Below are 55,986 nucleotides of genomic sequence, written 5' to 3'. Positions count from 1 at the left end.
CGGATTCGTGGCACAAGCTTCTCAGCAGTTCGTTTCTGCAGGCTTGAATGCGTGTTCTCGAAATTCGGCATTGATCGTCTTGTCGTGTGCCAGTTGACCTGCTCACCGATTCCCACCATGACTGTCCACGATGGTTCCTGGGACGGCCACGCCAAACCGGGTGAAAAGGGAACGTGGTGCGGTGTAGCCATCAGGCGCCAAATCCACGACTGCCCCCGCAACTGTAAGCGGTGAGCCGACCCCAAGATGCCACTGGCGCAACTGCGCCGGGAAGGCGGGGAAGGCCACGATCCGCAAGTCAGGAGACCTGCCATCATGATCGAAACCAACCCGGGCGGGGTGCCCCGGAGAAAGACCGCATGTGCCGCGAACCGGCAGCGATCAAGCCTGACCGCTAGATGCGGCAGAGCCAAAGGCCAGACCTTTGCCCTGCCGATGCGCCTTCTTCTGCCCCGTTCTTCGCATGATGAAGGACGACCATGAATCGTATCACCTTGACCGCGCTTTTTGCGATGGCAGCGCCCGCAGCAATGGCCGCGCCGACAGAGTATCCCCTGACCATCGACAACTGCGGGCACACGCTGACCTTTTCCGCGCGCCCCGATAACGTCGTCTCGATCGGGCAGGCGACGACCGAGATCCTCTATGCCTTGGGTCAGGCTGACCGCCTGGCGGGGACTGCCTTGTGGTTCAATGCCGTGCTGCCCGATTATGAGGACGAAAACGAGCGCGTCGAACGGATCAGCGACAACATGCCCAGCTTCGAGGCGGTGGTCGCCAAGCGCCCCGGTTTCGTGCCGACGATGTTTGAATGGATGATCGGCGAACAGGGCGCCGTCGGCACGCGCGAGCAGTTCGCCGATCTGGGGATCCCGGCCTATGTCATGCCCGCCGATTGCGAGAGCAAGGACAACCTCGTCGGCGCGGACGGCACCCGCCTTGCGCCCTTCGACATCCAGACCGTGTGGGACAGCATCGACCAGATGGCCCAGGTGATGGACGCGCAGGATGCCGGCGACGCGCTGATCGCCGACCTCAAGGCCCGAGAGACCGCCGTGGTCGAACGTGCGGCGGCGATGAACCTGCCGGATGCCTCGGCTGCGGTCTGGTTCTCGTCTGCCGATCTGGAACTTGATCCCTACATGGCCGGCGCGATGGGGATTCCCGCCTGGATGCTGGAGCGGCTTGGCCTGCGCAACGTCGTCACCTCGGACGAGGAATGGCCGACCGTGGGATGGGAGACAATAGCGCGCGCCGACCCGTCCGTCATCGTGATCGCGCGAATGGACCGCCGCCGCTTTCCGGCTGACGACTACGACGAGAAGCTGCGCTTCCTCAAGTCCGACCCGGTGACCAGCCAGATGACAGCCGTCAAGCAGGACCGCATCGTGATCCTCGACGCCGAGGCGATGCATGCCAGCATTCGCCTGATCGACGGGCTCGAGGTTCTGGCCGAGGGCATGGACAGGCTGTCGAAGTGACCGGCATTGTCGATGTGGCCGCGATCCGGCGGCCACGGGTGCCGGTCTGGGTCTGGGCAGCGGTGCTTATCGTGGCGGCGCCCCTCATCGGCGCAGCATTGGGCGAGACACCGATCCCCGCCGTCACGGTCTGGCAGGCGCTGGCCAACCAGCTCTGGGGGGCCGGTTATGCCGTGGACCCCATCGATCAGGGGATCGTCTGGTCCTACCGGCTGCCACGCGCATTGGTGGCCGGGGCCTGCGGTGCGGGGCTGGCGATCTCGGGGCTTGTCCTGCAGACGCTGCTGCGCAATGCGCTGGCCGATCCATTCCTGCTGGGTATCTCGGCCGGTGCCTCGACAGGGGCGGTGCTGGTCGCGGTGGCCGGGCTGGGCGCAGCCTTCCTGCCGATGTCTGCGGGGGCGCTGGTGGGGGCGCTGGCGGCCTTCGCGCTGGTCGTGGGACTTGCGCGGCTATCTGGCGGCGGCCCGACTGCGCGGGGGGCGGCGCAGATCGTGCTGGCCGGCATCGCGGGCTCGCAGCTTTTCAATGCGCTGACCAGCTTCATCATCGCGCGCTCGGCCAGCGCCGAGCAGGCGCGGGGCATCATGTTCTGGCTGCTGGGTAATCTTTCGGGCGTGCGGTGGGACGATGTGTGGCTGGCGGTCGCCGCCGTGCTTATCGCCGTTGGTGCGGCGCTGTGGCATGTCCGGGCACTCGACGCCTTCACCTTCGGCACGGAGTCTGCGGCTTCGCTTGGCGTGCCGGTGCGGCGGGTGCAGGGTGTCTTGATCCTCGCGACGGCGGCGGCGACGGCGGTGCTGGTCTCGATCACCGGGGCCATCGGCTTCGTAGGTCTGGTGGTGCCTCACGCGGCGCGGTTCCTGGTCGGCAGCCGGCATGTTCGCCTCGTGCCGGTCTCGGCGCTGATCGGGATGGTGTTCCTGATCGCCGCCGACGTGATCGCGCGGATGCTGGTGCCGGGCCAGACCCTGCCGATCGGCGTGGTGACGGCCCTTGTCGGCGCACCGGCCTTCGCCATCATCCTGATCCGCGCAAGGTCCGCGCCATGATGCTGGATGTCCACGACGTCGGCCGCCGCGTGCGCGACCGCCACCTGCTGGAAGGCGTCAGCCTGACCGTTGCACGCGGCGAGGTTCTGGGGCTCGTTGGCCCAAACGGCTCGGGAAAATCGACACTTCTGCGGCTCCTGGCGGGGCTGGTGCGGCCCGACCGGGGCCTTGTGCGATTGGACGGCCAGCCGATGGCAGCTATGCCGCAGCGCCAGATCGCCCGGCAGATCGCCCTCGTCGCGCAAAGCGCCGAGACATCAGACCGCATCACCGTCCGCGATGCGGTCGCCCTTGGTCGCACGCCTTGGCTCGACGCGCTGAGCCCGTGGTCCGACGAGGATGACGCCCATGTCGACCGCGCCATCCGTCGCGTCGATCTGGCCCATCTGGCCAATCGCGACTGGTCCACCCTGTCGGGCGGCGAGCGTCAGCGGGTCCATATCGCCCGCGCCCTGGCGCAGGATCCGCAAATCCTGCTGCTCGACGAGCCGACCAACCATCTCGACATCCGGCACCAATTGGCGATCCTCGATCTGGTCGGCAGCCTCGGCGTCTCGATCGTGATCGCGCTGCACGATCTGAATCAGGCGATGCGCTGCGACAGGCTGGCCGTGCTGCAGGATGGTCGACTGCAGGCGCTTGGGCCACCCGCCGAGATCCTCGACCCGGCGCTTCTCGCGCGCGTCTTCGGTGTCCGCGCCAGCGCGCTGATCGACCCGCAGGACGACAGCCGCGTCATGCGCTTTCACCCATGTTGATAACACGGAGACTGACCATGCGGCCGACCCTCTTGACCGCAACTGTTCTGGCCCTGATTCCTGGCCTTGCGCTGTCCGACACCTACGAGGTCAGGATGCTGAACCGGGGCGACAGCAGAAGCATGGTCTACGAGCCGGACTTCCTTGACGTTCGAGGCACCGGGCTTCTACGGCATCAAATGCAGCCCGCACTACACCATGGGCATGGTGATGCTGGTGCAGGTTGGCGACGGCGATCCGGACAAGCTCGTCGTTCCGACCTCGCTGCCGGACATGGTGCAGTATCGCATGGCGAACATTGTCGAGAGCAATCACGGACACTGATGTCCTGAATAGCGGCTGAACGAAAGCGCGCGAGACAGGCGACCGGATGCGTCACTCATGCGTCCACCCCCTTCATGCCTTCCGCAGTGTAGCGGGCACCTGAGACGGGCCGCTCGGCAAGGCCAGAGTCGATGTCGGCGAGATCGGTCTCCGAGAGCGTAACCTTTGCTGCGCCCACGTTGTCGCACAGATACTTTGACTGCTTCGTGCCGGGGATCGGGACGATGTCCTCCCCTTGCGCGAGAAGCCAGGCAAGCGCCAGCTGCGCGGGCGTGCAGCCCTTCCGCTCCGCCATTGCCGCGACAAGATCGGCGATCCGGCGGTTCGCCTGCGTCGCGTCATCCTGAAACCGGGGCAGCGAGGCCCGGAAATCTCCCTCTTCGAACTGCCCGTCCTGAAAGCGCCCTGTCAGAAATCCGCGCCCAAGCGGGGAATAGGGCACGAACCCGATGCCCAGTTCGCGGCAAGCAGGCAGAACCTCGTGTTCCGGCTCGCGGGACCAAAGGGAATATTCGGTCTGCACCGCGGCGACCGGATGCACGGCATGAGCGCGCCGGAGCGTCTCGGCGCTGACCTCGCAGAGACCGATCCGCGCGATCTTGCCTTCGTCGACCAAGCGCGCGAGTCCCTCCATGGTCTCTTCGATGGGTCGATCCTGTGCGACCCGGTGAACGTAGTAGAGGTCGATCCGCTCGATGCCGAGACGTTGTAGCGAGCCCTCGCACGCCTGCCGCGCGTAATCCGGCCCATTGTCGAGACTGCGCCGATACTCTCCCGGCGCGCGCACGATTCCGAACTTCGTCGCGACCTTCATGGGTGCCGACGTCTCGTTCAGGAAACGACCGATCAGCTCCTCGTTGTGATGCGGTCCGTACATGTCCGCGGTGTCGAGAAAGTCGATTCCAAGCTCCGCCGCCTGGTGCAGGACGCGCAGGGAGTTGTCGTCGTCGCGGGGCCCGTAGAACTCGCTCATTCCCATGCAGCCGAGGCCCAGTGCCGAGACCGTGAGGTCCGTGCCGAGTGTCCGCCGTTCCATGTCTCTCTCCTGTCTTGTGCAGTCGACAGGAAAGTGGCATTTCCGATGGCGTCAGGAAATGGCCGGAAACGGAAACGGGGATTCCGATTATGGAAAGGCGGGGCCTGGTTTGGGATGACGTCTCGGTGTTCCTCGCCGTCGCCCGGTCGGGCTCGCTCAGCGGCGCGGCGCTGGGGCTCTCTGTCGGGCTGGCAACCGTTTCCCGGCGGGTCGAACGGCTGGAAGCGCGTCTGGGACGCCCGCTCTTTCTACGGCACCACACGGGTTACCAGCTGACCGAGGAAGGCGCGGCCCTGATCGAACGCGCCGAGGAAATGGAAGCCGCAGCAAGAGCCTTCGAGTCCGGCTGGCCAGAAAAGCCAGAAGTGTCAGGCACCGTTCGCCTTGCCACGGCCGAGAACCTCGCGACCGCGCTCATCCTGCCCGCGCTGCCACGCCTGCGCCGCGCCCATCCGCGACTGACACTGGAGATCGCGACCGACATCGCCGCCGTGAACCTGCACCGCCGTGACGCGGACATCGCACTGAGAATGATCAAGCCCGAACGTGGGCATGTATCGGTGCAGCGCGTGGGCACGCTTGGATACGGGCTCTATGGCGCGCAATCGTACATGGAAGGCCGCGCCGGAGGTTCCGAACTGGACCTTGAGCGGGATGAGCTGATCGCCTGGGCCGAGGGATACGGCCACCTTCCCGCCGCGCAATGGATCGAACGCGCCCTTCGCGGTCGGGCGCCGGCGGTCGTGACGACGTCGCTTGCAACTCAGGTGGCCGGCTGTGCCTCGGGATTGGGCCTCGCCGTGTTGCCGCATTTTCTGGCTCAGCCGCGCGGGTTGATCTGCCTCGACGCCGATCTCGGGATCGATCAGCCGATTTGGCTCGTGACGCAAACCGATCTGGCATCCTCTCGCCGGGTACAGGCCGTCGCAAGCTTCCTGCGCGAGGTCGTGTCAGAACGACGGGTCGCTCTTAGCGTGGCTCGCAGCTCATGGACCGATGTTTGAGGCAACGCTGCGGTAGCCGAACGAAATTCGATAAACGGCCGTTCATCCCACTCGCAGCATTGGTCAAAGTGGGCTTGATCCCGACCTTCGCTGCAGATCGAAGGTCCCCCTCCGATACAAAGAGACTTCAGCCCGTGAGACGCCGGCATCATGCGCTGCACCAAAGACTTCCTGCCGCAGCCGGGAATGTGCTCAGCCCGCGTGAACATTCGGGCAACGTTCGCAAGCGGTGTACAGGCTGTGCACGCGCTGTGCATGGCTGGTGCACGCTCTGCGCAGCGAAAAACCCTGAAATTGCTGACCCCCACAGCATTTCGGGCCACGCGGCGTTGCGCTGTGCCGCAAGGCAACGCCCGGTCCCGTTGCGCAACACAGCGCGGGCGGTGTCAGGGCACCTCGATCTTGCCGACCAGCGGCACATCGTCCTGCTGGCTGACCGAGTGTCGTTCGATCATGCGATGCACCGCCGGATCGCCTTCCCCGCTGTGCAGTTCCCGCAGCGCAACCGTCACTTCGGCGTCGGACTTGGTGCGCCGCAGATTGTGGCGCACATATTCGTCCCATGTCGCGATGTGATAGCTTTCGCTCCAGTTTTCGGGATGTTCCAGATCGCGCAGCAGGGCCCAGTTGCGCGCCCCGTCGCGCCGCCGGATATTGCGGCGCAACCGCATCAGCCGCAGGAATTCGGGCACGTCCTCGCCCCGGATGCGGTAATCGACCATGACCATGATCGGCCCTGACCTGCCGCGCAGATCCAGCCGCAGCGCCGGTTCCTGAAAGCGGTTGACCGGATCAAGGTCCACGGCGCCGAACTCGGGCGCCTTCAGCCAGATCCCGACCACCGCGCCCAGGGCAAGCAGCACCCCGGCCATGGTCAGCGCAACCGGCAGCCCGTGCGCACCGGCAACGCCACCCCAGGCCCAGGATCCTGCGGCCATGCCCCCGAAGGTCGCGGTCTGATACAATGCCAGCGCCCGCGCCACGACCCAGCGCGGCGTGGACAATTGCACGGTCACATTGAACAGCGACAACGCCAGAACCCATGACGCCCCGGCGGGCAGCATCGCCAGGCCTTGCAGCCAGACAAGCCGAGTCTGTCCCAGCACGATGGCGGCCAGCGCGAAGCCGGCAAAGGCCAGCCGGACGATGTTCTCGTTGTCGTATCTGGACCTGATCCGCGGGTTCAGCACCGCACCGACGATCGCCCCCATTCCGAAACAGCCCAGCAACGCCCCGAACAGCATCGATCCGCCCTCGGGGTGGCTTTTTGCGACCAGCGGCAACAGGGCAAGCACCGCGACCGCGGAAAACCCGAACAGCGCGCCGCGCAGGATCACCCGCATCAGGTTCGGCGACAGCGCGACATAGCGCAGGCCCGCGCCCATCGCCGGGACGAACGCCTCGCGCGGGGCCGTGCGGGGCGCGATGTTCGGCCGCCAGCGCAGCAACGCGCCAAGCAGCGGAAGATAGCTGACCGCATTGACAACGAACGCGGCGGCGGCCCCGAAGGCGGCGACGATCAGGCCGCCGGCCGCCGGGCCCACACTGCGCATCAGGTTGAAACCCACGGAATTCAGCGTGACCGCCGCAGGCAGATCCTCGCGCGGCACCAGATCGCCCATGCTGGCCTGCCATGGCGGATTGTATAGGGCCTGCCCCGCACCGATCAGGAAGGTAAAGGTCAACAGAAGCCAAGGCGTCAGCCAGCCCTGCCATGCGACCACCGCCAGCAACGCCGAGGTTACGGCCATGATCAATTGCGCGGTCAGCAACAGCGTCTTGCGATCAAAGATATCCGCCAACGCCCCTGAACCGATCGCAAGCAACATGATGGGCAGGGTGTTCGACGCCTGCACCAGCGCGATCAGGGTCGCGCTGTCCGTCAGCTGCGTCATCAGCCACGCCGCGCCGACGGCCTGCACAAGCCCGCCGAAATTCGAGATCAGCGTGACGCTCCACAACACGCGAAAGTCGCGATGCCGGAACGGCGCAAGCGCAAGGCTTGGAGTAGTCTTGGTTTTCGTCACATCGTCAGTCCACGCGGCCAGGCGGCATAGTCGATCACGCCGCCCGGCAACGGTATTCACGCCACGCATCCGAGGCAATGCCCCGGACGCGGCACGGAAAGGTCAAGCCGGTCTCAGGCGCGCTTCACAAGGCTCAGGATAACCAGCAGGATCACCGCGCCCAGGGTCGCATAGACGATCGAGCCGATCACCGACCCTTCGGCGCCAATGCCCATCCCGATGGCCGGAAACAGGAACGAGGCGATGACGGCACCAAGGATGCCGACGACGATATTGACGACAAGCCCCTGCCCGTGTCCCTTGACCAATAGTCCGGCCAGCCAGCCGGCAATCGCGCCGACGATCAATGCAACGATAATGCTCATCTTGGTAGTTTCCTCGCGAATGCGGCGCGGCAGCGCCCGACGTGCATGAAACCAAACACACGCCAAATTGTTCCCCTGTCGTGCAAAGTTGATGCGACTGCCGCCCCTTGGCCACAAGTCGGATGTCAATTCCGCCATGACAGGCACCAAGGGTTGACGAAAGGTGAATGTGGCAGGCTGATGAAACCCTGCACGAATCACGTCCGGCACTGCTCGGTCGACGTGATGTCAAGAAAGTAACGCTGCCACGGTCATGCCATCCAGGGCCTGCCCGATGCTACAAAGGAACACGATACAATGCGCCTCGTTTCCCTTCTTGCGGCGCTGGCCCTGGGGCTTGCGGCCTGCGCACCTACTGCCCATTCGCCGACACGGCTGGCCACTGGTACGGTGCCGCCCATCTATCAGGCCCGCACGGATACCGGTCCGAACGGCGAAGTCGTCGATATTCCCGCCGTCCGCGCCGCCTATCTGACCCAGCGCAACCAGCGTCAGCGCGTCGCCTATAACGGCCCCGAGGCACCGGGTACCGTGGTGGTCGATCCCTACGCGCGCGTCCTTTATCACGTGATGGAAAACGGCGAGGCGATGCGCTTCGGCGTCGCGGTCGGACGGGCAGGCAAGGGCTTCAGCGGCGATGCCGTGATCTCGGTCAAGAAGCGCTGGCCAAGCTGGACCCCCACCCAGAACATGATCCGCACCGAGCCCGAGCTTTACGGCCAGTTCGCCGGCGGGCTGAAGGGCGGGCTGGACAACCCACTTGGGTCGCGCGCGCTGTATCTCTATCGCAACGGTCGCGACACCTATTACCGCATCCACGGCACGATGGATCCGTCCTCGATCGGGAAGGCCACGTCGGCGGGCTGCATCCGGCTGTTCAATCAGGACATCATGGACCTGTTCGACGAAACCGATCTTGGCGCACGCGTCAAGGTGCGCAGCCAGGCGGAAAGCGTGCGGCGGGAAGGTCCGATGATCGAAACCCCCGAAGGATATGTCGTTCCGGCGTCCGAGGCCGCACAGGCACAACTGCCTGCCGCGACAACTACCGCTGCGGCGCCCGGCTTCACCTCTCCGGTCGAAAGCGCCGTGCCCTCTCGCTAAGCGATTGCAAGTCGATCACCTTGCCCGATACCGAAAGGCCCCTGCATCGCTTGCAGGGGCCTTTGCAATTGCAAATCGCCGCAAAGTCACGCAATGTTCCGCCTGATCATCGCCAGAGACGGGAACCAGATCGGAATGCCGAACCATGCCAATCGCGAACGGGAAATTCTGAACGCGCAACAGCAAAAGCTGGCTGACGCCAGCCGCCGCCCCTCAGTTGAAGTTCTGAGCGATGCGGATCTTCTGGCGCTGATAAAAGCACTTGACGACGCACGGGCAAGGGCCTCGGCGACCACGGCGGAAGACGGGTTGTCGCCCCAGGGCCTGCTGAGCACGGCATTGAATCGTGCACAGGCCGAACGCCGCCGCCGCAAGCTGCCCCCTGCAAGTGGCGCACGCCAGCGGACCGGCAAGACAGTCGCGGCGAAAGGCGGCAGCGCCAGCCGCGCCGCCAAGCGCGTCCCGGCGTCCACCCGTCGCAGTCCCGCCGATCGCAAGACGGCCGAGACGCGCAAGGCCGATCTTCGCACCGGTGTGCGGCGCGTCAAGAAACCCGCCAAGACCGCTGCGTCTGACCAGCCGGTGACCGCTGCTGCGGCACAAGTTGCAGTGCCCCCGGCTGGTGCCAGGACCGAAGCTGCGCCCCAGGACGGCAAGACCCGCAAGAACACCGTCAAGAAGGCCGAGAAGCAGGCCGAGAAAGCCGCCGAAAAGGAAGCCAGGAAGGCTGCTCGCAAAGCCGAGAAAGAGGCCGTACGCGCAGCCCGCAAGGCGGCGCGCGTGGCGGCGAAAGAGGCCGAGAAGGCGCTGCGCAAGGCAGAGCGAAAGGCCGAACGGAAATCGAAGACGGCGGATGATGACACCGCCGTCACGTCCAAGGACAAGACCAAGAAAAAGAAGAAGAAGGACAAGTCCGGCAAGGCAGACTGAGACACATCCCATGTCGCCGCATCGCCAAGACCGAAAGGATCCGGTTTGCGCCGCGTCCTTCTGATCCTGTCACTGATCGCGGGGATGGGTGTCCAGCCTGCCGTGTCGCGCCCCGCGGTCGATGCGTTCATGGGCCGTCCGCCCGCACCTCAGAGCGACAAGATCCGCTGCACCGATGATGGCCGGGATTGCGTCCGGCTGGATCGCTATGCGTCAGATGTCTGCAAGCTGATCGAACGCAACGCATCGGAACGAGGGCTGGACCCCAGCTTCCTGGCGCGGCTGCTGTGGAAGGAAAGCCGGTTCGAGCCGGGCGCCATCAGCCCGGCGGGGGCGCAGGGCATCGCCCAGTTCATGCCTGGGACGGCGGATCTGTATGATCTGGACGATCCGTTCAACCCGGCCCAGGCGATCCACAAGGCGGCCTGGTATCTGGCCCATCTGTCGCAAAACTTCGGCAATATCGGGCTTGCCGCGATTGCGTATAACGGCGGCGAAAACCGCGCGGCGCGCTTTGTCGCCCGGCAGACCACCCTGCCCTACGAGACACTGGACTATGTCGAGGCGATTACCGGCCACAACGCGCTGCGCTGGCGCGACAACCCGCCACTGGCCAAGGAACTGCGACTGGCGCTGGACCCGGACCAGCCCTTCCGTCCGTCCTGCGAGGAGATGGCGGGCAATCGCAGCCTTCGCGAATTCATGGTGCAACCGCGTGTCTTCCCGTGGGGCGTCATCGTGGCCAGCCACCCCAGCAGATCCGGGGCGGCGCAACAGGTCGCACGTCTGAACCGCAGCCTGCGACCGATCCTTGGCGACAAGCGCGTCGGCTATGTGCGCAAGAAGCTGAACGGAGTGCCCAAGCCGGTCTATACCGCGCAGATCGGCTACGAGACCCGCAACGAGGCCGCCGCTTTCTGCATCCGGCTGAAGCGGGTCGGCGGCCGCTGCATCGTCCTGCGGAACTGAGCCCACGGCAAGAAGATCCGCCGCCACGGATCGGCCGGTCAGGGCGCACGATATCAGGGCATCGCCGCCTCCGCAAAGCGCCCCGAGTCGCCTGCAGACATAATGATTGCAGCACGCGAAATCCGTGCAATCCCCTTGAGAAAGCAAGCGGGATGAACGGCATATCCGCGTTCACGACGCTTTCACGCCAGCGGTCCTATCAGGAAAGCGGGACTTCCCCCGAAATCGAAACCTGAGACCTCGTGAAAGGAGAGCATCATGGCCACCCTTATTGGCAACAACAGCAACAACACCATTGCCGGGACATCGGCTGCGGACCTGATCTACGGATTGGGCGGCAACGACAGTCTTGGCGGTGGTGGTGGGACCGACACGATCTATGGCGGCACCGGCAACGATACCATCCGCTCCAGCGGTTCTGGCATCTATGACGGGCAGGACGGCAATGATTACATCTATGCAGGCCTCGGCACGCCGGAAACCCTGCGCGGCGGCACCGGCACAGACTGGCTGAACACCGCCAGCTTCAGCGGCAACTACGTGGTCAACCTGACGACCGGCCTGACCAACTTTGCCGGTGAAAGCTTTACCCAGTTCGAGAACCTCTATTCCGGCAGCGGCAACGACCGGCTGACCGGCACTTCCGGTGCCAACCGGATCTACGGCAATAACGGCAACGACACGATCGACGGGCTGGGCGGCAACGACTATATCAGCGGCGGCGCTGGCAACGACAGCCTGATCGGCGGCGGCGGAACCGATACCGTTTACGGCGGCACCGGCAACGACACGATCCGGTCCAGCGGTGCGGGCGTCTATGACGGGCAGGACGGCAACGACTATGTCTATGCCGGGAATGGCACCCCCGAGACGCTTCGCGGCGGAAACGGCACCGACTGGCTGAACACCACGCTGTGGTCGGGCAATTACAACATCAACATGACCACCGGCGTGACCAACTATGCCGGGGAAAGCTTTACCCAGTTCGAAAACCTCGTGACCGGGTCGGGCAACGACAATCTGCTGGGAACGACCGGCAACAACGTCATCTACAGCGGCAGCGGCAACGACACGGTCAATGGCCTCGGCGGCAACGACTATATCTACGGCGATGCAGGCAACGACAGCCTGACCGGCGGCGGCGGAACCGACACCGTCTACGGCGGCACCGGCAACGACACGATCCGGTCCAGCGGAGCAGGCATCTATGACGGACAGGACGGCAATGATTACATCTATGCCGGCCTCGGCACGCCGGAAACCCTGCGCGGCGGCACCGGCACAGACTGGCTGAACACCGCCAGCTTCAGCGGCAACTACGTGGTCAACCTGACGACCGGCCTGACCAACTTTGCCGGTGAAAGCTTTACCCAGTTCGAGAACCTCTATTCCGGCAGCGGCAACGACCGGCTGACCGGCACTTCCGGTGCCAACCGGATCTACGGCAATAACGGCAACGACACGATCGACGGGCTGGGCGGCAACGACTATATCAGCGGCGGCGCTGGCAACGACAGCCTGATCGGCGGCGGCGGAACCGATACCGTTTACGGCGGCACCGGCAACGACACGATCCGGTCCAGCGGTGCGGGCGTCTATGACGGGCAGGACGGCAACGACTATGTCTTTGCCGGGCTTGGCACGCCCGAAACCCTGCGTGGCGGAAACGGCATCGACACGCTGAACACGACCAGCTTCAGCGGGAACTACAACGTCAACCTGACGACCGGACTGACCAACTTCGCCGGTGAAAGCTTTACCCAGTTCGAAAATCTCGTCTCGGGCAGCGGCAACGACACGCTCAGCGGCACCTCCGGCGCGAACGTCATCCGGGGCGGCAATGGCAACGACCGCATCTCTGGCCTTGGCGGAAACGACTCGCTTTACGGCGACAATGGCAACGACACGGTCTATGGCGGCAGCGGCAACGACTATATCCGCGGCGGCAACAACAATGACCGGCTTTACGGCGAAAGCGGCAATGACCGTGTCTATGGCGACGCGGGCAACGACTACCTGTCGGGAAGCACCGGCAACGACCTTCTGCACGGCGGCTCGGGCAATGACACACTGAACGGCGGCAGCGGCAACGACGTGTTGATCGGCAGCACCGGGACCGACTACCTGACGGGCAGCAGCGGCGAAGATGTCTTCCGCTTCTACAGCACGTCGGATTCGCCCTTCGGGGTCAGCTCGACCTATGATCGGATCACCGACTTCCAGGGGGCGGGCATCAACCTGGTCTCGGCGACAGAAGACCGGATCGATCTGTCGTCGATCGACGCCAACACCAATGTAGCCGGAAACCAAGCCTTCGCTTTCAATGGCACCACAGCCGGCGGAGCGGGCACGATCTGGATGCAGAATGTCGGCAACGAGACCTGGCTGCGGGTCAATACCGACGCCGACGCAACGCCCGAGATGACCGTTCGGATCTCGGATGGGGCGGACAATGCCAATGACTACTGGGCGGGGGATTTCATCCTTTGACAGCAGCCTGAATACAGACCGGGGCGCGGCTGGAAACGGCCGCGCCTTTCCCGTGTCGGCCGCTCAGCTGCGACGGGTCATGGTCAGCGTCGTCCACTCGCCAAGATCGTCGCGGCGATCCAGGTCGAATCCCTGATCCTGATACGCCTCGATCACGTCTTGGCCCTGAGTGGTCAATATCCCCGACAGGATGATCTTGCCGCCGGCGGCGACATGCCGCGCCATGTCGGGGCCAAGGTCGATCAGCGGCTGTTTCAGGATATTGGCAAGGACCAGATCGAACGGAGCGGCCCTTTCGATCATCGGGTGATCAAAGCCCGCGGCCTCGACACATTCGACGCGGCCATCCAGACCATTCGCGATCACATTCGCCGCGGCGGTGTCCACCGCGACCCGATCGATATCTCCTGCCAGCACCGTGACCGGCCAGATCCGCGCCGCACCCATGGCCAGAACCGCGGTGCCGCTGCCGATATCGGCGATCCGGTGCGCCTGATATCCGTCGTTCGCCAACCGGTCCAGCGCCTCAAGACAGCCCTTGGTCGTGCCGTGATGGCCCGTCCCGAAGGCCATCGCGGCCTCGATGCACAATGCCTCGACGCCGTCAGGCACCTGATCGATGTGGTGGCTTCCATGGACATAGAACCGGCCTGCCTCGACCGGGGTCAGTTCGCGGCGCACATGCGCGACCCAGTCAACCTCGGGCAATTCCGAGATGACGAAAGGCTCTGCCCCCCACGCTGCAGCCAGCAGGGCCAGCGCAACCTCGTCGGGGGTCTCGGTGAAATAGGCCGCGACCTCCCACCGGTTTGACCCGTCTTCGATCTCGAAGATCCCGGTGCCCACGGGCTCGGGTGTCAGATCCTCGCAGGCTTCGGCCAGCGCCTGGGCGGGCGGTTGGCCAGCAAGATGGGTCAGTGCGGTGAATGTCGGCATCAGATCGGGTCCGGATTGGGCATGGACGGCTCTACCCCGGTGCCCTTCAGCCCGCAATAACCGTCCGGATTCTTTTCCAGATACTGCTGATGCGCATCGTGCGCCGGCCAGAACGGGGCTTCTTCGACGATTTGGGTGGTGATCGCCCCGAACCCCTCGACTGCAAGTCGGTTTCCGTAATCGATCTTCGACGCCTCGGCGGCCGCACGCTGACTGTCGTTGAAAACCATGATCAGGCTGCGATACTGGCTGCCCACGTCGTTTCCCTGACGGTCCCCCTGCGTGGGGTCGTGGTTTTCCCAGAACATCTGCAGAAGATGGTCATAGCTGATCAGCGAGCTGTCAAAGACCACGCGCACCACCTCGGCATGCCCGGTGTCGCCCGCACGCACCTGATCGTAAGTCGGGTTTTCGGTCTGGCCGCCCGTGAAACCGACCTGAGTCAGCCAGACGCCGTGCTGCTGCCAGAACAGCCGCTCGGGGCCCCAATAGCAGCCCATTCCGAAAATCGCCTGATCCATGCCCTGCGGCATCTCCTCATCCAGCGGACGGTTGAAGATCGCATGTGTTGTAGTCATCGTGAGATCCTTGTTTGCTTGACCATGAAACGCACGAAGCGTCGCTTGGTTCGCCTTGAGATTCAGTCCCGCAGACGACATGCTGATCACCGTCTGGACACGACGGAGTGAGGCGATGGATCTGCTGACAGTTCTGACCGGAATATCCGAACGTGTCGGCGATCTTGCAACTGCATTGCTGGTCGGATTGCTGATCGGCGTCGTCTTCGGGTTTGCGGCGCAGCGTTCGGCATTCTGCCTGCGTTCGGCCGCATTCGAATTCGCGCGCAGGCGCGCGGGTCGGGCGATGGCGATCTGGCTTCTGACATTTTCGACCGCGATGGTCTGGGTGCAGGGCGCACAGATGGCGGGCCTCTTCCGCCCCGACACCGCGCGCATCATGTCGGTCACCGGAAGCTGGTCGGGGGCAATCATCGGCGGGCTGGTGTTCGGCATCGGCATGGTGATGGCGCGGGGCTGTTCGGGGCGGCTGCTGGTGCTGGCGGGCACCGGCAATCTGCGGACGGTCACGGCGGGAATGGTGTTCGCGCTGACCGCCCAGATGACGCTGTCGGGGGCACTGTCGCCGCTGCGCCAGTCACTGGCCGGGATATGGGTGACGCCGGGCGGACGCAACGTGAACCTGCTGGATGCGGCGGGTCTGCCACAATGGGCGGGTCTGGTGATCGGCCTGATCTTCGCGGTGGCGGCGATCTGGCTGGCGGTTCGGGCAAGGACCGGGGCGCGCGTGCTGATCTGGGCCTGCGGCGCGGGTTTTGCCGTAGCGCTTGGGTGGGTGCTGACCTATGCCTTGTCGCAGGTCGCGTTCGATCCGGTGACGGTGACATCGGCGACCTTCGCCGGTCCGTCGGCACAGGTGGCGATGGCGGTGCTGACCACCGATGCTGGACTCAGTTTCGATATCGGCTTGATCCCGGGCGTTTTCATCGGCGCGTTTCTGGGAGCGCTGGCCGGACGCGAATTGCGGTTCGAGGGGTACCGCGACGCGCCGCAGATGTTGCGCTCGATGGGTGGTGGCGCGCTGATGGGCTTTGGCGGAATGCTGGCCGGCGGCTGCGCGATCGGTGCCGGCCTGACCGGCACCTCGGTCTTCAACGCAACGCTGTGGCTGGCTGCCGTCATGTTCTTCGTCGGCGCATGGATCGGTGATCGCATCTTCGACCGCAGCGCCGCCGAGGCCGAGGCACCAGTTCAGGTGCAACACTGAGGCGAGGCACCCATACCGGTCGCGGCATCGCCCCTATCCGCGCGGATGCGCTGCGCGATAGACAGCCATCAGACGGGCGTCGTCAACACCGGTATAGACCTGCGTCGTGGACAGGCTGGCATGACCCAGAAGTTCCTGAATCGTGCGCAGATCGCCGCCGGCGGCCAGCAGATGGGTCGCGAAGGAATGGCGCAGCGCGTGTGGGGTCGCCGAAGGCGGCAGTCCCAACGCGGCGCGGGCCCGACGCAGCGCCGCGGCGATCTGATCGCCCCCCAGCCGGCCGCCGCGCATCCCGCGAAACAGCGGCTGATCCGGCGCCTGACGCCATGGGCACTGCGCAAGATAGGCCGCGACCGCATCGCGCGCGACCGGCAGCATCGGCACATTGCGCTGTTTGCCGCCCTTGCCGGTGATCGTCAGGCTGTCGCGAAACGGCCAGTCCGCACCGTTCAGCGACAGCGCCTCGGATATCCGCAATCCGCATCCCCACAGCAGCGTCATCACCGCGACGTCGCGTGCGGCGACCCAGGGCGTGTCATGACCGACCGAGACCATCTCCAACGCCTGCCGGGCCTGATCGGGGGTCAGCGGGCGGGGCAAGGACCGCGCATATTTCGGGCTGCGCGCCGCCAGTGCCGCGCTGAGATCATGGCCCTCGCGATCTGAAAGCCAGCGCAGAAAGCTGCGCACCGCGGATTGCCGCCGGGCCAGTGACCGCGCCCCCAGACCCCGCGCGCGTTCGGAAGCCGCAAAGGCGCGCATGTCGGCCTGCCGCAGGTCGCCAAGCGCTTTCGGGGTCGCGGCTTCACCGTGATGACCGCCCAGAAACGACAGAAAGGCCAGCAGGTCGGCACGATAGGCGGTGATCGTGTGGGGCGACCGGTCGCGCGTGGCGGCCTCGACCTCCAGCCAGCGTGCCAGCGCATCCACCGTCGCGGGTGCAAGGGCCAGCGGGCTGGGTCCGCTCATGACCGCAGTTTGGCCAGCAGCACCAGGCGAAAGACCTGCCCGAAGAAGCGCAGCAGATCGGTGCCGTGCGCAGGCGCAAAGCGGTTACCGTCGGCGCTGCCCATGACCAGCAGGGCGCGCGGATGACGCGCGCCCAGATCCAGCGGCAGCAGCGCCTCGGACGTGACCGAACGGCCGTGAATCGGCTGCGTGATCGGAGAGGCAGGACGCAGCACGATGTCGTCGCCACGCGGCGCGCGACGCCCTGCTGCGATGATACGGCCCACGGCGCCTTCAGGCGCAATGACCACGTCTTCCGGCAGGTTGGGGATGACGGGATCGGCCTCGATCACCAGCCGCAGCGTCTCGATCCGAAGAAGCGGAGCGATATCGGCCTGAAGGCTGTCGATGAAGTCGGTCAGATCGGCGGCTTCCAGCAGACCGATCACCGCGCGATGCACCACCGCCGTTCCCGACTGGTTGTCATAGGCGGCGGCGATCACGCTTTCATGCTGCGTTTCCAGCCTGTCCAGACGATGTTCAAGCGCCTCCATCGCGCGGCCGCGAATGTCGATCACGTTGTCGCCGATCTCGGCCTCGCGCGCGGCAACCAGCGCGCGCATGACATCGCGATCACCAAGAATGGCCGCGGGATCGGCCAGCAGCTTTTCCCGCAGTGCCGGATCAAGCCCGGTTTCTTCCTTAGGTTCGGCGGTCATCCTGCCCCTTTCCGCCGCCTGTCGCGGCTTGTGTCAGCCGATCTTCTGACCGGTCTTTGCCCAGTCCGAAGTGAACTGCTCAAGCCCCTTGTCCGTCAAGATGTGCTTTGCCATCGACTTGATGACGGCCGGGGGCGAGGTGATCACGTCGGTGCCGATCTTGCCGACCTCGATGATGTGGTTCACCGTCCGGATCGAGGCCGCAAGGATCTGCGTCTCGTAGCCGTAATTGTCATAGATCTCGCGGATATCGGCGATCAGTTCAACGCCGTCCAGATGAATGTCGTCAAGGCGGCCGATGAACGGGCTGATGAAGGTCGCACCGGCCTTGGCGGCCAGAATGGCCTGGGCGGGGCTGAAGCACAGCGTCACGTTGACCATGTGGCCGTCATTCGACAGCGCCCGGCAGGCTTTCAGACCGTCCCAGGTCAGCGGAACCTTGACGGTGATGTTGTCGGCGATCTTGGCCAGATGCTTGCCCTCGCGGATCATGTCTTCGGCCTTGTCGGCCACGACCTCGGCGGACACGGGACCGTCGACCATTTCGCAGATCTCGCGGGTCACCTCTTCGATGTTGCGTCCGGCCTTCAGGATCAGCGACGGGTTGGTGGTCACACCGTCCACCATGCCCAGGTCGTTCAGTTCGCGGATTGCGTCCACATCGGCGGTATCGACGAAGAATTTCATGGCCCGGCTCCTCTTAAGCGGTTTCGCTGGGGTGATAGCGCAAAACATGGAACCCGGAAAGGGGTAAGCCCGGCTGCCGGGGGGAAGCTGCCGGGATCGGCGATCACGCGCAGATCCCGCGGTCAGGGCGAAAGGTAGAAGCCGAAGCCGACGCCGATGCACCAGTCCATGCCTCCGGGGCAGTCGGTCACCCGTCCCGGCCGGCCGGTGATTCGATCCGGCTGGGTCAGGGTCGAGACGGGACCGGCGATCATGCCGGTCATCACCGGACAAACGGCCTGATTGATCCAGAAAACGATGTTGAACTTGATGTCATAGCAGTTCGGGTCGCCCGAATTGTCAAACTGGCGCACGCTGAAGGTGTTCGCCAGATTGTTGGCATCCTGATAGGTGATGCCATGCGGCGTCGCATAGCAGTTGTCCACGCCCTGATCGTAGTGCCGCTGGATGACCGTGGCAGACCAGGTATCGCCCGGATTGACGGTGAAATAGGGTGGAGCGCCTTCGATGCAGGTATCCTCGATCAGCGCGAAGACCGCCGGTTTGTCGGTGCCGTTTTTCAGCGCCAGCCGCATTGGATAGGTCATGTTGCCGTTCATGACGTTGATCACGTCGGGATCTTCGTTGGCATGTCCCGGCAGCGGCCACGCAGCAAGCCAGAACACCAGCACGCCTAGAGCCGACATGCATCGAAGAGCTGCAAGATCCATGGTGAAGATCCAATTCCGGGCGGGATCCCGCAAGCGCAAGTTTAACATGCCCGGCATCACTTCCCTAGCCGAAAGTCCGCGACACAAGGGAAGCAGAAAGATCTACCACCCCCACGCCGGGGGCCTTGCAACCGCGCCCGGCGCGCGTCTTTATCTGGGCCGATGCGTGACAACCTGCCCGCCTTCTTCCCTGCCCGCAGCCGGATCGCCGTGCTGACCTGCGAACCCGTGGGCGTTCTGGACTATCTGGCGCCCGAACAGGGCGTCCGGCAAGGTCAGCTTGTCCTGGTGCCGCTGGGCCCGCGACGCGTGCTGGGCCTGGTCTGGGGCGACGGGACGGGCGATTTCGACCTGGCGAAGCTGCGCCCTGTCGCCAAGGTGCTTGATGCCGAGCCCTTTCAGCCCGGCTTTCTGGACTTCCTGACCCGCGCGGCGGATTACACGCTGACCGCCGCCCCGCTGATGTTGCGCATGGCGACCCGTGCCCCGGATCTGGACCAGCCTCCGGCTGCCCGTCGCGTGATCGTTCCCGGCACCGGTGCCCCGCAGCGCATGACCGAGGCACGCCAGCGCGTGCTGGACGTGATCGCCGATCATGGCGGAGCCAGCTTTGCGCCCTCGGAACTGGCCCAGCTTGCTGGCGTCGGCACCTCGGTCGTCAAGGGACTTGTGGCGCAAGGCGCGCTGGCCGAGATCGAGGCGCCGCGCGACATGCCCTATCCGCGGCTTGATCCGACCCTGCCCGGCAAGCCGCTGGCCCCGGATCAGCAAGCCGCCGCCAACACCCTGCGCGGCGCGATCCGCGCGGGCGGCTATGGCACGACATTGCTGCGCGGCGTGACCGGTTCCGGCAAGACCGAGGTCTATCTGGAGGCCGTGGCGGAATGCATGGCGCGCGGCCGGCAGGCGCTGGTCCTGCTGCCTGAAATCGCGCTGTCCGCCGAATTTCTGGACAGGGTCGAGGCGCGCTTCGGCGCGCGCCCCGGCGAATGGCACAGCGGCATCACCAGAACCGAACGGCGGCGCCTGTGGCACATGGCAGGCCGGGGCGAGGTCGGCCTTGTCGTCGGCGCGCGATCCGCCCTGTTTCTGCCGTTCCGAGATCTTGGGCTGATTGTCGTCGACGAGGAACATGACAGCAGCTACAAGCAGGAAGATGTCGTCTTCTACAGCGCCCGCGACATGGCGGTGCTGCGTGCCTCGATCACAAGCGCGCATGTGGTGCTGGCCTCGGCGACGCCCAGCCTTGAAAGCTGGGTGAACGCCGCAAGCGGCAAATATACCCGGCTTGACCTGCGCAGCCGATACGGCGAGGCGGAGCTGCCCGACATGGCCGCGATCGACCTGCGGGCCGAAGACATGCCCTCTGGTCGGTGGATTTCGCCTACGCTTGAAAATGCCGTGCGGGCGCGTCTGGACAAGGGCGAACAATCGCTTCTGTTCCTCAACCGACGTGGCTTCGCACCGGTAACCGTATGTCGCGCCTGCGGCGAGCAGATCGGCTGCCATCAATGCGACGCGCGGATGGTGGAACACCGGTTCCAGAACCGCCTTGTGTGCCATCAATGCGGCGAAACCCGTTCGATCCCCGACGCCTGCCCGTCCTGCGGCGTGGAAGGGAAGCTGGCGCCTGTCGGCCCCGGTGTGGAACGCATCGCCGAAGAGGTCGCCGCGCGATTTCCCGAAGCCAAGGCCACGGTGCTGTCGTCCGACCTGTTCCATTCGGCCCGCGCCCTGAAGGAAACCATCGCACAGATCGCGGCGGGCGATACCGACATCATCATTGGCACCCAGATCGTCGCGAAGGGTCACAATTTCCCGCGTCTGACGCTGGTGGGCGTGATCGACGCCGATCTGGGACTGCAGGGCGCGGATCTGCGCGCCGCCGAGCGATCGTTCCAGCTGATGCGTCAGGTGGCCGGACGCGCGGGACGTCAGTCGGGGCAGGCCCCGGGGGTCGCGTTGCTGCAGACCCATCAACCCGATCATCCGGTGATCCGTGCCATCATCTCGGGGCAGGACGAATCGTTCTGGGACGCCGAGGCCGCAGGCCGACAGGCGACCGGCATGCCACCCTTCGGGCGGCTTGCGGGTGTCATCCTGTCGCATCCGGATCTGACGGTGGTCAGCGATTTCGCGCGGCACCTGGCCGCCAATGCGACCCCGTTACACGATGCGGGCGCCGAGTTGTGGGGACCGGCGCCGGCGCCCATCGCGCGGATCAGGGGCAGGCACCGGATGCGGATGCTGATCCACGCTCCGCGACAAGCCCCCGTGCAATCCGCGATCGCCGACTGGCTGGCGCCGCACAGGCTGCCCACGAATCTGCGGCTGGCAATCGACATCGATCCGCAAAGTTTCCTGTGACGCCCGAGACAAAAGAAAAACCCCCGCAGCAACCGCTCGGGGGTTCGTCTCGTCTGGTCTGGTGGCGATGGCCTCAGTGGCCGCGCGCAATCCGTTCGATGTCGCCGCGGCACAGCCCGATATCATCAAGCTCGCGGTCCGACAGAACGCTCAGTTCGCGGCGGGTCCGGCGCGTATCGCTCCAGGACGCCAGCAGCGAGACAAGATTTGCAACGACGCTGCCAAGGCCTCCGACAGCAAAGCTGCGGTTCGTTTCAATGGCGGACATCTTTTCACCCATTCTCATGTTGCCCGGTTCATGGGCATGTTTCTGACAAGGCAGCATGTAGATTGTGCAGGTGCAGAAAACCACGGACATTCCAGCAAGGCCGGCATGCGTGGGATGCATGAATTCGCGTGTTGTCGCGGCGAATGAAGCCGGTCAGCGCAACGTCATGCGGGGACGGCACGGCGTATCAGCCGCCAGACCGCCGCGCGGCAAAGAAAAACCCCCAATTGCCGTGGCAAATGGGGGTTCGGTCGACTTTGGTCTTGCGTGCGTCCAACATGTCAGATGCTGGCCACGACACCGTCAATGTCGGCACGGTTCAGGCCGATATCTTCCAGTTCGCGCTCGCTCAGGCGGTTCAGTTCGGCGCGCGTCTCGCGGCGCTTGCGCCAGTCGGCGAAATCGGCGCGCAGATCGGCGAAGAATTCCTTCAGGCCAAAGCCTTCGTTGAGGGCGATGGTGGTCATGTCCACTTTTCCTTTGCGTTCCGGGCGCGGCCCATCCGCGGCCCTTCCACGTCAGTGAATCTAGGTCCACGCTGCACCGGATACATCCCCGGAAAAAGTCAATGCCGCATTGCAGCATCGTCATAACCCATGGCCGAGGCTGGCGTTAGCGCCAACCTTGATCCCGGATCAGCACCAGTCACCGAGGGCGGCCTGCCACATTGTCAGCGCGGCGACAGCGGCCGTATCGGCGCGCAGGACGCGCGGACCAAGGCTGATGCGCGTCACATGGTCCAGCCGTGAAAGACGGCTGCGCTCGGCATCCGAGAAACCGCCTTCAGGCCCGATCAGAATGGCCCATCGGCCTCGGGACAGGCCCGCCAGGGTCTGCGCCGGTCCGGCCATCGCCTCGTCCGCCCAGAGGATCGAGCGGGACCGATCCCAGTCATCCAGCAGACGCGACAGCGGCGACAGATCCTCGACCGGCGGGACGAAGGTGCCGCCACATTGTTCCGCGGCCTCGACGGCATGCGCCTGCAACCGGTCCTGACGAATGCGTTCCGCGTTGGTGAAATCGGTCTGCACCGGCACGATACGCGCAGCCCCCATCTCGGTCGCCTTCTCGACGATGAAATCCGTCCTCGCCTTTTTGATCGGTGCGAAGATCAGCCAGAGATCGGGCGGGTCACGCTGCGGCGCGGTCTGTTCCTGAACCTCGATCTGGCCACCCCGCTTGCCGGCAGACGCGATCAGTGCGGACCATTCACCATCCCTGCCGTTGAAGATCGTGATTCCGTCGCCCGGCTTCAGCCGCATGACACCCGACAGGTAATGTGCCTGCGCCGGAATCAGAGGCACGTCTTGTCCCGACGCCAAGGGGTGATCTATGAACAGTCTGATCTTCGCCATGATGGGCACGACGCTATGCAAAGCCGGACCGAAAGGCCAGATACCGTGATCGACGCACCCAAGGGCAATTGGGTGGACAGATATGCGCCGCATGGCTGGCGGCCTTTTCTGCACATGTCCCGCGCCGACCGTCCGATCGGCACCTGGTTGCTGCTTCTGCCATGCTGGTGGGGAATAGGGCTGGCAATGATGGCGGATGGCCCCCGCCCCTTCGATCTTTGGATCGCGTTCGCCTGCGCCATTGGCGCCCTTGTCATGCGCGGCGCGGGCTGCACATGGAACGACATCACCGACCGCAACATCGACGCCCAGGTTGCGCGGACAAGATCGCGGCCCCTGCCGTCGGGCCGGATCAGCCTGCGGGCCGCCTATCTATGGCTGATCGCGCAGGGGCTGACGGGATTGGTGATCCTGCTGACGCTGGGACAGGCCGCGACCTGGATGGGGGTGGCGTCCTTGGCGCTGGTCGCGATCTATCCGTTTGCCAAGCGCTTCACCTGGTGGCCGCAGATCTTTCTGGGATTCGCCTTCAACTGGGGTGTCATGCTGGCCTATGCCGCGCATATGGGCCGGGTGGACCTGGCGCCGGTCGTTGCATGGCTTGCAGGGATCGCCTGGACGATCTTCTACGACACAATCTATGCCCATCAGGACGCCGAGGACGACGCCCTGATCGGCGTGAAATCCACCGCGCTTCTGTTCGGCGACAACAGCTCGCGCATCCTTGCCGGGTTCGCGGCGCTGGCGGTCACGCTGCTGGCCATCGCGATCTCACTGACCGGTCGCAATCTGTTGATAGGGGGGGCCGGGCTAGCCGGTTTTGCGGTTCACCTGATCTGGCAATTGCGTTTATTCCAACCGGATCAGAATGATAGCTGCCTGCGCCTGTTCCGGTCGAACCGGGATGCCGGGCTGATCCTTGCGCTGTTTCTTGCCATCGCGGGGCTGGCATGATTGCGTGGCCCGCACCGCACGGCTAGACCGGCGCGACTTGCCACAGACGAGGATCCCGCACGCATGGCACAGTCCCGCCGCTGCATTTCTACCGCATTCGCATCGGTCATCGTTCTGGGCACCGCGGGCGGTCTGTGCTGGTGGGGCGCACAATCCGCCGCACAGTTCATCGAGAACCGGGCGCGTCAGGATGTGCAACTGGCCTTCAGCACCAGCGGCCAGGACTGGGTGCGCGTTACTACCGACGGGCTTCGGGTGCATCTTTCAGGAACCGCCCCCAGCGAGGTCGAGCGATTTCGTGCGAAGACGCGCGCAGAGACAGCAGTTGATCCGTCCAGGGTCATCGACGACATGACGGTGGCTTCGACCGAGACGCTGACTCCCCCGGATTTCAAGGTCGAATTGCTGCGCGACGACGACGGCATTTCGCTGATCGGGCTGGTGCCATCGAAGACGGACAGGGCCAGTCTTGTCCGTGGCCTGAAGGACGAGACCGCAGCCCCGCAGATCACCGATCTTCTGGAAAGCGCCGATTACCCGGTGCCCAAGGACTGGGATCAGGCGATCGCCTTCGGGCTTCGCGCCGCGCAGATGGCCGCCAGCGCGAAGATCTCGGTCAGTCCGGGTCAGGTGACGGTGACGGCGATCACCGACAGTCGCGCGGAAAAGGGGCGACTGGAAACGGAACTGAAGCGCGCCGTGCCCGAGAATGTGCGCCTGACGACCCGGGTATCGGCGCCGCGCCCAGTCATCGCGCCGTTCACGCTGCGATTCCTGATCGACGAGGATGGCCCCCGCTTCGATGCGTGCTCTGCCGATAACGAGGACGGTCGCGCACGGATTCTGGATGCGGCGGTAAAGGCGGGTGTCAGCGGCAAGCCCGGCTGCACGCTGGGTCTGGGTGCGCCGACACCCGATTGGGCAGATGCCGCCGTTCCGGCCATCGAGGCGGTCGCGGCGATCGGCGAAGGGGCGGTCACGATTTCGGACGCCGATATCGCGCTGATCGCACCTGCATCGGTCGATCAGGCGCAGTTCGATCAGGCGGTGGGACGGCTGGAACAGGCCGTTCCTCGCGTCTTTTCCGTTCATGCACGGCGCGAAAGCCCGGACAACGGCGACCAAGGGCCAGCCGAATTCGTGGCGGCCCTGTCGGGTCAGCGCAGCCTGTCAATGCGCGGCAGGATCACCGATGCCCGCATGCGCGAGGCGGTGGACAGTTTCGCGCGGTCGCGTTTTGCGACGGTCCAAAGCAGCTTGCGCAGTGACGAAGACGTGCCCGGCGGCTGGACGGTGCAGGTGATTGCCGCGCTGGAATCCATGGACATTCTTGAAAGCGGCACGGTCGATGTGACCCCGGAGCGCATCCGGCTGGTCGGCACGTCCGGCGACCCGAACGCGGCCGAGCGTGTTGCGGCGACGTTGTCGGAACGCCTTGGGCCCGGGGCGCGTTACGATCTTTCGGTCCGCTATGACAGGCGCCTGGATCCGGCACTTGCGCTGCCCGACGGCGACGAATGCGTGCGACGCCTCAACATCATCATGTCGGAATCCGAGATCGGCTTCGAACCCAACAAATCCTCGATCGCGGGTGATCCCGCGGCCACGCTGGGGCGGATGGCCGAGGTCATGACCGAATGCGCCGATTTCCAGCTTGAGGCCGGTGGTCACACCGATTCGCAGGGTTCGGAAGGGTTCAACGCCGATCTCTCGCGCTCTCGCGCTCAGGCGCTGGTCGCCGCCATGAACGAGGCGGATATCGACACCACCAACATGTCTGCCCGCGGCTATGGTGAAAGCCGGCCGATTGCCAGCAACGACAGCGAAGAGGGTCGCGAGGAAAACCGCCGGATCGAATTCAGCCTGTTGTCGGACCGCCCCGTGCGCAGCGCCCCGCTGCCAGAGCCGGTCACGTTGACGGGCGTCACACGCGAACCGGTCCCGGAGCCCGAAAACGCCAAAGCTGCGACGGCCCCGCAACCGGATCAGGCACCTCAGGGCCCCAAGGCGCCGGACGCGCCGATGCAGGGACCGCAACTGCCGCAGATCAGCGTTGGCCCAGGCATGGCCCCCGCCACCGTCGGCGTCAGCGAAGAGTTCCAGACGCTGGACGCGCGCGAGGAAAGCATTAGGCTGCCGGTGCAGACCCCGACCGAGGACACGCCCCGCCCCGAACGTCGTCCTGAAACAGAAGGCGGCACGCCCGAGGCGGCGGCCGAGGCAGACGAAAGCACGATCGTTTCAGAATGAACCGCACCGAATTCATCACCGTCACCGCCATAATCCTGTTCGCGGCCTTTGTGCTGGGATGGATCGCAAGCTGGATCGTGCATCGGCTGACCCGCCCGACCCGCGCGGGCATGAGTGAACTGGACCGCATGGCGCAGCAACTGCACGAGGCAGAGGAAGCCCGCGACGCAGCGATAGCGCAGTTGGAGGAACGCGAGGCGGATCTTGCCAGCCGCCTTGCCGGCGCCGAGCAAGAGTTGCAGGCGGCAATGGACGGGCTGCGCGAAAGCCGCACCGAGGTCGAGGAATTGCGGGACTATATCGAAAGAAAGCTGGTCCGCCGCTGACACGGCAGACCACGGCAAAGGGGGCATTCGGCCCCCTTCCGGCCTGTGGCCTATTTCCCCCCAAGGGCTGATTGCGCAGATCCGAGGCCTTGTTCAGGCCTCGGCCCTTGTCCGGCAGAGTGCCTCAGATACCGGCATCGATGATCGCGCGGGCCAGAACCGGGACGCTGTCGCGATTGAGGCCGGCGATGTTCAGGCGTGAATCGCCGACCATGTAGATCGCCGAATCGTCCTTGACCTTCTGGACCTGCTCGGGCGTGGCACCAAGGCGCGAGAACATGCCACGATGACGCGCGATGAAGTCGAACCGATCGCTGCCTGACAGGTCGCGCAGTTCCGATGCCAACTGATCGCGCAGGCCCAGCATGGTGTTGCGCACGTCCTCCAGCTCTGATTGCCAATCGGCGCGCAGCGCGTCGTCGTCAAGGATCGTGGACACGATCCGGGCACCATGATCGGGCGGGAAGGAATAGGTCTGACGGTTCAGGAAGGTCATCGACCCCTGCGCCATGTCGCGCGCGCCGGTATTCTCGGCCAGGGTCATCAGGATGCCGGAGCGTTCACGGTAGATGCCGAAGTTCTTCGAGCAGGAGGCCGCGATCAGCACCTCGGGCAGCGAGGCCGCGACCAGACGCGTCGCCTCGGCATCCGCGTCCAGCCCGTCGCCGAAGCCCTGATAGGCCAGATCGATCAGCGGCACCGCGCCGGATTTCTCCAGCATGGCGATGACCTCGCGCCACTGATCCGTCGTCAGATTGGCGCCGGTCGGGTTGTGGCAGCAGCCGTGCAGAAGCACGATGTCACCCTTGGTGGCCTTTGCGATATCGGCCTTCATCCCCTCGAAATCGACGCCGCGCGTGTCATTGTCGAAATAGCGATACTGGACGAAGGGCAGCCCCATGAATTTCATGATCGACAGGTGGTTCGGCCAGGTCGGGTCCGAAACATGCACGGTCAGGTCCGGATTGGCCATCCGCGCCAGTTCCAGAGCCTGCCGGATCGCCCCGGTGCCGCCCACGGTCGCGACCGAGGCAAGCCGGTCGGCCGGCACGTCCTTCAGGACCATGCGCGCCATGGCGTTGCGATATTCGGGCGTTCCGGCAAGACCGGTATAGGCCTTGGTGGTCTGGGCTTCCCAGATCCGCTGCTCGGCGGCCTTGACAGCGCGCATCACCGGCGTGACCCCCTGCGGATCCTTGTAAACGCCGACCCCAAGGTCGACCTTGCCCTGACGGGTATCGGCCTTGAACTCCTCCATCAGCATCAGGATCTTGTCGGGGGCTTGCGGTTTCAGGTTCGACAGCATCTCAGGCGTCTCCGGTTGCGATGTTCAGGTCGTCGAAGCTGCCCCATTCGGTCCAGCTTCCATCGTAAAGCGAATGGTGGCGGTGTCCGATCCGTTCCAGCGCAAGGCTGAGGATTGCGGCCGTCACGCCGCTGCCGCAGCTTGTGATGGCCGGTTTGGACAGATCGACGCCGGCGGCTTCGAATTCGGCACGCAGCGCATCGGGATCCTTCATGGTCCCGTCGCCATTCAGAAGCCGGCCAAATGGCAGGTTCTTCGAACCGGGGATATGCCCCGATCGAAGGCCGGGGCGCGGTTCTTCCATTTCGCCGCGGAACCGTTCCGGGCTGCGGGCATCGATGATCTCGTGATCGCCCAACTTTGATGCGGCGGCGACCTGCGTCACGTCGCGGACCAGACCGGCCTGTCGCTGCACCGTGATGTGGCGGTCGCGCAGTACCGGCGGCATGTCCTCGATCTCGCGCCCTTCGGACTGCCACTTGGCAAAGCCCCCGTCCAGCACTGCGACATCGGTCTTGCCCATCAGGCGGAAGGTCCACCAGACGCGCGCGGCACTGCGGACATCCGAGTTGTCATAGATCACGACCTGATGACCGTCGCCGATACCCTGCGCGCGCATCCGACTGATGAACAACTCGGTCGGGGGCGCCATATGCGGCAGCGCGCTGCGGCTGTCAGAGATCGCGTCGATGTCGAAAAACCGTGCGCCGGGGATATGGGCGGCCTCGTATTCGGCGCGGGCATCGCGTCCGGTGGCGGGCATGTGCCAGCTTGCGTCGATCAAGCGAAGATCAGGATCACTCAGATGTGCGGCAAGCCATTCGGTCGAGACCAGCGTCTTCGGATCGTCCTGCATCGTCGTCCCCCTTTGTCGGCCCGCCCTGTCGGCACGTCGCCCGATTTACAGGGGGAACGGCGCGGCTGCAACGCCGCTTGGCCTATCCCTGCTTCAACAGGCGCTGTTTCTGGCGGTTCCAGTCGCGCTTGGCGCTGGTTTCGCGCTTGTCGGCAACCTTCTTGCCCTTGGCGACGCCAATTTTCAGCTTCACCAGCCCCTTGTGGTTGAAATACATCACCAGCGGCACCAGCGTCATGCCTTCGCGCCCCACTGCCTGCCACAACCGCGACAATTCGCGCCTGCTGACCAGCAGCTTGCGCTTGCGCCGTTCGTCGTGGCCGAACACCCCCGCATTCAGCAGCGTGGCGATATAGCCGTTGATCAGCCACAGTTCACCGCCCTCGATGCTGGCATAGCTTTCGGCGATGTTGGACTGTCCGGTGCGCAAGGACTTGACCTCGGATCCGGTCAGCACGATGCCAACCTCGAGATCGCTTTCGATGAAGTAATCGAAACGCGCCCGCCGGTTCTCGGCGATGATCTTGTAGTTCTTGTTTTCCGGTTCCTTGGCCATGACGGCGTTAGATAGGCGCGTGAACTGCCGCTGTAAAGGTCACGCGAAGGGCGCCACGCAGCGTTCGACCAGCCCCAGATATCCGGGTCCGAACAGACGCAGATGCACCAGCGCCGGAAACAGCTGATAGATCGGGCGACGATCCGCAAGGTCGGGATCGGGCCGGTAGGCATCCCAGAACGACCCGTCCGGCGTGCCGAACAGGCACAGCATCGCCAGATCGACCTCGGCATGACCGTGATAGCATGCCGGATCGATCAACCCGGTCACATGGCCATCGCGCGCCATGATGTTGCCGGTCCACAAATCGCCGTGCAGCAGTGCGGGCGGGGGACGCACGGGCAGCAGATCGTGCAAGCGCGCGGCCAGCGCCTCGATCCTGCGGGCAAGATCGCGGGGCAGATGCGGCAGGAACGGCAGCAGGCGGCGGCGCGCCCAGAAATCCGGCCAGCTTTCCAGTGGCGCGTTCTGCACCTGCACTGGCCCAAAGCCATGGTCGCAGTCCCAGCCATAAGCCGTGCCTTGCGTCGCATGCAGCCGCCGCAATTGCCGGCCCAGATCGGCCCACGCGACCGACGGCCCCTGATCGCGCCCCAGATCCTGCATCAGCAGCAGATCGCCCGACACCGCCAAAACCCCCGGCGATGGGGCGCCGCTGGCAGCGATGGCGCGCAACATCCGAGCTTCGGCCCCTGCCGTCGCCGCGATCTTCAGCACGGCGGTGGTGCCATCGACAAAGCGCAGCCGCTGAACCACGGACAGGTCGCCGCCATGCAGGTTCTGCGCTGAAGACAGTTCCTTTCCGATCAGCGCTGCCGCGGTTTCCGCGTTCATGCGCGCAAGCGTTCCAGAATGCCGCCAGCCGCCTCGGTTGCATCCCCCCAGGCCGTCCGAAACCCTTCCGGGCCACCATAGTAGGGATCGCCGACCTCTTGCCCTTCACGCCCCGGCACATGGTCCAGAAGCAGCGCCAGTTCGGCGCCCGATCCGGCGGGCCGCATCCGGCGCAGATGCGCAAGATTGTCCCGGTCCATCGCCACGATCAGATCGAAGCAGTCGAAATCTGCAATATTGACCTGCCGTGCCCGCTGATCCGAGATATCGACGCCGTGACATGCAGCCTCGGTCCGGGACCGGGGATCGGGCGGTTCACCAACGTGCCAGGGCCCCGTACCGGCCGAATCGATGAACAGGTCAACGCCCCGCGAAGATGCCAGCGCCCGCAAAGCCGCCTCGGCCAGAGGTGAGCGACAGATATTGCCCATGCAGACGAACAGCACCGACGGCCGGTCCGCGATCCGGGGATTGGTGATTGCCTTGCTCATGCGGGTCAGGCTACGCCAGAGATGACAGAGACTGAAGGGCGCTTGCAGGGGGGGGAACGGGAATGCGGCCCGGAACACGGAATCTGATTACCGATGTGGAAGGCTTGCGGGTGGGCAATGCCCATGACGCGGCGCTGAAGTCCGGCACAACGGTGCTGACGTCGGACCGGCCCTTCGCGGCCGGGGTGCATGTGATGGGCGGCGCGCCCGGCACCCGCGAAACCGACGCGCTGGCACCTGACAAGCTGGTCAGTCAGGTGGATGCGCTGGTGCTGTCGGGCGGTTCGGCCTATGGGCTGGCGGCGTGTGATGGCGTGATGGCGGGATTGGCCGCCAACGGTCGCGGCTTTGCTGTCGGCGACGTCCGGGTGCCGATCGTGCCCGGCGCAATCGTCTTCGACCTGCTGAATGGCGGCGACAAGCGGTGGGACGCGAACCCCTACCCCGGCCTTGGTCTGGCCGCCCATGCGGCAGCAAGCGCGGATTTCGCCATCGGCAGCGTCGGCGCTGGCACGGGGGCAACCACGGCCTTGCTGAAGGGGGGGCTGGGCTCTGCCTCTGCCGTGCTTGAGAACGGGCTGACCGTCGGGGCGCTGGTGGTGGTCAACGCGCTTGGATCCGCCACGATCGGCGACACGAACCGATTCTGGGCAGCGCCGTGGGAACTGAACGGCGAGTTCGGGAGCTTGGGACTGCCCGCGACATTCCCGGCAATGCAAGAGCCCCAGCCGATGAAGCGGCAGGCAGAGGCCACCACGATCGCCATCCTCGCCACCGACGCGGCGCTGGACAAGGCTGCACTGACCCGGCTTGCCACAGTCGCGCATGACGGGTTGGCGCGCGCGCTGGTACCCAGCCACACGCCTTTCGACGGCGATCTGGTCTTTGCGGTCTCGACAGGGGAAAAGCCCCTGCCCGATCCTGGCGTGGGCACGTTCGGCCTTGGCCATGCGGCGGCGGCCGCACTGGCGCGGGCCGTGGCCCGCGCGGTTCATGCCGCTACCCCGGCACCCGGCGACCTGCAGCCATGCTGGCGCGACATGCAAAGGGACTGAAAGAAGGGCGGTGCGACATGCGCACCGCCCCCGAGAGATCGCCAAGAGGGACAGCTTAGCGACGCAATGGAACGATCCAAGGGGCGATCCGGTTCAATCCGAGGGGTTCGCCTTGGAAGTATTGGCGGCCGAACGCCGGAAAAACCGTGACGATGGCCGCCTTTGACAAACGCTAAGCGAACTGATCAATATATTAACCGAATCCAAGCAGGAGAGGCTGCCGTGACCAAACATTCCACCGATCTCAAGACCCTGCTGCGCGATCCGTCGCTGCTGGAAACCCGCGCCTTCCTGGGTGGCGAATGGGTCGATGCTGCCGACGGCGCCACCTTCGACGTGCTGAACCCGGCCCGCGGCGACGTGATCGCCAAGGTCGCCGATCTCAGCCGCGCCGAAGTCGCAGATGCGATCGACGCCGCGGCACAGGCAATGAAGGGCTGGGCTGCCAGAACCGCCAAGGAGCGCGCGCAGATCATGCGCAAATGGTTCGACCTGATGATGGAGAACCAGGACGATCTGGCCCGCATCCTGACCGCCGAGATGGGCAAGCCCTTCGCCGAGGCGAAAGGCGAAATTGCCTATGGCGCCAGCTTCATCGAATGGTTTGGCGAAGAGGCCAAGCGGGTCTATGGCGAGACCATTCCCGGCCATCAGTCCGACAAGCGCCTCACGGTGATCCGCCAGCCGATCGGCGTGGTCGGCAGCATCACACCGTGGAACTTCCCCAACGCGATGATCGCGCGCAAGGCCGGTCCCGCGCTGGCTGTCGGTTGCGGCTTCGTCGCCCGCCCCGCCGCCGAAACACCGCTATCGGCCCTGGCCATGGCGGTGATGGGCGAACGCGCCGGGCTGCCCAAGGGCATCCTGTCGGTCGTCACGTCGTCGCGGTCGTCAGAAGTCGGCAAGGAATTCTGCGAGAACCATCTGGTCCGCAAGCTGACCTTCACCGGCTCGACCGAGGTGGGTCGCATCCTTCTGCGCCAGGCCGCGGACCAGGTGATGAAATGTTCCATGGAACTGGGCGGGAACGCCCCCTTCATCGTGTTCGACGACGCCGATCTGGATGCGGCGGTCGAGGGGGCGATGGCATCGAAGTTCCGCAACAACGGCCAAACCTGCGTCTGCGCCAACCGGATCTATGTGCAGGCTGGCGTCTATGACGAATTCGCGCGCCGTCTGGCCGCAGCGGTCGACAAGCTGAATGTCGGCGACGGCCTCGAGGATGGGATCACCACCGGCCCGCTGATCAACGAAAGCGCGGTCGAGAAAGTCGAAGAGCATATCCAGGACGTGCTGGACGGCGGCGGCCAGGTCGTGACCGGCGGCGACAGGCTTGGCGGGCTGTTCTTCCAGCCGACGGTCGTCAAGGGCGTGACCGACAACATGAAGGTCGCCACCGAAGAAACCTTCGGCCCGCTGGCCCCGTTGTTCAGGTTCGAAACCGAAGAAGAGGTGGTCGAAAAGGCCAATGCCACGATCTTCGGGCTGGCCTCGTATTTCTACGCCCGCGACGTGGGTCGGATCACCCGCGTTCAGGAAGGGCTTGAATACGGGATCGTCGGGGTGAACACCGGCATCATCTCGACCGAGGTCGCGCCTTTCGGCGGCGTCAAGCAATCCGGGCTGGGCCGCGAAGGCAGCCGCCATGGCATCGAGGATTTCCTGGAAATGAAATATATTTGCCTGTCGATCTAGGTCGCGCAAGGCCAGGAAATCAATGCGCGGCGGGAACGATGTGCAGCCGCCGCGCATTTGTCTGCAGAGTCGTCGCGGTCGCGGCGGCAAGACATTGACGTGAAGGGACAAGAACCATGGAAGGTTTCGGCTGGATTCTGTCGATCATTCTCGGCGCCATCGCCGGTTGGATCGCCGAAAAGATCATGAAAAGCGATCATGGCCTGCTGATGAACATTATTCTGGGCATCGTGGGCGCTCTGGTCGGTAACTGGTTGTTCAGGTTGATTCTGGGCGGCACCGCCGGAGGTGCCATCGGCCAGTTGGTCGTCGCCGTCATCGGTGCCTGCATCCTGATCTGGCTGGGTCGCCTGATCCGCAGCAAGACCTGATCAGGGCATCGCTGAAAGGGACGAACAGAAAACGAATAGCCGGCGCAACATTGGTTGCGCCGGCTATTTCATACGGTCAGGGTCGCCCGATCAGCGGCCGGTGTCATCCTCGTCTTCGTCGTCGGAATCCGGCAGGTTGAAGAAGGTATCGGCATCCAGATCACGCCGGGGCTTCTCCTCATCGCCGTCATCCTTGGACAACGAGAAATTCTCAAGCCCGGCAATCGCGGTGGGCAGGCGCGGCTCGTCGGTCATTGACAGCGAGGTTTCGGTGCTGACCAGCTTGCGACGCTCGTCATCCGACATCACCTCGCCTTCCGTCCCGCGCTTCTTCGCGGCTTTCTGAACGGCGGCATCCAGTTCGGTCTGACGGCACAGCCCCAGCGCAACCGGGTCGATCGGCTGAATGTTCTGGATGTTCCAATGCGTCCGTTCGCGGATCGAGTTGATCGTCGGCTTGGTGGTCCCAACCAACTTGGCGATCTGCGCATCCGCCAGTTCGGGGTGGAACTTGACCAGCCACAGGATCGCGGCAGGACGGTCCTGACGCTTGGACAGCGGGGTATAGCGCGGGCCACGGCGCTTTTCCTCACCTTCGGCGGCAGGGTTGTATTTCAGCTTCAACCTGTAGGCAGGATCGGCTTCGCCCTTCTTGATCTCGGCGGGGTCCAGTTGGCTAGAGGCAACGGGGTCATAGCCCTTGACCCCCGCAGCCACATCGCCATCGGCGATGCCCTGCACCTCAAGTTCGTGCAGACCGCAGAAATCACCGATCTGCTTGAAGCTCAGCGTGGTGTTGTCGACCAGCCATACGGCGGTGGCCTTGGCCATCAGCGGCTTGTTCATGTCAGTCTCCTTCGCGTCTCTGCCCCTGCGCCACGGCCGGTCCGGGCCGGGAAAACGGCTTTCGGCGGTCGCCATTCCTCGTTTTCGGGGGGAATTGGGCGCGGATATAACGTTTCCCGGCGTCAGAGAAAAGGGGATTCGCGCAATGGGCATGGACGTTCCGTCCGCGCGCGTTAGGTTGTCGGACATGAAACGACTGATCTTTGCCGTGCTGATGACCCTGCCGCCCCTGCCTACTGCCTCCCAGGACGTCGCCGGGCGGTTCGATTATTATGTGCTGTCGTTAAGCTGGTCACCCTCGTGGTGCCGGGCCGAGGGCGACGACCGGAACGCAGAGCAATGCGCGACCGGAGGCGGGGTCGATTTCGTGGTGCATGGGCTGTGGCCGCAATATGAACGCGGCTGGCCGCAGGATTGCCCGACGGACAAGCGCGATCCGTCACGCCGCGACAGCGCCGCGATGGCAGACCTGATGGGGTCGGGCGGGCTGGCTTGGTATCAGTGGCAAAAGCATGGCCGCTGCTCTGGCCTGACGGCTGACGGCTATTACGGCGCCACGCGCGAAGCCGCCGGACGGATCGACATCCCGGATGTGTTCGAGCGTCTGGACCGCAGCGTCCGCCTGCCCGCGACGGTGGTCGAGGACGCCTTCATCGAGGCCAATCCCGATCTGGCGCGCAACGGCATCACCGTCACCTGTCGCGGCGAGGCGCTGCAAGAGGTCCGGATCTGCCTGACGCGCGATCTGCAGCCGCGTGACTGCGCGCCGGACGTGCGTCGCGACTGCCCGCGCGAGGACATGCTGATGGAACAGCCTCGCTGACCAGAATGCGACCGGTGTGGGTGAGACTAGATCGCCACCTTGCTGAAACTGTCGCGCAGGGCAGCCGACCACGCCGCGCTCATTTCCATGAAATCGGGATCACCCTCCTGGATCCGGCGGCGCGCGGACACCGCGCAGGCGTCCTTTTCGATCACCGCAAGATCCAAGGGCATTCCCACGGAAAGATTGGACCGCAGCGTGGAATCCATAGACAGAAGAACCGCCTTCTGCGCATCGGCGAGGTTGGTTTCGGGCGTCACAACGCGATCGAGGATGGGCTTGCCGTATTTATGTTCGCCGATCTGCAGGAAGGGCGTGTCTTCGGTCGCCTCGATGAAGTTGCCTTCGGGATAGATCAGGAACATACGCATGTCGCCACCCGCGCGTTGCCCCGCGACGATCATGCTGGCCGACGCCTGTTGGCGCAGCTCCCGGCATTGTTCGGCGATTTCGCGCCGGGTGCGCGACAGGGTATCGCCGATGATGGTGGCAACCTGCAGCATCGTATGCGCGTGCAGGATCGACGTCGTCTCATCGGCCATTTCGTCCTGTGTCGCCTCTTCCAGCCGCGCAAGCGCGGTCTGCGTGACCGACAGCGAGCCGGCCGTCATGATGGCGATGACCCGTTCACCGGGATTCTGGAAGAAGAACATCTTCCGATAGCAGGCAATATTGTCCAACCCGGCATTGGTGCGCGTATCGGACAACAGCACCAGCCCGGCATCCAGTTTCAAACCGACACAATAGGTCATCTTAAAAAGCGGCCCCGACAGGAAAATCGTGGCCACCTTAGATCTGGCGTCGATACTCTGCAATCTGCATTGAAATACAGGCTGCGGGCCAAGTCCGGCGGCCCCTTTGCGACGCAGCCACCTGGCGCGGGCTCTTCAGCTTTGCGTCTGGCTTTGACTTTGTTCGGCTTCCTGCACCTGCACGGATACATCCATCTGCTCCGCACCCCTGCCCGATGAGATCCCACGGATCGGGGCGGCGTCGGCGGCATCCAGCCCCGATCCCAGACGGACATAGCGATCATCAGGGCAGCACGCATTGGCCGCATCGAATCCGACCCAACCGAGGCCACGCACATGGATTTCGGCCCACGCATGCGCGGCATCATGCGCCTCTCCGTCGATGGTCGAGTGCAGATAACCCGACACGTATCGCGCCGGCAGGTCGCGCAGCCGGGCCACGGCGATAAGCGCATGCGCGTGATCCTGGCAGACCCCCTCGCCCAGTTTCAGGGCCTCGGCTGCGGTCGTGCTGGACTCGGTCACGCCGGGACGATAGGCGATCGCCTCGCCAACGGCGGCCGCCAACCCATGCGCAAGGTCAAGAATGTCGGTGCGGTCCGTCACGCTGTTGGCCAGCTTGGTCAGGTTGGCGGCCGGTGCCGTCGATCGCGTGTCACGCAGATAGGTCAGCGGGTTGATCATCTCTCGGTGGCCGCGCAGGACGCCGGCAAGATCGCGCGTTTCGACATTTCCGGTAATGCTGACGGTGATCTGATCCGTTGGCCCGCGAACCGTCCAGCCCTCGATCCAGTCGCCTGCGCCGTCGCGAAAACCCGGACCGCGAATGCCGTCGGTCACGTCGATCCGCCAATCCTGCGTCTTCTGCCCTTCAAACACGGAAGGTGTCAGTCGCAGGCTTTGCACAACGTTCCTGACCTGATGATCATAGCGATAGACCGTCTGATGCGAAATGCTCAGTTTCATTGGGTCAGGATCCTCCCAGCAGATAGTCTTCGTGGACCAGCATCGAGATTGCGCCGATCTCGCCGATGAACCACGACAGGAATTCGTGCAGCCCCTCATCGAAGATCATGTCGATATCGCGGCCCTGCAACGCGGCCAGCACTTCGCGTGCCTTGTCGCGCGCGGTTGCGGGCACCGCCTCGCCGTACCGCCGGGCGATGCCTTCCAGATGCCAAACAGCCTCGTAGAGCGAGGTGATCAACGACCGTGGGCTTTCGCCATTCAGGATCAGGAAATCCGCCACCCTGCCGGCCGACACGTCGCCACCATAGGCCCAGTGATATGCCCGGTGCGCCGACAGCGCCCTCAGGATCACCTGCCACTGATAGCTGTCCAGCCCCGAGCCGACGAATTCGATCCGTGGCAGCAGGACGAAATACTTGACATCCAGCAGCCTTGCCGTGGCGTCGGCGCGTTCCAGACCATAGCCAAGATGCATGAAGTGCCAGCCATCGTTGCGAAGCTGGGTCGAGTTGATCGCACCCCGCACGGTGGCGGTATGGCCGGTGGTGAATTCCGTCAGCGAAGCCGTGTCCAGCTTGACGCGCGACTTTCGTTCGATCTTGCGCAGTTCCTGATAGGCGACGTTCAGGGCGTCCCAGACCTCACTGGTCAATGCGGTCCGGACGATCCGGCCGCTTTCGCGCGCCTTTTCGATGCAGGACGCGACCGAGGACGGATTGTCACGGTCGAAGAAGACGAATTCCTCGATTTTCTCTTGTGTGACCTCGCCGTATTTCTCTGCAAAGACGCCCGACGTGCCCGAGGCCTGCAGCAGCGAATTCCATTCGTTCTGATATCCTGCCTCGGTATTAGGCAACAAGGTGATGCGCTGGCCCACGTCCAGCAGGCGTGCGGCGGTCTCGGCGCGTTCAAGATGGCGGCCCATCCAGAAGAGGTTCGAGGCTGTGCGGCTGAGCATGGCTATTCCCCTTCCTTATTCCGACAGAACCCAGGTGTCCTTGACACCGCCGCCTTGAGACGAGTTCACGACCAGCGACCCCTCGCGCAGCGCCACCCGCGTCAATCCGCCCGGGACAAGTTCGATCCGGTCGCCGCAAAGACAGAACGGCCGCAGATCGACGTGTCGCGGGGCAATACCTTCCTCGACGAAGGTCGGGCAGGTGGACAGCGACAATGTTGGCTGGGCGATGTAGTTCGAGGGGTTTGCCTCGATCTTCTTGCGGAACAGCTCGATCTCTTCGGTCGTGGCACGGGGCCCGACCAGCATGCCGTATCCGCCCGATCCGTGGACTTCCTTGACCACAAGATCCGGCAGATTGGCCATGACGTGCTTGTAATCGTCCTCTTTCCACAACGTCCATGTCTGGACATTCTGCAGCAGCGGCTCTTCTCCCAGATAGAAGCGCACCATTTCAGGGACGAAGGTATAGATCGCCTTGTCGTCTGCGACGCCGGCACCGGGCGCCGAACATATCGACACGCCGCCGGAACGATACACGTCCAGCAGACCGGGTACGCCCAGCATCGAATCGGGTCGGAAGCACAGCGGGTCAAGGAACGGGTCGTCGATGCGCCGATAAATGACATCGACACGCTTCGGCCCCTGCGTGGTCCGCATGTAGACGAATTCCCCATCCACGAACAGATCGGCGCCTTCGACCAGTTCGACCCCCATCAGATTGGCCAGGAAACTGTGTTCGTAATACGCGCTGTTGTAATGGCCGGGCGTCAGGATGACACAGGTCGGACGATCGTTGCATTTGGGCGGAGCGACCGATTCCAGCGTCCGCCGCAGCAGGGCGGGATATTGATCAACCGGCTCGATCCGGTTCTTGCGGAACAGCTGCGGGAACATCCGCATCATGATCTCGCGGTTTTCCAGCATGTAACTGACGCCCGAAGGGGTGCGGCAATTGTCTTCCAGAACGAAGAACTCGTCCTTCCCGGTCCGGACCAGATCGATGCCGATGATATGCGAATAGACGCCACGTGGCGGAACCACACCGACCACGGCCTTTTCATAAGCGTCGTTGCGATAGACCAGCCGGGCGGGAATGCGCCCCGCGCGAATGATTTCGCCACGGCCATAGACGTCCCGCAGGAATGCGTTCAATGCGCGCGCGCGCTGTTTGACCCCTCGTTCCAGGCGTCGCCATTCGGCCTGTTCGAACACGCGTGGCATCATGTCGAACGGGATCAGGCGGTCGGGATCGCCACCTTCGCCATAAACCGCGAAGGTAATGCCGATCCTGCGAAACAGCGCTTCGGCCTCGGCCTGCTTCATTTGCCGGAAATCGTCCGGCATCGTTTCAATCCAGTCATTCAGGCGCGCGTAGGGGTCACGGACCCGCTCACCTTCGAACATCTCGTTATAATATTTCATCTTCCCCCCGTTCAGGACGGCACCCGCTCTGGGGCGGGCTTGGTGTTCGTCGATGATCGGAAACCGGACCATCGAAGTCCACAAGGGAACGGGGCTGCATGCGCGAAAGTTCCGCAAAACACGGGGTTTGCTGGCGTTTAGCGGGGCATGAAGGGTTCAGTCTGCCGAAGAATCGGGCAGGTTCAGACGATCTCGACCGCGAGCGCGGTCCCCTCGCCACCCCCGATGCAGATCGCCGCGACTCCGCGAGATCCGCCACGCGCACGAAGTGCGTGGATCAGCGTGACGATGATGCGCGCCCCGGACGCGCCGATCGGATGACCCAGCGCGCAAGCCCCGCCATTCACGTTGACCCTGTCGTGATCCAGCCCAAGCCGTGCCATGAAGGCCATCGGCACGACGGCGAATGCCTCGTTCACCTCCCACAGATCGACGCTGGCCTTGTCCCAGCCGATCTTGTGCAACAGCTTTTCCGCCGCCGGCACCGGCGCGGTCGGAAAATGGCCGGGTTCCTGCGCGTGGCTGGCGTAGCCCACGATCCGCGCGATTGCACCACCGCTGTCCGCACCGACAATCAGCGCCGCCGCCCCGTCCGAGATGGAACTGGAATTCGCGGCTGTCACGGTGCCGTCCTTGCGGAACGCAGGCTTCAGATGCGGGATCTTGTCGGGCCGTGCATTTCCGGGCTGTTCATCCTGATCCACCACGACATCGCCGCCCCGCGACGGGATCGTGACCGGCGCGATCTCGGCGGAAAACGCCCCCGACCTGATGGCGTCGGTCGCGCGCGACAGGCTGGCCAGCGCATAGGCATCCTGAGCCTCTCGGGTGAACGCGAATTCAGTCGCGCAATCTTCGGCGAAAGTGCCCATCAGGCGGCCCTTGTCATAGGCGTCTTCCAGACCGTCCAGAAACATGTGGTCGATGACCTGTCCATGGCCAAGCCTTGCCCCAGACCGCATTTTCGGAAGCAGGTAGGGGGCGTTGGACATGCTTTCCATGCCGCCGGCGACGACGATGCCCGCGCTGCCTGCGCGGATCGCATCGGCTGCCATCATCACCGCCTGCATCCCCGAGCCGCACATCTTGTTCAGGGTTGTCGCGGGCAGGCCGGTCGGCAGCCCCGCCGCGAACCCCGCCTGCCGCGCGGGGGCCTGGCCCAGGCCCGCAGGCAGCACGCAGCCCATGAATAGCGCATCCGGGCTGTCGGGCCCAGACCCGCCCCGATCCAACGCCGCGCGGATCGCGACCCCGCCCAGTTCCGGCGCTGTCCGGCCCGACAGTGCCCCCTGCAATCCGCCCATCGGCGTGCGCGCGGCGGCATGGATATAGACTTCTTGCATCCTCGACTTCTCCCCCGGCTTTGCTGAACACGCTTACCGGATCGTAACCTTTTGCGTCTAGTCGTGACAGCAGGAACGCAAAGCGAGGGACGTATATGCAGCTGCTGGTCACCGACACCGACACCCATCTTGTCATCACGGTGAACGAGGCGCGGATCGACGCGGCAATCGCGACGCGCTTCAAGGACAAGCTGCGCGAGACCATCGTCCGGCACCGAAAGCCGGTCGAAATGCGGATGCGCGCGGTGGAGTTCATGGACAGTTCCGGCCTGGGCGCGATGATCGCGCTGCGCAAGGCCCTGCCCGAGGACATGCCGCTGATCCTGAAAGGACTGACCCCCAATGTCGAACGCGTATTCCGGCTGACACGCATGGATACGGTCTTCGACATCCGCTCCGAAACCGAGAACGAGGAACAAAGGGAATGACCTCCAACCCACGGCAGAACGCCGAAATCCAGGGCCGCGTCACGGCGCGCACGCAGCCGATGTTTCATCGCGTGCTGAGGGCGCATCCCCAGACGGTCCGCGACACGCTTGGGGATATCCGTCAGCGGTTCCGCGAGGACGTCAGCGAGGACACGTTGGGTCGGCTGGAACTGGTTCTGGCCGAGGTTCTGAACAATGTTACCGAGCATGCCGGTACCGGCGACGCCGTTCCGTCGCGAACACCGTCCATCCATCTCTGCATCGTAAGGCACGACAGCGGGCTTGCCTGCGCGATCACCGATGACGGCGCATCGCTGCCGGATGATTGCATCCTGCCGCGCATCCTGCCCACAGCGGAATTCCCGGACCTGCCCGAGGGCGGCTTCGGCTGGTATCTGATCCAGGATCTGACGCAGGCGCTTTGTTACTATCGTGAAGAAAGCCGCAACTTCCTGGCGTTCAGCGTGCCCTTTGCCTACGACGAAGCCTCGCGCTGAACTGCCAGGAACGAATTTGCGTACGACACCGATCAGGCGCTGGCCGATCGCCGCGAAGGCCTCAGTTCAGATGGCCGACCAGCGGATAGCGACCGTCGCTGAAGTCACCGAACATGTCCGGCACATCAGGATGTTCCAGCGGTTCGCCTGACGCATCGGGCACAAGGTTCTGCTCGGACACGTAAGCGACGTAATAGGTCGCCTCGGTCTCGGCATAAAGATGATAGAAGGGCTGATCCTTTTCAGGCCGCACATCTTCGGGGATCGATTCGTACCATTCCTCGGTATTGGCGAATTCGGGGTCCACATCGAAGATCACGCCGCGAAACGGCCTGTCACGATGCCGGACGACCTGACCAAGACTGAATTTCGCTATGCGATTATGTGTCTGCATCCCGATATTTCCATAACCAGACATGACATGTCGCCTGACTGGAGGCGGTTCTAATCCCGTGCGGCGATTCTGTCCACCGGATCGCCCGAATTTTGCTTCAAACGCAGGCAAATTGCGATGTTTCGCTCGGCGCGCGCCTATTCCGCGGGCGCGTCCGAAACAGTCGCATCAAACAGGGGCACCGTCGAAATCGCCATCTTCGCAGATCCCTCGCTCACCTCGTTGGCGTGGGCGAGATAGATCAGAACGCGGTTTTCCTCGTCATAGATCCGCTTGACGCGCAGCGACTTGAAGATCAGCGACCGACCTTCGCTGAACACGTCCTCGCCGTCCTCGCCGCGTTGGATCTGGCTCAGATCGATGGGACCGGTCTGCGCACATTCGATCGCGCTGTTCGACGGGTCCTCGAACCAGTTTCCCTGGCTGAGACGATCCAGCACCGAGCGTTCGAAATAGGCAAGATGACAGGTCACCCCGCCAACCTTGGGATCGCGGATCGCCTCGACAACGATGTCGTTTCCGACCCAGTCCACCCCTACCTTGCCGACCTCCTGACCGCTTGCGGCAAAGGGAACAAGACACATCGAAAGGATGAAAGATCGCAGCATCAGCTTACTCCGGAAGCACGGGCACGCGCCCGTCATCAGTCAACAGATGCACCGTCCGGCCTTCGATCGCAACCGCACAAAGCGGCCGCCCATATGCGGCGCCGCCGTCGATGTTCAGCCGGTTCCCATGATGGCTTGCGGTATCGATCGCCGTGTGGCCATGCACCACCAAGGGTCCGTGATCGGCCGTGCTGCCCAGAAAGCCTTCGCGGATCCAGACCAGATCCTGTTCGGCCTGCTGCTGCAGATCCCTGCCCGGCCGGATACCCGCATGAACGACCAGCGCCTCGCGATGCAGGAACCACAGCGGCAACGCGGCCAGAAAGTCCGCATGACGATGCGGCACGGCGCGCCGTGCCTCGGCCAGCAGACGGTCGTGCGGCATCGTCGGGTCCAGCCCATAGGATGCCAGCGTCGCCGCAGCCCCAAGCCCCGAATGATCGACCCAGTGCCGACCCGAGCTTAGGCCCGGATCAACCCAGTCCGGGCTGCGCAGGAACGCCGGCAGGAAACGGTCGTGATTGCCACGGGTGACGATCCAGGGACGACCCGAAAGACTACCCTGAAGAAGATATTCGACGACGCCGCGCGAGTCGGGTCCACGGTCGATCAGATCGCCCACATGCGCGATCAGGGCGTCACGTCCGCCATCGCGAAAGACCCGCTCGTGCGCCGCCTTCAGAAGGTCAAGCTGACCGTGAACATCGCCGATCGCGTAAAGTGTCATGCCGCCTCTTTCATCATGCGTGCAGAACGCAATTGCCGCCCCATGGGTTGCGCGCCGCCAGAACCAGCGGCGCGCGAAAGCGTTCTCAGACCTCGAACTGAAGCCTGCGGGCCTGCAGGAACTTGCCCGTCGCCTGCAGCGCGGCCAGCGCCTCGTCGCTGATCGCCGCATCCAGATACAGGATTGCGATGGCATCGTCGCCGTTCGCGGCCCGACCCAGCGTGAAGTTCGCGATATTCACCCCCAGATCGCCCAGTGTTCCGCCAAGCGCGCCGATGACCCCCGGCACGTCCTTGTTGCGCGTGTACAGCATATGCTCGCCCACTTCGGCGTCGATGTTGATGCCGCGGATCTGGATGAAGCGCGGCTTGCCGTCGCTGAAAACGGTCCCGGCAATCGACCGTTCGCGCTCGGCCGTGACAACGGTCAGCTTGATATAGCCTTCAAACACCCCCGCCTGATCCTGACGCGTCGTGGCGATCTGGATGCCGCGATCCTTGGCGATGACCGGCGCCGAGACGGTGTTCACATCCGGATTGGTCGCCTTCATCACGCCCGCGATGACCGAAGCATTCAGCGCGTTCAGATTCATTTCGGACACGACGCCATCATACAGAACGTTGATCGCCTTGATCGGTTCGTCCGTCATCTGCCCGACGAAGGCGCCCAGATGGCTGGCCAGCTTGATCCACGGCCCCATGACGGCGGCTTCCTCGGCGGTGACCGAAGGCATGTTCAGCGCGTTCTGCACCGCACCGGTCAGCAGATAGTCCGACATCTGCTCGGCCACCTGCAGCGCCACGTTTTCCTGGGCTTCGGTGGTCGAGGCGCCCAGATGCGGCGTCACGACGACATTCGGCAGGTTGAACAGCGGGCTTTCGGTCGCAGGCTCGACCGCAAACACGTCGAACGCGGCCCCGGCGACGCGGCCATCCTTCAGCGCCTCGGCCAGGGCTTCTTCGTCGACCAGGCCACCACGGGCGCAGTTCACGACGCGGACGCCCTTTTTCAGCTTGGCGATATTCTCGCGCGACAGGATATTTTTCGTCTTGTCGGTCAGCGGCACGTGGAAGGTGATGAAATCCGATTTGCCCAGAAGATCGTCCAGCTCGACCTTGGTCACGCCCATTTCCCTGGCGCGTTCTTCGGACAGGAACGGATCGAAGGCCAGGACCTTCATGTGCAGCCCCAGCGCGCGGTCGATCACGATGGACCCGATATTGCCCGCCCCGATCACGCCAAGTGTCTTGTTGAACAGCTCGACCCCCATGAAGCGGCTCTTTTCCCACTTGCCGGCATGGGTGCTGGTGCTGGCTTCTGGCAATTGCCGCGCCACCGCGAACATCATCGCGATGGCATGTTCCGCTGTGGTGATCGAGTTGCCGAAGGGCGTGTTCATCACGATCACCCCCTTCTTCGAGGCGGCGGGAATATCGACATTATCGACCCCGATCCCCGCACGGCCCACGACCTTCAGATTGGTCGCGTTCGCCAGCAGCTTGTCCGTGACCTTCGTGGCCGAACGGATCGCCAGACCGTCATACTGGCCGATCACCTCGGCCAGCTTTTCCTTGTCCTTGCCCAGATCGGGCAGGTAATCCACCTCGACCCCACGGTCGCGAAAGATCTGGACGGCGGTTTCCGACAGCTTGTCCGATACAAGAACCTTCGGCATGTAATTCATCCTCATATACTGCACCCGGGCCCGTGCCTCGCAGGTGACTGATCATCTTCTTTGAAGAAATATCCTCGGGGGTCCGGGGGCAGACAGCCCCCGGCGGTCGCGGGACGCGATTTACTGCGCGGCCAGTTCCGCGCGATAGGCATGTTCGATCCACGGCATCAGCGCCGCGACATCTGCCGCCTCGACAGTCGATCCGCACCAGATCCGCAGCCCGGCAGGCGCATCACGATATGCACCGGCATCCAGCGCCACGCCCTCTTTTTCCAGCCGCTTTGCCACGGCCTTGGCAAAGCTGGCCCCGTCCTTGATCGCCGGATCGGTGAATTTCAGGCAGACGCTGGTCGTCGATGCCGTCGCCGGATCATCAGCCAGATCGGCGATCCAGTCCTTGTCGGCGATGAAATCGCGCACGGCCTTTGCATTGGCATCGGCACGCGCGATCAGTCCCTGCAACCCGCCGATCTGCTGCGCCCAGTTCAGGGCTGCCAGATAGTCTTCGACCGCCAGCATCGAGGGCGTGTTGATCGTCTCGCCACGGAAGATGCCTTCGATCAGCTTGCCGCCCTTGGTCAAGCGAAAGATCTTGGGCAGCGGACGGTCGGGGGTAAAGCTTTCCAGCCGCTCGACCGCGCGGGGCGACAGGATCAGCATGCCATGCGCGGCCTCGCCGCCCAGCACCTTCTGCCAGCTGAAGGTCACGACATCCAGCTTGTCAAAGGGCAGATCCATGGCGAACGCGGCGCTGGTGGCGTCGCAGATGGTCAAGCCATCGCGGTCGGCCGGAATGGCATTCCCATTCGGCACGCGCACGCCGCTGGTCGTGCCGTTCCAGGTGAAGACGACATCCTTGTCGAAATCGACTTCGGCGAAATCGACGATCTGGCCGTAATCGGCCTTGCGGATGGTGGCGTCCAGCTTCAGCTGCTTGACCGCGTCGGTGACCCAGCCTTCGCCGAAGCTTTCCCAAGCCAGCATCTCGACGGGGCGGGCGCCCAGCATGGTCCACATGGCCATCTCGACCGCGCCGGTATCCGAGGCCGGAACGATGCCGATGCGGTAATCTGCGGGAACGCCCAGAACCTCGCGCGTCTTGTCGATTGCTTCGGCCAGCTTTGCCTTGCCGACAGCGGCACGGTGCGAGCGGCCCAGAGGAGCGCCGGACAGCAAGTTCAGATCATATTCGGGGAATTTGGCGCATGGGCCAGACGAAAAACGCGGATTTGCCGGCCGCGCGGCCGGGATCGTCAGATCAGTCATGTGACTCAGCCTTCCAGCTAAAAGCCCTTCGTTGGGGAAGGGTGTCCCGCCGCACGGGATAGGGTGTCGCGGCTTGGACTGCAACTGAAAAATCGGCTCCCGGCGATTCCGGTCCGGCGCCGATGCCGCGGCGACCTCTGGGCAGCCGCGGCAGATATTGCCGTTAATGTTCAGTCCAGCTTGAAGGACCAGAACATCGTCTCGCCCGAACTGTCATCGACACCATCATTGTCGGTCGCGACATATGCCGTCCCGTCCGGGGCGATGGCCAGGCCCTCGACCTTGTCCACGACATAGCCTCCGGCCGATTTCAGATCCGGCAGCAGATCGCGCACCACCTCCTTGGTGACGACCGGCAGCTCAGCATCAAGCGGGGCCGGGGTCATCTCTGCCAGGGAAATCCGGGTGACCTGCTTCAGCGCCGCCCTGTCGCCGATCAGGTTGTCGCGCTCGATCAGGTACAACGCGCCATCATGGGCGGCGAGGTCCGACAGCCCGACCCAGCCTTCCCCCGATTCGATCGGATAGTGCACGCCGGACCATTCGCCGCTCGACGGATCCAGCTGCAGCAGCTTCACATGTCCTTCCGGGTCGTCGCCCCATTCGCGCTGAACGGCCAGCCACAGCTTGCCATCGACCATCTCGATCCCTTCGAAGCCGAAGCGCTTTTCATGCGCGGCCAGCGCATCGGGCAAGCCGATTTCCTGAATGATCGCGCCGGATGTATCGACGTGCAGAACGGCATACGGCACCTCTTTTTCAGAGTTTCCTTCCGAGGCCAGCCAGAACCCGCCCTGCCCGTCCGAGACGATACCTTCCAGATCAAGCTTCTCTGCCGGTTGTCCGTCGCGGGTAACGATGGTGCGTGCGGTGATCCGCGCGGGCTGCTGCGATGCGTCGATGGTGAAGATCGCAGGTGCAGCGGAATAGAAACTGTCGCTGACTGCATAAAGCCGCGTCGGATCTGCCGGATCGACCGTCAGTGCCGACAACGCCCCCCATGGGATCAGTTCATCGGCGCCGGCCGAGGTGATCTGGGGATAGGCCGCCGGTCCCTGCTGGCGCTGATAGATCATGACATGTGCGCGCGCCGCGCCGTCCTCGCCCAGATCGGTTTCGTTCGCGGTGGCGAACAGGTCGCGCTGCGGAATCGCCACCAGACCTTCCGGCCCGATCCCCGAAGGCAGAGCCTGGATCAGTTGCGGCTTGGCGGGGTCCGTCGCATCGAAGGCAAAGACGATGCTGCCGCGCTCGGACGCGACGAAGATCATCGGCGTGCCATCATAGGTGGCGGTGATGACCGCCTCGGGCTCGCCACCCTTCTTGCCCGCGCGCTTGTCGGGGTAGTGACCAAGCTCGATCAGCTTCTGCTCCAGCAGATTGCCGCTGTCATAGACGACGCTGCCATCCTTGGACCAGATCGTGAAACCACGGCTGCCGCCGTTCCAGTCGCCTTCGTTCGCGGTCACCAGATGGTCGTTGTCCAGCCACGCCACCGCATCGGGTTCGCGCGGGATGCCCGCAAGACTGCCGGTCGGGTCGATCTGACCGTCGCTTTCGGTGTCGATGCCGTCCAGATCGACGCTTCCGGCGCTGAAATGACTTGCGACCTGACCGTTCGAAACGATGACGATGTGGTTGTTTTCCTGCAACGTGACCGCCAGATCGCCGGCCTCGTTATAGGACAGGTATTCCGGCTCGGGATCGTCGCCCGCGACCTCGGCAAGACCGGTCATGTCGATCTTCTGCAGCCCCGCACAGTCGGCGGCGCCGGCATTGACCGGGATGGTCACCACGAGACCGGCAGGCATCTGCGGGATCGCGCCGTCATTCAGATCCTCGTCGCGCTCGTTCTCGATCGCGATCGCGATCTGGGTGCCATCCTTGTTGACCGCAACCGAGTCGGGCTGCCCGCCGATCTCGCAGCTGTCGGTGATGGTCTTGCTGTCCAGATCCACGCTGCGCAGAACGCCTGACGGATCGGTAAAGCTGTCCGAGGTGTTCACCCCGACGAACGCGGTCGATCCGACGACAACGGCGGTCGTGGGTTCGCCGTCCATCGCGATATGGCCCAACGGCATCGGCGCGGCGGGATCGCTGATGTCGATCATCCCCAGCGATTCCAGCGGGCTGTCGGAATATATCAGCCTGTTGCCGTCTTCGGTCGCGACCATGATCTCGGCGCTGTTTTCGGCGGCGCGGTCTTCGCCCTCGGCGATGTTCATCGCGGTGGCGAAGCTGGCGATGCGGTTGAAGACGGAATTGCCAGCCTCTTGCGACAGGGCGGCCGGCGCGGCGGCCGTCAGCGCGATCAGGGACGTCAGCATCAGACGCATGGGAATAACCTCCGGATTTCAGGGTGTCCCATGCGTTCTGGCGTGACCAGGCGACGCTTTCGCGACATTCACGTGACCATTCCGTGACCTGTGGCTGCGCCCGCAACCGGCGGATGTCAGTCTCTGACCTGCCGCACGCTGCGATGGATGCGGATGCGCACCTCGTCGGGTTCACTGGCGACCGCGCGCATCAGCGCGCGCATGTCGCCGCGCGCAGTGTTCAACTGATCGATCAGCGACATCACCAGTTGCAGCGAGTCCTCGGGCAACTGATAGCCCTCGCTGAGATCGCACAGCAGTTGCAGCCGCGCCACGTCGGCCTCTCGGAAACCCGGACCTTCAGGCGTCACGACGGGCTGCACGATGCGGGCGTGCAGGAATGTCCGCAATCTGGGCTGGGTCAGATCGTCGATCAGGGTGACGACCTCGGCTTCGGAATAATAGCGGGTCATGACGCCATTCCCCGGCGCGGATCATAGCCATGAGACCGGCGCCATTCTTCCATGAAGCGGGACAGATCCTCATCCACCGTGGGCGGCATCACGATCTTCAGTTCGACCTGCTGATCGCCGCCGTTGATCCCGCGCCCGCGAAGGCGCAGCTTCTGTCCGCTGCTGGCACCTTTCGGAATCGTCAGGTTCACCGGCCCGTCGACGGTCGGGGCGGCGACCTTTCCGCCCAGCACCGCCTCGTCGATCCCGATGGGCAGGGTCAGGAAGATGTCATCGCCCTCGCGCCGGAAATCGGGATGGTCGGCCACGGCGATGGTCAGATAGGCATCGCCCGGCCCGCCCTGCCCCATGCCCGCACCGCCCTTGCCCTTCAGCCGGATCGTCTGGCCGTCGCGGACACCCTTCGGGATCGTCACCTCAAGGCCGCCGCCGTCGGGCAGCGTGATGCGCGTCTTGCCACCCTTGGCGGCGGTCATGAAATCGACTTCCAGCGAGAAGCGATAATCCTGCCCGCGCATGTGGAAATCGCGGCCGGTCCCCTGCTGGAAACCGCCCTGCCGGAACCCCGCCCCCGCACGGCCGCCGAACAGATCCGAAAAGACGTCCGACAGATCGGGATCGCCGTCGAAGCCATAGCTGCGCGCATAGGGATTTCCCGCGGCCTCGGCGTGTTCGCGATAGGTGCGGCGCTGCGGACGCTCTTGCCCCTGTTCGTCGATTTCGCCCGCGTCGAAACGGCGGCGCTGTTCGGGATCCTTCAGCAGGTCATAGGCCGACGACGCGGCCTTGAACCGCTCTGTCGCGGCGGCATCCGGGTTCAGGTCCGGATGGTCTGTCTTGGCGATCTTGCGATACGCCTTCTTGATATCGGCGTCGGTGGCCGATCTGGTCAGCCCCAGCGCCGCATATGGATCGCCAGCCATTCACGGCCCCCATCACTTGCCTTGCTTGTCAACAAGATAGGCGCGGTACCGATTTCATCAATGCCCGTCTGAACCAAAGCCGCGGAAACCATGCCGCACCCCGAAAAACGCCTAGTAAGGCAGCGGGTATTCCTTGTGCAGACGGTCAATGGCCTTGACCAGATCCTGCGCCATGGGGCGATCCAGCCCGGCGATAAGATGATCAAGCTGGTCGATATCTGTTGCCCCGATGATCGGGATATTCTTGAACGGCCTGGTCAGTTGCCAGGCGATGGCCATGTGCACCGGATCCCACCCATGTTCCGCCGCCAGCCTGCGATAGGCCTCGGTCGCCGCGATTGCCCGCGTGGTCTTGCGCCCACCCAGATTGCCCATCCCGCCGGTCTGCTTGTCCACCGCCGCGCGACTGCCATCGGGCAACGCCCCGCCCGCGTATTTTCCGGTCAACAGACCGGCAGCAAGCGGCGAGAATCCCAGCAGCGTCACATCCTCCTGCAACGCGGTCTCGGCAAGATCCGTATCGTATAGTCGGTACAGCAGGGAATATTCGTTCTGGATCGCGGCGACACGCGGTCCGCCCACACGGTCGGCAACGTCGCACCAACGCGCCAGCCCCCATGCCGTTTCGTTCGACAGGCCGAAAGCCCGCAGCTTGCCGGACGACACGGCCTCGCCCACCGCATCAAGGATATCCGCCATGTGATCCAGAACCTGCTGCTTGCCGGGGGTCGGCGCATAGGTCCAGTTCTGGCGGAATGCCCATGTGCCGCGAACCGGCCAGTGAAGCTGATAAAGATCGATCCGGTCGGTCTGCAGCCTGCGCAGCGAGGCGTCGATACAGGCCCGCACCGTGGCGCCGTGATAGGGCGCGCTGTCGCGCACCATCTGGCTGGGGCCGGTGATCTTGGTGGCGATCTGAACCCGGTCGCGATTGCCCTCGCGCGCCATCCAGCGGCCGATAATCTGTTCGGTGACGCCGATCGTCTCGCGACGCACGGGATTGACGGGATACATCTCGGCTGTGTCGATGAACGACATGCCCGCATCGGCGGCCCGGTCCAGCTGTGCATGCGCGTCGGGTTCCGCCGTCTGGCTGCCGAAGGTCATGGTGCCAAGACAGATTTCGCTGACCTCGACATCGCTGCCGCCAAGTTTCACATGCTTCATCGCTGTCCCCGAAAAGTTGAGCCGCGCCCGACGCTAGCGATAACGGCGCGCTGCGCAACCCCGACCGGGCTCAGTATCGCCGATACCCGGAAGACGCCCCGATGAGGTGCCGGGTATAGTCCTGCTGCCCCGCCCCGCGGCGCAGCGCCGCGACATCCATCGTCTCGACGATCCGCCCATGCTGCATCACCGACAGCCGGTCGCACATGTGGCCGATGACGACCAGATCGTGGCTGACCATCAGATAGGTCAGCCCATGCTCGGCCCGAAGGTCGGTCAGCAGGTTCAGGATCTCGGCCTGGACGCTGACATCCAGCGCGCTGGTCGGTTCATCCAGCAGCAACAGGCGCGGCTGGCCGGCAAGGGCACGGGCGATGGCGACGCGCTGTCGCTGGCCGCCGGAAAGCTGGTGCGGATAGCGGAACCGGAACACGCGCCCCAGCCCGACATCGTCCAGAAGCCGCGGAATGCGGCCGTCGATATCGTCCATTCCCTGCAGCTTCAGCGCCTCGCTGAGAACGGCATCGACGGAATGGCGCGGATGCAGGCTGGCATAGGGGTCCTGAAAGACCATCTGGACGGATCTGTAGAAGTCGCGGTTGCGGCGATGGCCTTCAAGTTGCTGTCCGTCGACTTCGATCCGGCCTGACCAGCTGCCCACCAGCCCTGCGATGGCCCGCAGGATCGTGGACTTTCCCGAACCGGATTCGCCCACGAGGCCGAAGCTTTCGCCCGCGGTCACACTGAAACCGGCATCCTTCACGGCGTCCACACGATCCGGCGGCAGGCCGAACCACACATCGAGATGTTCGATCTTCAGCATTGCGGCACCGCTGGCATCAGGGGATCTGCCGCTGCCCGCAGAACATCCTTGCACGGAAGACGTCGCATCAGAGTCCCCCCGGAAATTCGGTTTCCAGGCTTTCGGTGATCGTGTCACCGTCGCGCCAGCTTTCCTGGCGCTGCAGCACCGGCAGGCGGCCGGTCGGGGCATCAAGGCGCGGCAGGCTGTTCAGCAGGCCCTGCGTATAGGGGTGCCGCGCGTCATGCAGATTCTTCGCGGTCAATGTCTCGACGACACGGCCGGCATACATGATCAGCACCCGATCGCAGAACTGGGCGACAAGATTCAGGTCGTGGCTGATGAAGATCAGCCCCATGCCGCGATCGGTGACCAGACGGTCCATGATATTCAGAACCTCGGTCCGCACCGACACGTCCAGCGCCGATGTGGGTTCGTCCGCGATCAGGATCTCGGGGTCGGGGGCCAGCATCATGGCGATCATGATGCGTTGCCCCATCCCGCCCGACACTTCGTGGGGATAGGCCTGCATCACCCGTTCGGGATCGCGGATCTGGACCGCGTGCAGCATGTCCAGCGCCTTCTGGCGTCCGACATTCTTGCCGCCGCCGGCATGCAGCCGATAGGCCTCGATGATCTGGTCGCCGATGGTCATCACCGGGTTCAGGCTGAATTTCGGATCCTGCATCACCATGCTGATGCGGCTGCCGCGGATCTTGCGCATCTTGCGTTCGGGCAGGTTCAGGATCGGCTGACCGTCCAGATCCATGCGGTCGGCGGTGACCCGGCCGGGCGGACGGACAAGGCCCAGGATCGCACGGCCGGTCATCGACTTGCCGCTGCCGGATTCACCCACGACGCCCAGACGTTCGCGCCCCAGATCGAAACTGACGCCGCGCACGGCCTCGAAGACGCCCTGCCGCGTCGGAAAGGCCACGCGCAGATCGCGCACCGAAAGCAGGGGATCGGTCATTCCTTGCCTCCCTTCGGGTCCAGCACGTCACGCAGCCCGTCACCCAGCAGGTTGAAGGACAGCGACACGATGAAGATGGCCAGCCCCGGCATGGCGGCAACCCACCAGAAATCCAGAATATAGGTCCGGCCGTCCGAGATCATCGCCCCCCATTCCGGCATCGGCGGCTGCGCGCCCAGACCCAGAAAGCCAAGTCCCGCCGCCGACAGGATGATCCCCGCCATGTCCAGCGCCACCCGCACGATCAGCGAGCTGATGCACAGCGGCCAGATATGCCGGATCAGCAGGCGCATCGGCCCCGCACCCTGCAGCCGGGCAGCGGCGATGTAGTCGGCATTGCGGATGGTCAGCGTCTCGGCCCGCGCCAGCCGGGCATAGGGCGGCCACGCGGTCAGCGCCAGCGCCAGCACGGCGTTTCCGATGCTGGCGCCAAGTGCTGCCACGAAAGCCAGCGCAAGGATCAGCTTGGGAAAAGCCAGGAAGATGTCGGTGATCCGCATCAGCACCTGATCCAGCCAGCCGCCCGCGAAGCCCGCCACCGTGCCGATGAACAACCCGATGATCGGCGCGATCAGCGCGACGGTTCCGACGATGAACAGGGTGATGCGCGCGCCATGGATCAACCGCGACAGGATATCCCGCCCCAGCGCGTCGGTGCCCAGCAAGTGTTCCGCCGAAGGTGGCGCCAGCCGACCGCCCAGATTTTGCGAGAACGGGTTTTGCGGCGCGATCCAGGGCGCGAAGATCGCCGTGAAGATCAGGATGACAAGGATGATCAGCCCGAACATCGCCAGCTTGTTGGCACGAAAGGTCAGCCACCCCTGATAGATCGCCCCCAGTCGCGCCTGCCGGCGGGTCTGCGGCGCATCCGAAAGCAGCCAGTCGCGTCTCGTCTGGCTCATTTCGACCTCGGATCAAGCACGCGGTACAGGATGTCGCTGAGCAGGTTCAGCGCGATGAAGCAGGTCCCGATGACGATGGTGCCGCCCAGAACCGCGCTCATGTCGCCGGCCAGCAGCGCCTTGGTGACGTATTGGCCAAGACCCGGCCATGAAAAGATGATCTCGGTCAGCACCGAGCCTTCAAGAAGCGACCCGAAGGACAGCGCGATCACCGTGACCAGCGGGATCGAGATATTGCGAAAGGCGTGCCGCCAGATCACCGCCGTCTCGGACAGGCCCTTGACGCGAGCGGTCGTGATGTATTCCGAACCCAGCTGTTCCAGCATGAAGCTGCGGGTCATGCGGCTGATATAGGCAAGACTGAAATAGCCCAGAAGCGATGCGGGCAGGATGATGTGCGAAAACGCGTCCTTGAATGCGGCCCAGTCCCCTGCCAGCAGGGAATCCACAAGGATCAGCCCGGTCACGTCCGGCACCATGCCGTCATAGATGATGCCTTGCCGACCCGGCCCGCCGACCCAGCCGAGAATGCCGTAGAACAGCAGCAGCCCCATCAGGCCCAGCCAGAAGATCGGCATGGAATAGCCCACCAGCGCCACCACCCGCGCGACCTGATCGATGATCCCGCCGCGCTTGGCGGCCGCGATCACGCCCAACGGCACGCCGATGCTGACACCGATCAGCGTTCCCAGCGTCGCCAGTTCCAGCGTCGCGGGAAAGACATGCTTGATGTCGTCAATGACCAGTTGCCCGGTCGAGATCGACCGGCCAAGGTCGCCGGTCAGCACGTCGCCGATATAGTCGATGAACTGGATCACCAATGGCCGATCCAGTCCCATCGCCTGATAGGCGGCGTCGTATTGCGCCTGGCTGGCGCGGTCGCCGACGACCTTCAGCACCGGGTCGATCGGCATGACGCGCCCGATGATGAAGGTCACCAGCAGCAATCCCAGAAGGGTCAGCGCCAGTGACAGCAGGGTGCCCGCGACGCTGCGCAATCGCCTGCGCCGGGCCGCGTTTCGGTCCGCGCGCGAGGGGGGCGGGGTCTGTCCCCGCCCTCCCGGATCGGTGTCGGTCACGGCCAAGCCCTATTCGCCCTTGGTGACCTGATGATACATGACAGAGGTGACCGAGCCGCCGGCGTTCCAGTTCTGGACGTTCTCCTGCAGGCCGGTGTTCTCGATCCGCTGGAACAGCGGGATGATCGGTGCCTCTTGCTGGTATTGCGTCTGGATGTCGCGATACATCTGGGCGCGCTTTTCGCCGTCCTGCTCCAGCGTGGCTGCGACCGTTGCCTTGTTCATCTCGTCCGGCACCGCGTAGGAATTGCGCCATGCCAGCAGCCCGGTGGCCTTCGCCTCGTCGCTGTTGTCAGGATTATAGGCGAAGGTCGCCGCATTGGTGTTCGGATCGGAATAGTCCGGACCCCATTCGCCAAGGAAGATCGGCACTTCGCGTGCGCGATAGGCGTCCAGCACCTGCGCCCCGGTCATCTGTTCGATGTTCAGGGTCAGGCCGGCCTCGGCCATGCTGGCCTGCAGGGCCTGAGCGGTATCCACATATTCGCGCAGATCGCGGATCTTCGTGGTGATCGTTCCGCCCTCGATCCCCGCATCCGCCAGGATCTGCTTGGCCTTTTCGACGTCATAGCTCCAGGGATTGTCCTCAAGCGCGCCCAGATACCCTTCGGGCAGGAACGCCTGATGCGTCT

The 55,986-nt window shown here is 64.2% G+C and carries 57 protein-coding genes and 1 riboswitch (1 of these 58 cut by a window edge); of the genes, 20 read left to right on the top strand and 37 right to left on the bottom strand.

All coding sequences use genetic code 11. The features are described 5' to 3' along the window. Positions 1-114 precede the first annotated feature (114 nt). Positions 115-330, top strand: a riboswitch (cobalamin riboswitch). 149 nt (positions 331-479) lie between these two features. The 4 genes from J7359_RS08790 (at position 480) to J7359_RS20230 (ending at position 3,615) form a co-directional block, all read left to right on the top strand. Further along, positions 480-1,481, top strand: a complete 1,002-nt coding sequence (locus tag J7359_RS08790) for an ABC transporter substrate-binding protein (protein WP_209056258.1) — start codon at positions 480-482, stop codon at positions 1,479-1,481. Positions 1,482-1,519: 38 nt separating this feature from the next. Beyond that, positions 1,520-2,533, top strand: coding sequence for an iron ABC transporter permease (locus J7359_RS08785; RefSeq protein WP_348524357.1), 1,014 nt, complete (start codon positions 1,520-1,522; stop codon positions 2,531-2,533). Next, a complete protein-coding gene (locus J7359_RS08780) occupies positions 2,530-3,291 on the top strand; it encodes an ABC transporter ATP-binding protein (RefSeq protein WP_209056257.1) in 762 nt (253 codons plus the stop codon). The genes J7359_RS08785 and J7359_RS08780 overlap by 4 nt, the downstream gene beginning before the upstream one ends. Positions 3,292-3,435: 144 nt before the next feature. After that, positions 3,436-3,615 carry a plastocyanin/azurin family copper-binding protein gene (locus tag J7359_RS20230; RefSeq protein WP_348524354.1) on the top strand — a complete coding sequence of 60 codons (180 nt, stop codon included), beginning with the start codon at positions 3,436-3,438 and terminating at the stop codon, positions 3,613-3,615. 55 nt (positions 3,616-3,670) lie between these two features. On the opposite strand, the gene J7359_RS08770 is transcribed toward J7359_RS20230, so the two are convergent. Further along, complete coding sequence (locus J7359_RS08770) at positions 3,671-4,651, bottom strand: aldo/keto reductase (protein ID WP_209056256.1); 981 nt, start codon at positions 4,649-4,651, stop codon at positions 3,671-3,673. 89 nt (positions 4,652-4,740) lie between these two features. On the opposite strand from J7359_RS08770, the gene J7359_RS08765 reads away from it, so the two are divergent. Next, the gene (locus J7359_RS08765) at positions 4,741-5,655 is read left to right on the top strand and encodes a LysR family transcriptional regulator (protein ID WP_209056255.1); all 915 of its coding nucleotides are present in this window, start codon (positions 4,741-4,743) and stop codon (positions 5,653-5,655) included. 386 nt (positions 5,656-6,041) lie between these two features. Here the strand turns inward: J7359_RS08765 and J7359_RS08760 are convergent, their stop codons facing one another. Both J7359_RS08760 and J7359_RS08755 read right to left on the bottom strand, forming a co-directional pair. Further along, on the bottom strand, positions 6,042-7,682 hold the full coding sequence (locus J7359_RS08760) for an MFS transporter (RefSeq protein WP_348524353.1): 1,641 nt from the start codon (positions 7,680-7,682) through the stop codon (positions 6,042-6,044). Positions 7,683-7,795: 113 nt separating this feature from the next. Then, positions 7,796-8,047 (bottom strand): GlsB/YeaQ/YmgE family stress response membrane protein, encoded by a 252-nt coding sequence (locus J7359_RS08755; RefSeq protein WP_209056253.1) that lies wholly within the window; start codon positions 8,045-8,047, stop codon positions 7,796-7,798. A 297-nt stretch (positions 8,048-8,344) separates the two neighbouring features. Here J7359_RS08755 and J7359_RS08750 point away from each other — a divergent pair, with 297 nt between their 5' ends. The 4 genes from J7359_RS08750 (at position 8,345) to J7359_RS20140 (ending at position 13,540) form a co-directional block, all read left to right on the top strand. Next, entirely contained in the window at positions 8,345-9,151 is an 807-nt protein-coding gene (locus J7359_RS08750; RefSeq protein WP_209056252.1) for a L,D-transpeptidase, read from the top strand. Positions 9,152-9,244: 93 nt separating this feature from the next. Then, positions 9,245-10,081: a hypothetical protein gene (locus tag J7359_RS08745; RefSeq protein WP_209056251.1), complete on the top strand. Its 837-nt coding sequence runs from the start codon at positions 9,245-9,247 to the stop codon at positions 10,079-10,081. Between the two features lie 45 nt (positions 10,082-10,126). Beyond that, the gene (locus J7359_RS08740; RefSeq protein ID WP_247740275.1) at positions 10,127-11,050 is read left to right on the top strand and encodes a lytic transglycosylase domain-containing protein; all 924 of its coding nucleotides are present in this window, start codon (positions 10,127-10,129) and stop codon (positions 11,048-11,050) included. Positions 11,051-11,308: 258 nt separating this feature from the next. Then, positions 11,309-13,540 carry a calcium-binding protein gene (locus J7359_RS20140; RefSeq protein ID WP_209056250.1) on the top strand — a complete coding sequence of 744 codons (2,232 nt, stop codon included), beginning with the start codon at positions 11,309-11,311 and terminating at the stop codon, positions 13,538-13,540. Between the two features lie 63 nt (positions 13,541-13,603). Here J7359_RS20140 and J7359_RS08730 read toward each other — a convergent pair whose 3' ends face one another. Together J7359_RS08730 and msrA are read right to left on the bottom strand one after the other, a co-directional pair. Then, on the bottom strand, positions 13,604-14,476 hold the full coding sequence (locus tag J7359_RS08730; RefSeq protein ID WP_209056249.1) for a 50S ribosomal protein L11 methyltransferase: 873 nt from the start codon (positions 14,474-14,476) through the stop codon (positions 13,604-13,606). Beyond that, the gene (gene msrA / locus J7359_RS08725; protein WP_247740274.1) at positions 14,476-15,054 is read right to left on the bottom strand and encodes a peptide-methionine (S)-S-oxide reductase MsrA; all 579 of its coding nucleotides are present in this window, start codon (positions 15,052-15,054) and stop codon (positions 14,476-14,478) included. The genes J7359_RS08730 and msrA overlap by 1 nt, the downstream gene beginning before the upstream one ends. A gap of 115 nt (positions 15,055-15,169) precedes the next feature. On the opposite strand from msrA, the gene J7359_RS08720 reads away from it, so the two are divergent. Then, on the top strand, positions 15,170-16,261 hold the full coding sequence (locus J7359_RS08720) for a YeeE/YedE family protein (protein ID WP_209056273.1): 1,092 nt from the start codon (positions 15,170-15,172) through the stop codon (positions 16,259-16,261). Between the two features lie 33 nt (positions 16,262-16,294). On the opposite strand, the gene J7359_RS08715 is transcribed toward J7359_RS08720, so the two are convergent. From J7359_RS08715 to J7359_RS08700, 4 genes are all read right to left on the bottom strand, one after another. Next, positions 16,295-17,230, bottom strand: coding sequence for a tyrosine recombinase XerC (locus J7359_RS08715; protein WP_209056247.1), 936 nt, complete (start codon positions 17,228-17,230; stop codon positions 16,295-16,297). Beyond that, a complete protein-coding gene (locus J7359_RS08710; RefSeq protein ID WP_209056246.1) occupies positions 17,227-17,928 on the bottom strand; it encodes a DUF484 family protein in 702 nt (233 codons plus the stop codon). Before J7359_RS08710 ends, J7359_RS08715 begins: the two co-directional genes overlap by 4 nt. 33 nt (positions 17,929-17,961) lie before the next feature. Then, positions 17,962-18,615, bottom strand: coding sequence for a fructose-6-phosphate aldolase (gene fsa / locus J7359_RS08705; RefSeq protein WP_209056245.1), 654 nt, complete (start codon positions 18,613-18,615; stop codon positions 17,962-17,964). Between the two features lie 122 nt (positions 18,616-18,737). After that, the gene (locus J7359_RS08700) at positions 18,738-19,301 is read right to left on the bottom strand and encodes a hypothetical protein (RefSeq protein ID WP_209056244.1); all 564 of its coding nucleotides are present in this window, start codon (positions 19,299-19,301) and stop codon (positions 18,738-18,740) included. Between the two features lie 186 nt (positions 19,302-19,487). Here J7359_RS08700 and J7359_RS08695 point away from each other — a divergent pair, with 186 nt between their 5' ends. After that, positions 19,488-21,692, top strand: a complete 2,205-nt coding sequence (locus J7359_RS08695) for a primosomal protein N' (RefSeq protein WP_209056243.1) — start codon at positions 19,488-19,490, stop codon at positions 21,690-21,692. 73 nt (positions 21,693-21,765) lie between these two features. Here the strand turns inward: J7359_RS08695 and J7359_RS08690 are convergent, their stop codons facing one another. From J7359_RS08690 to J7359_RS08680, 3 genes are all read right to left on the bottom strand, one after another. Beyond that, positions 21,766-21,960 carry a DUF1127 domain-containing protein gene (locus tag J7359_RS08690; protein ID WP_209056242.1) on the bottom strand — a complete coding sequence of 65 codons (195 nt, stop codon included), beginning with the start codon at positions 21,958-21,960 and terminating at the stop codon, positions 21,766-21,768. A 281-nt stretch (positions 21,961-22,241) separates the two neighbouring features. Continuing rightward, a complete protein-coding gene (locus J7359_RS08685) occupies positions 22,242-22,427 on the bottom strand; it encodes a DUF1127 domain-containing protein (RefSeq protein ID WP_209056241.1) in 186 nt (61 codons plus the stop codon). Between the two features lie 168 nt (positions 22,428-22,595). Next, the gene (locus tag J7359_RS08680; RefSeq protein WP_209056240.1) at positions 22,596-23,315 is read right to left on the bottom strand and encodes a 16S rRNA (uracil(1498)-N(3))-methyltransferase; all 720 of its coding nucleotides are present in this window, start codon (positions 23,313-23,315) and stop codon (positions 22,596-22,598) included. A gap of 45 nt (positions 23,316-23,360) precedes the next feature. On the opposite strand from J7359_RS08680, the gene ubiA reads away from it, so the two are divergent. The 3 genes from ubiA (at position 23,361) to J7359_RS08665 (ending at position 26,845) form a co-directional block, all read left to right on the top strand. Further along, complete coding sequence (gene ubiA / locus J7359_RS08675; protein ID WP_348524352.1) at positions 23,361-24,269, top strand: 4-hydroxybenzoate octaprenyltransferase; 909 nt, start codon at positions 23,361-23,363, stop codon at positions 24,267-24,269. Positions 24,270-24,332: 63 nt separating this feature from the next. Next, a complete protein-coding gene (locus J7359_RS08670) occupies positions 24,333-26,519 on the top strand; it encodes an OmpA family protein (RefSeq protein ID WP_209056238.1) in 2,187 nt (728 codons plus the stop codon). Beyond that, positions 26,516-26,845 (top strand): hypothetical protein, encoded by a 330-nt coding sequence (locus J7359_RS08665; protein ID WP_209056237.1) that lies wholly within the window; start codon positions 26,516-26,518, stop codon positions 26,843-26,845. The genes J7359_RS08670 and J7359_RS08665 overlap by 4 nt, the downstream gene beginning before the upstream one ends. 124 nt (positions 26,846-26,969) lie before the next feature. On the opposite strand, the gene J7359_RS08660 is transcribed toward J7359_RS08665, so the two are convergent. The 5 genes from J7359_RS08660 to J7359_RS08640 form a co-directional block, all read right to left on the bottom strand. After that, a complete protein-coding gene (locus tag J7359_RS08660; RefSeq protein WP_209056236.1) occupies positions 26,970-28,151 on the bottom strand; it encodes an amino acid aminotransferase in 1,182 nt (393 codons plus the stop codon). A gap of 1 nt (position 28,152) precedes the next feature. Beyond that, positions 28,153-29,007 (bottom strand): 3-mercaptopyruvate sulfurtransferase, encoded by an 855-nt coding sequence (sseA, locus tag J7359_RS08655; protein WP_209056235.1) that lies wholly within the window; start codon positions 29,005-29,007, stop codon positions 28,153-28,155. A gap of 82 nt (positions 29,008-29,089) precedes the next feature. After that, positions 29,090-29,563 carry an SsrA-binding protein SmpB gene (gene smpB, locus J7359_RS08650; RefSeq protein ID WP_209056234.1) on the bottom strand — a complete coding sequence of 158 codons (474 nt, stop codon included), beginning with the start codon at positions 29,561-29,563 and terminating at the stop codon, positions 29,090-29,092. Positions 29,564-29,602: 39 nt separating this feature from the next. Continuing rightward, complete coding sequence (locus J7359_RS08645; RefSeq protein WP_209056233.1) at positions 29,603-30,397, bottom strand: fructosamine kinase family protein; 795 nt, start codon at positions 30,395-30,397, stop codon at positions 29,603-29,605. Next, positions 30,394-30,861 (bottom strand): low molecular weight protein-tyrosine-phosphatase, encoded by a 468-nt coding sequence (locus J7359_RS08640; RefSeq protein ID WP_209056272.1) that lies wholly within the window; start codon positions 30,859-30,861, stop codon positions 30,394-30,396. The genes J7359_RS08645 and J7359_RS08640 overlap by 4 nt, the downstream gene beginning before the upstream one ends. Positions 30,862-30,950: 89 nt before the next feature. Here J7359_RS08640 and J7359_RS08635 point away from each other — a divergent pair, with 89 nt between their 5' ends. The 3 genes from J7359_RS08635 (at position 30,951) to J7359_RS08625 (ending at position 34,009) form a co-directional block, all read left to right on the top strand. Continuing rightward, positions 30,951-31,943 (top strand): P1 family peptidase, encoded by a 993-nt coding sequence (locus J7359_RS08635; RefSeq protein WP_209056232.1) that lies wholly within the window; start codon positions 30,951-30,953, stop codon positions 31,941-31,943. A gap of 222 nt (positions 31,944-32,165) precedes the next feature. Then, positions 32,166-33,638, top strand: a complete 1,473-nt coding sequence (locus J7359_RS08630; RefSeq protein ID WP_209056231.1) for an NAD-dependent succinate-semialdehyde dehydrogenase — start codon at positions 32,166-32,168, stop codon at positions 33,636-33,638. A 116-nt stretch (positions 33,639-33,754) separates the two neighbouring features. Next, the gene (locus J7359_RS08625) at positions 33,755-34,009 is read left to right on the top strand and encodes a GlsB/YeaQ/YmgE family stress response membrane protein (protein WP_209056230.1); all 255 of its coding nucleotides are present in this window, start codon (positions 33,755-33,757) and stop codon (positions 34,007-34,009) included. A gap of 90 nt (positions 34,010-34,099) precedes the next feature. Here the strand turns inward: J7359_RS08625 and J7359_RS08620 are convergent, their stop codons facing one another. Next, entirely contained in the window at positions 34,100-34,855 is a 756-nt protein-coding gene (locus tag J7359_RS08620) for a cell cycle transcriptional regulator TrcR (protein WP_209056229.1), read from the bottom strand. Positions 34,856-35,042: 187 nt separating this feature from the next. Between J7359_RS08620 and J7359_RS08615 the strand changes: the two genes are divergently transcribed. Further along, on the top strand, positions 35,043-35,678 hold the full coding sequence (locus tag J7359_RS08615; protein ID WP_209056228.1) for a ribonuclease T2: 636 nt from the start codon (positions 35,043-35,045) through the stop codon (positions 35,676-35,678). Between the two features lie 26 nt (positions 35,679-35,704). On the opposite strand, the gene J7359_RS08610 is transcribed toward J7359_RS08615, so the two are convergent. The 5 genes from J7359_RS08610 to J7359_RS08590 all read right to left on the bottom strand — a co-directional run bounded on the left by J7359_RS08610 (position 35,705) and on the right by J7359_RS08590 (position 41,125). Beyond that, entirely contained in the window at positions 35,705-36,430 is a 726-nt protein-coding gene (locus tag J7359_RS08610; protein WP_209056227.1) for a peptidase, read from the bottom strand. 135 nt (positions 36,431-36,565) lie between these two features. Continuing rightward, positions 36,566-37,396 carry a transglutaminase family protein gene (locus J7359_RS08605; RefSeq protein WP_209056226.1) on the bottom strand — a complete coding sequence of 277 codons (831 nt, stop codon included), beginning with the start codon at positions 37,394-37,396 and terminating at the stop codon, positions 36,566-36,568. 4 nt (positions 37,397-37,400) lie between these two features. Next, positions 37,401-38,357: an alpha-E domain-containing protein gene (locus J7359_RS08600; RefSeq protein ID WP_209056225.1), complete on the bottom strand. Its 957-nt coding sequence runs from the start codon at positions 38,355-38,357 to the stop codon at positions 37,401-37,403. A gap of 15 nt (positions 38,358-38,372) precedes the next feature. After that, positions 38,373-39,764 (bottom strand): circularly permuted type 2 ATP-grasp protein, encoded by a 1,392-nt coding sequence (locus J7359_RS08595; protein WP_247740283.1) that lies wholly within the window; start codon positions 39,762-39,764, stop codon positions 38,373-38,375. Positions 39,765-39,964: 200 nt separating this feature from the next. Then, entirely contained in the window at positions 39,965-41,125 is a 1,161-nt protein-coding gene (locus tag J7359_RS08590; RefSeq protein ID WP_209056223.1) for an acetyl-CoA C-acyltransferase, read from the bottom strand. Positions 41,126-41,220: 95 nt separating this feature from the next. Here J7359_RS08590 and J7359_RS08585 point away from each other — a divergent pair, with 95 nt between their 5' ends. After that, a complete protein-coding gene (locus J7359_RS08585; protein ID WP_209056222.1) occupies positions 41,221-41,553 on the top strand; it encodes an STAS domain-containing protein in 333 nt (110 codons plus the stop codon). Further along, positions 41,550-42,050, top strand: coding sequence for an ATP-binding protein (locus tag J7359_RS08580; protein ID WP_209056221.1), 501 nt, complete (start codon positions 41,550-41,552; stop codon positions 42,048-42,050). Before J7359_RS08585 ends, J7359_RS08580 begins: the two co-directional genes overlap by 4 nt. 61 nt (positions 42,051-42,111) lie before the next feature. Here the strand turns inward: J7359_RS08580 and hspQ are convergent, their stop codons facing one another. From hspQ to J7359_RS08510, 14 genes are all read right to left on the bottom strand, one after another. Beyond that, positions 42,112-42,444, bottom strand: a complete 333-nt coding sequence (gene hspQ / locus J7359_RS08575) for a heat shock protein HspQ (RefSeq protein WP_209056271.1) — start codon at positions 42,442-42,444, stop codon at positions 42,112-42,114. A 137-nt stretch (positions 42,445-42,581) separates the two neighbouring features. Then, complete coding sequence (locus J7359_RS08570) at positions 42,582-43,052, bottom strand: CreA family protein (RefSeq protein ID WP_209056220.1); 471 nt, start codon at positions 43,050-43,052, stop codon at positions 42,582-42,584. A 4-nt stretch (positions 43,053-43,056) separates the two neighbouring features. After that, a complete protein-coding gene (locus J7359_RS08565) occupies positions 43,057-43,779 on the bottom strand; it encodes a metallophosphoesterase (protein ID WP_209056219.1) in 723 nt (240 codons plus the stop codon). 85 nt (positions 43,780-43,864) lie between these two features. Continuing rightward, positions 43,865-45,454, bottom strand: coding sequence for a phosphoglycerate dehydrogenase (serA, locus tag J7359_RS08560; RefSeq protein WP_209056218.1), 1,590 nt, complete (start codon positions 45,452-45,454; stop codon positions 43,865-43,867). A gap of 120 nt (positions 45,455-45,574) precedes the next feature. Beyond that, entirely contained in the window at positions 45,575-46,720 is a 1,146-nt protein-coding gene (locus J7359_RS08555) for a phosphoserine transaminase (protein WP_209056217.1), read from the bottom strand. Between the two features lie 170 nt (positions 46,721-46,890). Further along, entirely contained in the window at positions 46,891-49,056 is a 2,166-nt protein-coding gene (locus J7359_RS08550; protein WP_247740271.1) for an esterase-like activity of phytase family protein, read from the bottom strand. Positions 49,057-49,172: 116 nt separating this feature from the next. After that, positions 49,173-49,508 carry a hypothetical protein gene (locus tag J7359_RS08545; protein WP_209056216.1) on the bottom strand — a complete coding sequence of 112 codons (336 nt, stop codon included), beginning with the start codon at positions 49,506-49,508 and terminating at the stop codon, positions 49,173-49,175. Further along, a complete protein-coding gene (locus J7359_RS08540) occupies positions 49,505-50,431 on the bottom strand; it encodes a DnaJ C-terminal domain-containing protein (RefSeq protein ID WP_209056215.1) in 927 nt (308 codons plus the stop codon). Before J7359_RS08540 ends, J7359_RS08545 begins: the two co-directional genes overlap by 4 nt. 111 nt (positions 50,432-50,542) lie before the next feature. Then, the gene (locus tag J7359_RS08535) at positions 50,543-51,598 is read right to left on the bottom strand and encodes an aldo/keto reductase (protein ID WP_209056214.1); all 1,056 of its coding nucleotides are present in this window, start codon (positions 51,596-51,598) and stop codon (positions 50,543-50,545) included. Positions 51,599-51,668: 70 nt separating this feature from the next. Next, positions 51,669-52,421 (bottom strand): ABC transporter ATP-binding protein, encoded by a 753-nt coding sequence (locus J7359_RS08530; RefSeq protein ID WP_209056213.1) that lies wholly within the window; start codon positions 52,419-52,421, stop codon positions 51,669-51,671. A gap of 67 nt (positions 52,422-52,488) precedes the next feature. Beyond that, positions 52,489-53,373: an ABC transporter ATP-binding protein gene (locus J7359_RS08525; RefSeq protein WP_209056212.1), complete on the bottom strand. Its 885-nt coding sequence runs from the start codon at positions 53,371-53,373 to the stop codon at positions 52,489-52,491. Beyond that, positions 53,370-54,275 carry a nickel transporter permease gene (gene nikC, locus J7359_RS08520; protein WP_209056211.1) on the bottom strand — a complete coding sequence of 302 codons (906 nt, stop codon included), beginning with the start codon at positions 54,273-54,275 and terminating at the stop codon, positions 53,370-53,372. Before nikC ends, J7359_RS08525 begins: the two co-directional genes overlap by 4 nt. Then, a complete protein-coding gene (locus J7359_RS08515; protein WP_209056269.1) occupies positions 54,272-55,273 on the bottom strand; it encodes an ABC transporter permease in 1,002 nt (333 codons plus the stop codon). The genes nikC and J7359_RS08515 overlap by 4 nt, the downstream gene beginning before the upstream one ends. Before the next feature lie 90 nt (positions 55,274-55,363). Further along, on the bottom strand, positions 55,364-55,986 hold the end of the coding sequence (locus J7359_RS08510) for an ABC transporter substrate-binding protein (protein WP_209056210.1). It continues 976 nt past the right edge of the window; only the last 623 of its 1,599 coding nucleotides appear in the window; its start codon lies off the right edge, out of view; it ends in the stop codon at positions 55,364-55,366.

Origin of the sequence: Paracoccus sp. R12_2 (genome assembly GCF_017744015.1) — a bacterium.
Taxonomy (GTDB): domain Bacteria; phylum Pseudomonadota; class Alphaproteobacteria; order Rhodobacterales; family Rhodobacteraceae; genus Paracoccus.
Note: the sequence above shows the minus strand (reverse complement) of the source record. Positions and strands in the feature narration are given on the sequence as shown.

Bases quoted from the DNA above. Each gene is read 5' to 3' on its own strand.
- J7359_RS08685 (WP_209056241.1), bottom strand. From the start codon at position 22,427: ATGACCACCATCGCCCTCAACGAAGGCTTTGGCCTGAAGGAATTCTTC.
- J7359_RS08695 (WP_209056243.1), top strand. From the start codon at position 19,488: ATGCGTGACAACCTGCCCGCCTTCTTCCCTGCCCGCAGCCGGATCGCC.
- J7359_RS20140 (WP_209056250.1), top strand. From the start codon at position 11,309: ATGGCCACCCTTATTGGCAACAACAGCAACAACACCATTGCCGGGACA.
- J7359_RS08780 (WP_209056257.1), top strand. From the start codon at position 2,530: ATGATGCTGGATGTCCACGACGTCGGCCGCCGCGTGCGCGACCGCCAC.
- J7359_RS08585 (WP_209056222.1), top strand. From the start codon at position 41,221: ATGCAGCTGCTGGTCACCGACACCGACACCCATCTTGTCATCACGGTG.
- sseA (WP_209056235.1), bottom strand. From the start codon at position 29,007: ATGCAGGACGATCCGAAGACGCTGGTCTCGACCGAATGGCTTGCCGCA.
- J7359_RS08525 (WP_209056212.1), bottom strand. From the start codon at position 53,373: ATGACCGATCCCCTGCTTTCGGTGCGCGATCTGCGCGTGGCCTTTCCG.
- J7359_RS08620 (WP_209056229.1), bottom strand. From the start codon at position 34,855: ATGAACAAGCCGCTGATGGCCAAGGCCACCGCCGTATGGCTGGTCGAC.
- fsa (WP_209056245.1), bottom strand. From the start codon at position 18,615: ATGAAATTCTTCGTCGATACCGCCGATGTGGACGCAATCCGCGAACTG.
- J7359_RS08610 (WP_209056227.1), bottom strand. From the start codon at position 36,430: ATGACCTATTGTGTCGGTTTGAAACTGGATGCCGGGCTGGTGCTGTTG.
- J7359_RS08540 (WP_209056215.1), bottom strand. From the start codon at position 50,431: ATGGCTGGCGATCCATATGCGGCGCTGGGGCTGACCAGATCGGCCACC.
- nikC (WP_209056211.1), bottom strand. From the start codon at position 54,275: ATGAGCCAGACGAGACGCGACTGGCTGCTTTCGGATGCGCCGCAGACC.
- J7359_RS08545 (WP_209056216.1), bottom strand. From the start codon at position 49,508: ATGACCCGCTATTATTCCGAAGCCGAGGTCGTCACCCTGATCGACGAT.
- msrA (WP_247740274.1), bottom strand. From the start codon at position 15,054: ATGACTACAACACATGCGATCTTCAACCGTCCGCTGGATGAGGAGATG.
- J7359_RS08645 (WP_209056233.1), bottom strand. From the start codon at position 30,397: ATGAACGCGGAAACCGCGGCAGCGCTGATCGGAAAGGAACTGTCTTCA.
- J7359_RS08580 (WP_209056221.1), top strand. From the start codon at position 41,550: ATGACCTCCAACCCACGGCAGAACGCCGAAATCCAGGGCCGCGTCACG.
- J7359_RS08570 (WP_209056220.1), bottom strand. From the start codon at position 43,052: ATGCTGCGATCTTTCATCCTTTCGATGTGTCTTGTTCCCTTTGCCGCA.
- J7359_RS08605 (WP_209056226.1), bottom strand. From the start codon at position 37,396: ATGAAACTGAGCATTTCGCATCAGACGGTCTATCGCTATGATCATCAG.
- J7359_RS08715 (WP_209056247.1), bottom strand. From the start codon at position 17,230: ATGAGCGGACCCAGCCCGCTGGCCCTTGCACCCGCGACGGTGGATGCG.
- J7359_RS08615 (WP_209056228.1), top strand. From the start codon at position 35,043: ATGAAACGACTGATCTTTGCCGTGCTGATGACCCTGCCGCCCCTGCCT.
- J7359_RS08700 (WP_209056244.1), bottom strand. From the start codon at position 19,301: ATGTCGGCTCTAGGCGTGCTGGTGTTCTGGCTTGCTGCGTGGCCGCTG.
- J7359_RS08730 (WP_209056249.1), bottom strand. From the start codon at position 14,476: ATGCCGACATTCACCGCACTGACCCATCTTGCTGGCCAACCGCCCGCC.
- J7359_RS08755 (WP_209056253.1), bottom strand. From the start codon at position 8,047: ATGAGCATTATCGTTGCATTGATCGTCGGCGCGATTGCCGGCTGGCTG.
- J7359_RS08600 (WP_209056225.1), bottom strand. From the start codon at position 38,357: ATGCTCAGCCGCACAGCCTCGAACCTCTTCTGGATGGGCCGCCATCTT.
- J7359_RS08530 (WP_209056213.1), bottom strand. From the start codon at position 52,421: ATGCTGAAGATCGAACATCTCGATGTGTGGTTCGGCCTGCCGCCGGAT.
- J7359_RS08710 (WP_209056246.1), bottom strand. From the start codon at position 17,928: ATGACCGCCGAACCTAAGGAAGAAACCGGGCTTGATCCGGCACTGCGG.
- J7359_RS08680 (WP_209056240.1), bottom strand. From the start codon at position 23,315: ATGGCGAAGATCAGACTGTTCATAGATCACCCCTTGGCGTCGGGACAA.
- J7359_RS08535 (WP_209056214.1), bottom strand. From the start codon at position 51,598: ATGAAGCATGTGAAACTTGGCGGCAGCGATGTCGAGGTCAGCGAAATC.
- J7359_RS08720 (WP_209056273.1), top strand. From the start codon at position 15,170: ATGGATCTGCTGACAGTTCTGACCGGAATATCCGAACGTGTCGGCGAT.
- smpB (WP_209056234.1), bottom strand. From the start codon at position 29,563: ATGGCCAAGGAACCGGAAAACAAGAACTACAAGATCATCGCCGAGAAC.
- J7359_RS08665 (WP_209056237.1), top strand. From the start codon at position 26,516: ATGAACCGCACCGAATTCATCACCGTCACCGCCATAATCCTGTTCGCG.
- J7359_RS08790 (WP_209056258.1), top strand. From the start codon at position 480: ATGAATCGTATCACCTTGACCGCGCTTTTTGCGATGGCAGCGCCCGCA.
- J7359_RS08765 (WP_209056255.1), top strand. From the start codon at position 4,741: ATGGAAAGGCGGGGCCTGGTTTGGGATGACGTCTCGGTGTTCCTCGCC.
- J7359_RS08745 (WP_209056251.1), top strand. From the start codon at position 9,245: ATGTTCCGCCTGATCATCGCCAGAGACGGGAACCAGATCGGAATGCCG.
- J7359_RS08565 (WP_209056219.1), bottom strand. From the start codon at position 43,779: ATGACACTTTACGCGATCGGCGATGTTCACGGTCAGCTTGACCTTCTG.
- J7359_RS08670 (WP_209056238.1), top strand. From the start codon at position 24,333: ATGGCACAGTCCCGCCGCTGCATTTCTACCGCATTCGCATCGGTCATC.
- J7359_RS08625 (WP_209056230.1), top strand. From the start codon at position 33,755: ATGGAAGGTTTCGGCTGGATTCTGTCGATCATTCTCGGCGCCATCGCC.
- J7359_RS08555 (WP_209056217.1), bottom strand. From the start codon at position 46,720: ATGACTGATCTGACGATCCCGGCCGCGCGGCCGGCAAATCCGCGTTTT.
- serA (WP_209056218.1), bottom strand. From the start codon at position 45,454: ATGCCGAAGGTTCTTGTATCGGACAAGCTGTCGGAAACCGCCGTCCAG.
- J7359_RS08635 (WP_209056232.1), top strand. From the start codon at position 30,951: ATGCGGCCCGGAACACGGAATCTGATTACCGATGTGGAAGGCTTGCGG.
- J7359_RS08590 (WP_209056223.1), bottom strand. From the start codon at position 41,125: ATGCAAGAAGTCTATATCCATGCCGCCGCGCGCACGCCGATGGGCGGA.
- J7359_RS08770 (WP_209056256.1), bottom strand. From the start codon at position 4,651: ATGGAACGGCGGACACTCGGCACGGACCTCACGGTCTCGGCACTGGGC.
- hspQ (WP_209056271.1), bottom strand. From the start codon at position 42,444: ATGCAGACACATAATCGCATAGCGAAATTCAGTCTTGGTCAGGTCGTC.
- J7359_RS08550 (WP_247740271.1), bottom strand. From the start codon at position 49,056: ATGCGTCTGATGCTGACGTCCCTGATCGCGCTGACGGCCGCCGCGCCG.
- J7359_RS08690 (WP_209056242.1), bottom strand. From the start codon at position 21,960: ATGTCCGCCATTGAAACGAACCGCAGCTTTGCTGTCGGAGGCCTTGGC.
- J7359_RS08750 (WP_209056252.1), top strand. From the start codon at position 8,345: ATGCGCCTCGTTTCCCTTCTTGCGGCGCTGGCCCTGGGGCTTGCGGCC.
- J7359_RS08660 (WP_209056236.1), bottom strand. From the start codon at position 28,151: ATGCTGTCGAACCTGAAACCGCAAGCCCCCGACAAGATCCTGATGCTG.
- J7359_RS08595 (WP_247740283.1), bottom strand. From the start codon at position 39,764: ATGTTCGAAGGTGAGCGGGTCCGTGACCCCTACGCGCGCCTGAATGAC.